Origin of the sequence: Mesorhizobium sp. M1338 (assembly GCF_040318045.1) — a bacterium.
Taxonomy (GTDB): Bacteria; Pseudomonadota; Alphaproteobacteria; order Rhizobiales; family Rhizobiaceae; genus Mesorhizobium.
This window is the reverse complement of sequence record NZ_JAMYLL010000007.1, coordinates 56,638-111,770: the sequence shown is the minus strand read 5'-3', so window position 1 is coordinate 111,770 and position 55,133 is coordinate 56,638. Positions and strand designations below refer to the sequence as shown.

60 protein-coding genes and 2 pseudogenes (2 of these 62 only partly in view) are annotated in these 55,133 nt (G+C 63.4%); 44 read left to right on the top strand and 18 right to left on the bottom strand.

What is annotated here, in order from left to right; translation table 11 throughout:
• A protein-coding gene (locus tag NKH19_RS09720; protein WP_352866370.1) for a DUF1223 domain-containing protein crosses the window boundary here: on the bottom strand, positions 1-72 show its 5' portion. Its footprint begins 699 nt before the window's first position; the window shows 72 of its 771 coding nt (coding positions 1-72); it begins with the start codon at positions 70-72; its stop codon lies beyond the left edge, outside the window.
• Between the two features lie 163 nt (positions 73-235).
• Between NKH19_RS09720 and NKH19_RS09715 the strand changes: the two are divergent.
• Positions 236-560 (top strand): annotated as a pseudogene (locus NKH19_RS09715) (ceramidase domain-containing protein); the annotation flags it as partial.
• A 66-nt stretch (positions 561-626) separates the two neighbouring features.
• Here the strand turns inward: NKH19_RS09715 and acnA are convergent.
• Positions 627-3,317: an aconitate hydratase AcnA gene (acnA, locus tag NKH19_RS09710; RefSeq protein ID WP_352866368.1), complete on the bottom strand. Its 2,691-nt coding sequence runs from the start codon at positions 3,315-3,317 to the stop codon at positions 627-629.
• A gap of 281 nt (positions 3,318-3,598) precedes the next feature.
• On the opposite strand from acnA, the gene ccmA reads away from it, so the two are divergent.
• The 4 genes from ccmA to NKH19_RS09690 all read left to right on the top strand — a co-directional run bounded on the left by ccmA (position 3,599) and on the right by NKH19_RS09690 (position 5,815).
• Positions 3,599-4,216 (top strand): heme ABC exporter ATP-binding protein CcmA, encoded by a 618-nt coding sequence (ccmA, locus tag NKH19_RS09705; RefSeq protein WP_352866365.1) that lies wholly within the window; start codon positions 3,599-3,601, stop codon positions 4,214-4,216.
• Positions 4,217-4,273: 57 nt separating this feature from the next.
• Complete coding sequence (ccmB, locus tag NKH19_RS09700; RefSeq protein WP_352866363.1) at positions 4,274-4,939, top strand: heme exporter protein CcmB; 666 nt, start codon at positions 4,274-4,276, stop codon at positions 4,937-4,939.
• Between the two features lie 133 nt (positions 4,940-5,072).
• Positions 5,073-5,240: a heme exporter protein CcmD gene (gene ccmD, locus NKH19_RS09695; RefSeq protein WP_352866360.1), complete on the top strand. Its 168-nt coding sequence runs from the start codon at positions 5,073-5,075 to the stop codon at positions 5,238-5,240.
• Positions 5,237-5,815 carry a DsbE family thiol:disulfide interchange protein gene (locus tag NKH19_RS09690; protein WP_352866357.1) on the top strand — a complete coding sequence of 193 codons (579 nt, stop codon included), beginning with the start codon at positions 5,237-5,239 and terminating at the stop codon, positions 5,813-5,815. Before ccmD ends, NKH19_RS09690 begins: the two co-directional genes overlap by 4 nt.
• A gap of 261 nt (positions 5,816-6,076) precedes the next feature.
• Here the strand turns inward: NKH19_RS09690 and NKH19_RS09685 are convergent, their stop codons facing one another.
• Complete coding sequence (locus NKH19_RS09685; protein ID WP_081738754.1) at positions 6,077-6,244, bottom strand: hypothetical protein; 168 nt, start codon at positions 6,242-6,244, stop codon at positions 6,077-6,079.
• A gap of 299 nt (positions 6,245-6,543) precedes the next feature.
• On the opposite strand from NKH19_RS09685, the gene NKH19_RS09680 reads away from it, so the two are divergent.
• Both NKH19_RS09680 and NKH19_RS09675 read left to right on the top strand, forming a co-directional pair.
• Entirely contained in the window at positions 6,544-7,464 is a 921-nt protein-coding gene (locus NKH19_RS09680; RefSeq protein ID WP_352866354.1) for an SMP-30/gluconolactonase/LRE family protein, read from the top strand.
• Positions 7,465-7,537: 73 nt separating this feature from the next.
• Positions 7,538-7,747, top strand: coding sequence for a tautomerase family protein (locus tag NKH19_RS09675; RefSeq protein ID WP_352866351.1), 210 nt, complete (start codon positions 7,538-7,540; stop codon positions 7,745-7,747).
• A gap of 283 nt (positions 7,748-8,030) precedes the next feature.
• Here the strand turns inward: NKH19_RS09675 and NKH19_RS09670 are convergent, their stop codons facing one another.
• The 9 genes from NKH19_RS09670 to NKH19_RS09630 all read right to left on the bottom strand — a co-directional run bounded on the left by NKH19_RS09670 (position 8,031) and on the right by NKH19_RS09630 (position 16,058).
• Entirely contained in the window at positions 8,031-8,561 is a 531-nt protein-coding gene (locus NKH19_RS09670) for an NADPH-dependent FMN reductase (RefSeq protein WP_352866348.1), read from the bottom strand.
• Positions 8,562-8,599: 38 nt separating this feature from the next.
• Entirely contained in the window at positions 8,600-9,220 is a 621-nt protein-coding gene (locus NKH19_RS09665) for a pyridoxamine 5'-phosphate oxidase family protein (protein ID WP_352866345.1), read from the bottom strand.
• Positions 9,221-9,230: 10 nt separating this feature from the next.
• Positions 9,231-9,887 (bottom strand): septation protein A, encoded by a 657-nt coding sequence (locus tag NKH19_RS09660; RefSeq protein WP_352866343.1) that lies wholly within the window; start codon positions 9,885-9,887, stop codon positions 9,231-9,233.
• A gap of 61 nt (positions 9,888-9,948) precedes the next feature.
• The gene (ftsY, locus tag NKH19_RS09655) at positions 9,949-11,397 is read right to left on the bottom strand and encodes a signal recognition particle-docking protein FtsY (RefSeq protein ID WP_502910897.1); all 1,449 of its coding nucleotides are present in this window, start codon (positions 11,395-11,397) and stop codon (positions 9,949-9,951) included.
• A gap of 480 nt (positions 11,398-11,877) precedes the next feature.
• Positions 11,878-13,191 carry a tRNA (N(6)-L-threonylcarbamoyladenosine(37)-C(2))-methylthiotransferase MtaB gene (mtaB, locus tag NKH19_RS09650; protein ID WP_352982101.1) on the bottom strand — a complete coding sequence of 438 codons (1,314 nt, stop codon included), beginning with the start codon at positions 13,189-13,191 and terminating at the stop codon, positions 11,878-11,880.
• On the bottom strand, positions 13,191-14,075 hold the full coding sequence (dapF, locus tag NKH19_RS09645) for a diaminopimelate epimerase (RefSeq protein ID WP_352866337.1): 885 nt from the start codon (positions 14,073-14,075) through the stop codon (positions 13,191-13,193). Before dapF ends, mtaB begins: the two co-directional genes overlap by 1 nt.
• A gap of 72 nt (positions 14,076-14,147) precedes the next feature.
• Complete coding sequence (locus tag NKH19_RS09640) at positions 14,148-14,288, bottom strand: DUF1328 domain-containing protein (RefSeq protein WP_502910893.1); 141 nt, start codon at positions 14,286-14,288, stop codon at positions 14,148-14,150.
• Between the two features lie 110 nt (positions 14,289-14,398).
• Positions 14,399-14,965 carry a hypothetical protein gene (locus tag NKH19_RS09635; protein ID WP_352866334.1) on the bottom strand — a complete coding sequence of 189 codons (567 nt, stop codon included), beginning with the start codon at positions 14,963-14,965 and terminating at the stop codon, positions 14,399-14,401.
• Between the two features lie 73 nt (positions 14,966-15,038).
• Positions 15,039-16,058 carry an MBL fold metallo-hydrolase gene (locus NKH19_RS09630; RefSeq protein ID WP_352866331.1) on the bottom strand — a complete coding sequence of 340 codons (1,020 nt, stop codon included), beginning with the start codon at positions 16,056-16,058 and terminating at the stop codon, positions 15,039-15,041.
• A gap of 286 nt (positions 16,059-16,344) precedes the next feature.
• Here NKH19_RS09630 and NKH19_RS09625 point away from each other — a divergent pair, with 286 nt between their 5' ends.
• The 15 genes and pseudogenes from NKH19_RS09625 (at position 16,345) to NKH19_RS09555 (ending at position 31,837) form a co-directional block, all read left to right on the top strand.
• Positions 16,345-16,884 (top strand): protease inhibitor Inh/omp19 family protein, encoded by a 540-nt coding sequence (locus NKH19_RS09625; RefSeq protein ID WP_352982100.1) that lies wholly within the window; start codon positions 16,345-16,347, stop codon positions 16,882-16,884.
• 80 nt (positions 16,885-16,964) lie between these two features.
• Positions 16,965-18,164 carry a cell division protein ZapE gene (gene zapE / locus NKH19_RS09620; RefSeq protein WP_352866326.1) on the top strand — a complete coding sequence of 400 codons (1,200 nt, stop codon included), beginning with the start codon at positions 16,965-16,967 and terminating at the stop codon, positions 18,162-18,164.
• Between the two features lie 497 nt (positions 18,165-18,661).
• Positions 18,662-19,630 (top strand): malate dehydrogenase, encoded by a 969-nt coding sequence (gene mdh / locus NKH19_RS09615; protein WP_352982099.1) that lies wholly within the window; start codon positions 18,662-18,664, stop codon positions 19,628-19,630.
• Positions 19,631-19,646: 16 nt separating this feature from the next.
• Positions 19,647-20,840, top strand: coding sequence for an ADP-forming succinate--CoA ligase subunit beta (sucC, locus tag NKH19_RS09610; protein ID WP_352866321.1), 1,194 nt, complete (start codon positions 19,647-19,649; stop codon positions 20,838-20,840).
• 4 nt (positions 20,841-20,844) lie between these two features.
• Entirely contained in the window at positions 20,845-21,216 is a 372-nt protein-coding gene (locus tag NKH19_RS09605; protein ID WP_352866319.1) for a cupin domain-containing protein, read from the top strand.
• Positions 21,217-21,219: 3 nt separating this feature from the next.
• On the top strand, positions 21,220-21,717 hold the full coding sequence (locus NKH19_RS09600) for a DUF1579 family protein (RefSeq protein ID WP_352866317.1): 498 nt from the start codon (positions 21,220-21,222) through the stop codon (positions 21,715-21,717).
• Between the two features lie 83 nt (positions 21,718-21,800).
• A complete protein-coding gene (locus NKH19_RS09595; protein WP_352866315.1) occupies positions 21,801-22,106 on the top strand; it encodes a hypothetical protein in 306 nt (101 codons plus the stop codon).
• The gene (locus tag NKH19_RS09590) at positions 22,033-22,449 is read left to right on the top strand and encodes a PIN domain-containing protein (RefSeq protein ID WP_352663844.1); all 417 of its coding nucleotides are present in this window, start codon (positions 22,033-22,035) and stop codon (positions 22,447-22,449) included. The genes NKH19_RS09595 and NKH19_RS09590 overlap by 74 nt, the downstream gene beginning before the upstream one ends.
• A 27-nt stretch (positions 22,450-22,476) precedes the next feature.
• Entirely contained in the window at positions 22,477-23,379 is a 903-nt protein-coding gene (gene sucD / locus NKH19_RS09585) for a succinate--CoA ligase subunit alpha (RefSeq protein WP_352866312.1), read from the top strand.
• Positions 23,380-23,531: 152 nt separating this feature from the next.
• Positions 23,532-26,519: a 2-oxoglutarate dehydrogenase E1 component gene (locus NKH19_RS09580; RefSeq protein WP_352866310.1), complete on the top strand. Its 2,988-nt coding sequence runs from the start codon at positions 23,532-23,534 to the stop codon at positions 26,517-26,519.
• Between the two features lie 68 nt (positions 26,520-26,587).
• Complete coding sequence (gene odhB, locus NKH19_RS09575; protein WP_352866308.1) at positions 26,588-27,862, top strand: 2-oxoglutarate dehydrogenase complex dihydrolipoyllysine-residue succinyltransferase; 1,275 nt, start codon at positions 26,588-26,590, stop codon at positions 27,860-27,862.
• A gap of 118 nt (positions 27,863-27,980) precedes the next feature.
• Positions 27,981-28,438: pseudogene (locus tag NKH19_RS09570) on the top strand (hypothetical protein).
• Positions 28,435-29,190: an SDR family oxidoreductase gene (locus NKH19_RS09565; protein ID WP_352866306.1), complete on the top strand. Its 756-nt coding sequence runs from the start codon at positions 28,435-28,437 to the stop codon at positions 29,188-29,190. Before NKH19_RS09570 ends, NKH19_RS09565 begins: the two are co-directional and overlap by 4 nt.
• 24 nt (positions 29,191-29,214) lie before the next feature.
• Complete coding sequence (lpdA, locus tag NKH19_RS09560; RefSeq protein WP_352866304.1) at positions 29,215-30,621, top strand: dihydrolipoyl dehydrogenase; 1,407 nt, start codon at positions 29,215-29,217, stop codon at positions 30,619-30,621.
• Positions 30,622-31,360: 739 nt separating this feature from the next.
• A complete protein-coding gene (locus tag NKH19_RS09555) occupies positions 31,361-31,837 on the top strand; it encodes a DUF2867 domain-containing protein (RefSeq protein ID WP_352866302.1) in 477 nt (158 codons plus the stop codon).
• A gap of 2 nt (positions 31,838-31,839) precedes the next feature.
• Here the strand turns inward: NKH19_RS09555 and NKH19_RS09550 are convergent, their stop codons facing one another.
• Both NKH19_RS09550 and NKH19_RS09545 read right to left on the bottom strand, forming a co-directional pair.
• Positions 31,840-32,910 carry a TraB/GumN family protein gene (locus NKH19_RS09550; protein ID WP_352866301.1) on the bottom strand — a complete coding sequence of 357 codons (1,071 nt, stop codon included), beginning with the start codon at positions 32,908-32,910 and terminating at the stop codon, positions 31,840-31,842.
• Between the two features lie 401 nt (positions 32,911-33,311).
• Positions 33,312-34,250, bottom strand: coding sequence for a tyrosine recombinase XerC (locus NKH19_RS09545; protein ID WP_352866299.1), 939 nt, complete (start codon positions 34,248-34,250; stop codon positions 33,312-33,314).
• A gap of 404 nt (positions 34,251-34,654) precedes the next feature.
• Between NKH19_RS09545 and rimM the strand changes: the two genes are divergently transcribed.
• Both rimM and trmD read left to right on the top strand, forming a co-directional pair.
• The gene (rimM, locus tag NKH19_RS09540) at positions 34,655-35,254 is read left to right on the top strand and encodes a ribosome maturation factor RimM (RefSeq protein ID WP_352866297.1); all 600 of its coding nucleotides are present in this window, start codon (positions 34,655-34,657) and stop codon (positions 35,252-35,254) included.
• On the top strand, positions 35,251-35,955 hold the full coding sequence (gene trmD, locus NKH19_RS09535) for a tRNA (guanosine(37)-N1)-methyltransferase TrmD (RefSeq protein WP_352866295.1): 705 nt from the start codon (positions 35,251-35,253) through the stop codon (positions 35,953-35,955). The genes rimM and trmD overlap by 4 nt, the downstream gene beginning before the upstream one ends.
• On the opposite strand, the gene NKH19_RS09530 is transcribed toward trmD, so the two are convergent.
• Positions 35,937-36,689: a sulfite exporter TauE/SafE family protein gene (locus NKH19_RS09530; RefSeq protein ID WP_352866292.1), complete on the bottom strand. Its 753-nt coding sequence runs from the start codon at positions 36,687-36,689 to the stop codon at positions 35,937-35,939. The two genes, trmD and NKH19_RS09530, sit on opposite strands and share 19 nt — an antisense overlap.
• A gap of 326 nt (positions 36,690-37,015) precedes the next feature.
• On the opposite strand from NKH19_RS09530, the gene rplS reads away from it, so the two are divergent.
• The 10 genes from rplS to NKH19_RS09480 all read left to right on the top strand — a co-directional run bounded on the left by rplS (position 37,016) and on the right by NKH19_RS09480 (position 46,263).
• A complete protein-coding gene (gene rplS, locus NKH19_RS09525; RefSeq protein ID WP_352866290.1) occupies positions 37,016-37,564 on the top strand; it encodes a 50S ribosomal protein L19 in 549 nt (182 codons plus the stop codon).
• A 144-nt stretch (positions 37,565-37,708) separates the two neighbouring features.
• Positions 37,709-38,143: an organic hydroperoxide resistance protein gene (locus NKH19_RS09520; RefSeq protein ID WP_352866288.1), complete on the top strand. Its 435-nt coding sequence runs from the start codon at positions 37,709-37,711 to the stop codon at positions 38,141-38,143.
• Positions 38,140-38,640, top strand: a complete 501-nt coding sequence (locus NKH19_RS09515) for a MarR family winged helix-turn-helix transcriptional regulator (RefSeq protein ID WP_352866285.1) — start codon at positions 38,140-38,142, stop codon at positions 38,638-38,640. Before NKH19_RS09520 ends, NKH19_RS09515 begins: the two co-directional genes overlap by 4 nt.
• 177 nt (positions 38,641-38,817) lie before the next feature.
• On the top strand, positions 38,818-39,615 hold the full coding sequence (locus NKH19_RS09510; protein ID WP_352866284.1) for a transporter substrate-binding domain-containing protein: 798 nt from the start codon (positions 38,818-38,820) through the stop codon (positions 39,613-39,615).
• Between the two features lie 290 nt (positions 39,616-39,905).
• Positions 39,906-40,712, top strand: a complete 807-nt coding sequence (locus tag NKH19_RS09505; protein ID WP_352866281.1) for an amino acid ABC transporter permease — start codon at positions 39,906-39,908, stop codon at positions 40,710-40,712.
• Between the two features lie 54 nt (positions 40,713-40,766).
• On the top strand, positions 40,767-41,402 hold the full coding sequence (locus tag NKH19_RS09500) for a class I SAM-dependent DNA methyltransferase (protein WP_352866278.1): 636 nt from the start codon (positions 40,767-40,769) through the stop codon (positions 41,400-41,402).
• Positions 41,403-41,550: 148 nt separating this feature from the next.
• Entirely contained in the window at positions 41,551-41,922 is a 372-nt protein-coding gene (locus NKH19_RS09495; RefSeq protein WP_352866276.1) for a VOC family protein, read from the top strand.
• Between the two features lie 282 nt (positions 41,923-42,204).
• Positions 42,205-43,614, top strand: coding sequence for a 3-isopropylmalate dehydratase large subunit (gene leuC / locus NKH19_RS09490; protein ID WP_352630805.1), 1,410 nt, complete (start codon positions 42,205-42,207; stop codon positions 43,612-43,614).
• Positions 43,615-43,772: 158 nt separating this feature from the next.
• A complete protein-coding gene (locus tag NKH19_RS09485; RefSeq protein ID WP_352866275.1) occupies positions 43,773-44,969 on the top strand; it encodes a GGDEF domain-containing protein in 1,197 nt (398 codons plus the stop codon).
• Between the two features lie 76 nt (positions 44,970-45,045).
• Positions 45,046-46,263 (top strand): GGDEF domain-containing protein, encoded by a 1,218-nt coding sequence (locus NKH19_RS09480; RefSeq protein ID WP_352866273.1) that lies wholly within the window; start codon positions 45,046-45,048, stop codon positions 46,261-46,263.
• A gap of 62 nt (positions 46,264-46,325) precedes the next feature.
• Here NKH19_RS09480 and NKH19_RS09475 read toward each other — a convergent pair whose 3' ends face one another.
• The gene (locus tag NKH19_RS09475) at positions 46,326-46,688 is read right to left on the bottom strand and encodes a hypothetical protein (protein ID WP_352866272.1); all 363 of its coding nucleotides are present in this window, start codon (positions 46,686-46,688) and stop codon (positions 46,326-46,328) included.
• A 262-nt stretch (positions 46,689-46,950) separates the two neighbouring features.
• On the opposite strand from NKH19_RS09475, the gene NKH19_RS09470 reads away from it, so the two are divergent.
• The 7 genes from NKH19_RS09470 (at position 46,951) to NKH19_RS09440 (ending at position 52,120) form a co-directional block, all read left to right on the top strand.
• On the top strand, positions 46,951-47,343 hold the full coding sequence (locus NKH19_RS09470) for a hypothetical protein (RefSeq protein ID WP_352866271.1): 393 nt from the start codon (positions 46,951-46,953) through the stop codon (positions 47,341-47,343).
• Between the two features lie 255 nt (positions 47,344-47,598).
• Positions 47,599-48,003 carry a succinate dehydrogenase, cytochrome b556 subunit gene (gene sdhC, locus NKH19_RS09465; protein WP_352866270.1) on the top strand — a complete coding sequence of 135 codons (405 nt, stop codon included), beginning with the start codon at positions 47,599-47,601 and terminating at the stop codon, positions 48,001-48,003.
• 2 nt (positions 48,004-48,005) lie between these two features.
• Positions 48,006-48,401, top strand: coding sequence for a succinate dehydrogenase, hydrophobic membrane anchor protein (gene sdhD, locus NKH19_RS09460; protein WP_352866268.1), 396 nt, complete (start codon positions 48,006-48,008; stop codon positions 48,399-48,401).
• 1 nt (position 48,402) lies between these two features.
• Positions 48,403-50,238 (top strand): succinate dehydrogenase flavoprotein subunit, encoded by a 1,836-nt coding sequence (sdhA, locus tag NKH19_RS09455; RefSeq protein ID WP_352866265.1) that lies wholly within the window; start codon positions 48,403-48,405, stop codon positions 50,236-50,238.
• A 2-nt stretch (positions 50,239-50,240) separates the two neighbouring features.
• Positions 50,241-50,678, top strand: coding sequence for a DUF3052 domain-containing protein (locus NKH19_RS09450; RefSeq protein ID WP_352866263.1), 438 nt, complete (start codon positions 50,241-50,243; stop codon positions 50,676-50,678).
• Positions 50,678-51,457 carry a succinate dehydrogenase iron-sulfur subunit gene (locus tag NKH19_RS09445; protein WP_352866260.1) on the top strand — a complete coding sequence of 260 codons (780 nt, stop codon included), beginning with the start codon at positions 50,678-50,680 and terminating at the stop codon, positions 51,455-51,457. Before NKH19_RS09450 ends, NKH19_RS09445 begins: the two co-directional genes overlap by 1 nt.
• Positions 51,458-51,490: 33 nt before the next feature.
• Complete coding sequence (locus NKH19_RS09440; RefSeq protein WP_352866259.1) at positions 51,491-52,120, top strand: YceH family protein; 630 nt, start codon at positions 51,491-51,493, stop codon at positions 52,118-52,120.
• Between the two features lie 55 nt (positions 52,121-52,175).
• Here the strand turns inward: NKH19_RS09440 and NKH19_RS09435 are convergent, their stop codons facing one another.
• On the bottom strand, positions 52,176-52,601 hold the full coding sequence (locus tag NKH19_RS09435; RefSeq protein WP_352866257.1) for an OsmC family protein: 426 nt from the start codon (positions 52,599-52,601) through the stop codon (positions 52,176-52,178).
• Positions 52,602-52,830: 229 nt separating this feature from the next.
• On the opposite strand from NKH19_RS09435, the gene NKH19_RS09430 reads away from it, so the two are divergent.
• From NKH19_RS09430 to NKH19_RS09420, 3 genes are all read left to right on the top strand, one after another.
• Positions 52,831-53,058 carry a hypothetical protein gene (locus NKH19_RS09430; protein ID WP_352866256.1) on the top strand — a complete coding sequence of 76 codons (228 nt, stop codon included), beginning with the start codon at positions 52,831-52,833 and terminating at the stop codon, positions 53,056-53,058.
• Positions 53,055-53,411, top strand: coding sequence for a YciI family protein (locus tag NKH19_RS09425; protein WP_352866253.1), 357 nt, complete (start codon positions 53,055-53,057; stop codon positions 53,409-53,411). The genes NKH19_RS09430 and NKH19_RS09425 overlap by 4 nt, the downstream gene beginning before the upstream one ends.
• Positions 53,412-53,551: 140 nt before the next feature.
• Entirely contained in the window at positions 53,552-54,079 is a 528-nt protein-coding gene (locus NKH19_RS09420; RefSeq protein WP_352866251.1) for a hypothetical protein, read from the top strand.
• 9 nt (positions 54,080-54,088) lie between these two features.
• Here the strand turns inward: NKH19_RS09420 and NKH19_RS09415 are convergent, their stop codons facing one another.
• Positions 54,089-55,133, bottom strand: the 3' portion of a protein-coding gene (locus NKH19_RS09415) for a ubiquinone biosynthesis hydroxylase (protein WP_352866594.1). The gene runs 233 nt beyond the window's last position; the window shows 1,045 of its 1,278 coding nt (coding positions 234-1,278); the start codon falls outside the window, past its right edge — the gene reads right to left on this strand; it ends in the stop codon at positions 54,089-54,091.

Here is a 55,133-nt window from a genome sequence, read left to right as displayed (position 1 = left end):
GGCGCCGGCAAACGCCGAGAGGGCCAGCGCAAGGGCTGCCAGCCACAATGTTTTTCGCGAGGCCATGGTCATTCCGATTCCCGCCGGTGGTGCCGGCTTTGTCTTGATTGCTGAAATATGTGGCAGAACCGGAAGTCAACGGGAAGTCACGTTGCGGTGAAATTTTGCCATTGCGGCCGACAGCAACAGGAAGGGCTACGCTTCAGCATAGAAACCGATTCGGGCGGCAATCACGATGTGGCAAACCCTTTTGGCGCCGGTCGATCCCTATTGCGCGCGGACCGGGCCGGAATTCTGGTCCGAGCCGGTCAATGCCCTGACGAACCTCGCCTTCATAGCCGCCGGCCTGTGGGGCGTGCGCGAGGTGCGTAGGCTGGGCACCGGGGACCTTCGCCGAAGTGCCGGCCTGGTGGGTGGTGGCAATCGGCATCGGTTCGACGATCTTCCATACCTTTGCCACCAAGGGCACGGTCTGGGCCGACGTGCCGCCGATCGCCGGTTTCACGCTCGCCTACACGTTGTTCAACCCGCGCCGTTTCCTCGGCATGCGATGGGGCAAAGGCGATCGCCGAAGACAGGCAGTAGGCAGTAGGGGTGTCTATTCCCTACTGCCTAGTCCCTATTCCCTAAGCCGCCAGATCGCGCAGCACGTATTGCAGGATGCCGCCGTTCTTGAAGTAGTCGAGTTCGTCCAGAGTATCGATGCGGCAGATGAGCGGTACGTTCTTCACCGTTCCGTCGCCATAGGTGACCTTGGCGATCATCGTCTGGCGCGGCTTGATGGTGCTCAAGCCATCGATCTCGACCAGTTCGTCACCCCTGAGATTGAGCGAGGCCCAGGACGTGCCATCCTTGAAGACGAAGGGGATAACGCCCATGCCGACCAGGTTCGAGCGATGGATACGCTCGAAGGACTGGGCGATGACCGCGCGGACGCCAAGCAGATTGGTTCCCTTGGCCGCCCAGTCGCGCGACGAACCGTTGCCGTATTCGACGCCGGCGAAGATGACCAGCGGCACGCCTTCCTTCTTGTATTCCATCGCTGCGTCGTAGATCGATTCCTCTTCCTTCGACGGGTAGTGGATGGTGTAGCCACCCTCACGGCCGTTCTCGCCCAGCATGTGGTTGCGGATGCGGATGTTGGCGAAGGTGCCGCGCATCATCACCTCATGGTTGCCGCGCCTTGTGCCGTACTGGTTGAAGTCGGCGACGCCGACGCCGTGGTCGGTGAGGTATTTGCCGGCCGGTGAAGCCGCCTTGATCGAGCCCGCCGGCGAGATATGGTCGGTGGTGATCTTGTCGCCGAACAGGCCAAGAACGCGGGCGCCCTTGATGTCGCCGATCTTGCCGAAACCGGCGGTCATGCCGGCGAAATAGGGCGGGTTCTGTACATAGGTCGAGTTGTCGTCCCAGGCATAGGTCTGGCCTTCCGGCGCCTTGACGTTCTGCCAGTACTCATCGCCCTTGAAGACGTCGGCATATTTGCGAGCGAACAGCTCGCGGGTGACGTTCTTCTCGATGAACTCCTGGATCTCGGCCGAGCTCGGCCAGATGTCCTTGAGGTAGACCGGGTTGCCGTCCTTGTCCTCGCCGAGCGGCTCCGTCGTGAGATCCTTTGTCACAGTGCCAGCCAGTGCGTGCGCGACGACCAGCGGCGGCGAGGCCAGATAGTTGGCCTGCACGTCGGGCGAGACACGGCCTTCGAAGTTGCGGTTGCCGGAGAGCACCGCGGCGGCAATCAGGCCCTTGTCGTTGATGGTCTTGGAGATCGGCGCGGGCAGCGGGCCGGAATTGCCGATGCAGGTGGTGCAGCCGAAGCCGACCAGGTTGAAGCCGATCTGGTCGAGTTCCTTCTGCAGGCCGGATTTCTCCAGATATTCGGCGACCACCTGGCTGCCGGGGGCCAGCGAGGTCTTCACCCACGGCTTCTGCTTCAGCCCGAGGCGGTTGGCGTTGCGGGCCAGGAGGCCGGCGCCGATCAGCACGCTCGGGTTCGAGGTGTTGGTGCAGGAGGTGATGGCGGCGATGACGACATCGCCATGGCCGAGATCATGATCGGTGCCTTCGACGGCGTAGCGCTTGTGGATCTCGGCCGCCTTCCTGTATTCGGTCTCCATCGCCTTGGCGAAGCCTTCCGGAATGCCTTCCAGGGCGACGCGTCCTTCAGGCCGCTTGGGGCCGGCCATCGACGGCACGACGGAGCCGAGTTCCAGTTCGAGCAGGTCGGTGAAGACAGGGTCCGCCGAGCCGGTGTCGCGCCACAGGCCTTGCGCCTTGGCATAGGCCTCGACCAACGCGATGCGGTCTTCGCTGCGGCCGGACATTGTGAGGTAGCGGATGGTTTCCGCGTCGACCGGGAAGAAGCCGCAGGTGGCGCCATATTCGGGCGCCATGTTGCCGATGGTGGCGCGGTCGGCCAGCGTCATGTTGGAGAGGCCCGGACCGAAGAACTCGACGAACTTGCCGACGACGCCCTTCTTGCGCAGCATCTGGGTGACGGTGAGCACGAGATCGGTGGCGGTGACGCCTTCTTTCAGCTTGCCGGTGAGGCGGAAGCCGATGACCTCGGGCAAAAGCATGGAGACCGGCTGGCCGAGCATGGCCGCCTCGGCCTCGATACCGCCGACGCCCCAGCCGAGCACGCCAAGGCCGTTGATCATGGTGGTATGCGAATCGGTGCCGACGCAGGTGTCGGGATAGGCTGTGGTTTCGCCATCCTCGGTGTTGGTCCAAACCACCTGGCCGAGATATTCGAGATTGACCTGGTGGCAGATACCGGTGCCGGGCGGCACGACGCGGAAGTTGCGGAACGCCTGCTGGCCCCATTTCAGGAACTTGTAGCGTTCCTCGTTGCGCTCATATTCGAGCTCGACATTGCGAGCGAAGGCCATCGGCGTGCCGAATTCGTCGACGATGACGGAATGGTCGATGACGAGGTCGACCGGCACCAGCGGGTTGATCTTCTGCGGATCGCCACCGAGCGAGGCCATGGCGTCGCGCATGGCGGCAAGGTCGACCACGGCCGGAACGCCGGTGAAATCCTGCATCAGCACGCGGGCCGGGCGATAGGCGATCTCGACGCCGGCGGTGCCCTTGTCGGTCAGCCAGCCGGCAACCGCCTGGATGCTCTCCTTGGTGACGGAGCGGCCGTCCTCGTTGCGCAGCAGGTTCTCCAGCAGCACCTTCATCGAATAGGGCAGCTGGGAGATGCCGGTAAGCCCGTTCTTCTCGGCCTCGATGAGGTCGAAATAGGCATATTCCGCGCCGCTTGCGGTCAGCGTGCGGCGGCAATTGAAACTGTCGAGGGATTTTGACACGTGCGATCCTTGTCTGTTCAGCCTGAAAGGGAACGGACGCCGATGGCATGCAATCACGCGCAAAGGTGCGGGTACGGCCATTTCCGCTGTCCGTTCCCAAGCAACCCGAGCCGTTCAAGGCGGCGCGTGCGCTGGTTCGGCGCTAATTCTGTTCCCGCGCCGACCGCTGGCACGGATGCACCGCATATAGAGAATTTTCTGGAATAGTTCTAGACAGTTGGAAAGCAAATTTGTGCGATGCGGCAGCTGCCGCGACACATGGTTTTCAGGGCAGGCGAGGGATGCGGCTGATCGCCGAAAATCTGGGCGGCGAACGCGGCGGCGACACGGTGTTTTCGGGCATCGGCTTTGCCTTGGAGGATGGTCAAGCGCTTGTCGTCACAGGGCCGAATGGGTCGGGCAAATCGACCTTGCTGCGGGTCATCGCCGGGCTGCTTCCGGTGGCGCACGGCAGCGTGAAGATCGAAGGCGTTATGACGATTGAAGACGGGGGCGAGGCGTTTCCGTCGGTCGCGTCGGCCTGTCATTACCTTGGCCATCAGAATGCAATGAAGCCGGCGCTCAGCGTGGCGGAGAATTTGCACTTCTGGCGCGACTTCAACGGCGAAGGGCAGCTCGGCGTCGAAGAGGCGCTTGAAACGGTCGGACTGGGCGGCATCGGCCACCTGCCGTTCGGCTATCTCTCGACAGGGCAGCGGCGGCGATCGGCGATCGCCAAGTTGTTGGTCAGCCATCGGCCGCTGTGGCTGCTCGACGAGCCGACGGCGGGGCTGGACAAGGCTTCGGAGGGGCGGTTCGCGGGGTTGATGACGCGGCATCTCGAAGGCGGAGGGATAATCGTTGCGGCGACGCATCTGCCGCTAGGGATTTCGAGCGCGGCGGAATTGGTGATGGGATAGTGCGGTGATGTTGGCATTCCGTCCCACCCCCCTCTGTCCTGCCGAACAGCTCAAATCATGCTAGCGCTCTTCCTCCGCGACATCCGCCTCAACATCCGTGCCGGCGGCGGCGCGTTGACCGGCGTCATCTTTTTCCTCGCCGTCATCGCCACCATCCCGTTCGGGGTAGGGCCGGATCTCAAGCTGCTTGCCCGCATCGGCCCGGCGATCCTGTGGATCGGCGCGCTGCTGTCTTGCCTGCTTGGGCTCGACCGGCTGTTCCAAGCCGACCGCGAGGACGGCTCGCTCGATCTCTTGGTGCTCGGCAATGACCGACACATGCTGGCCTTGACGGTGCTGACGAAATGCCTGGCGCATTGGGCGGGCAGCGTTTTGCCGCTGGTCATCGCCGCGCCCTTGCTCGGGCTGTTCATGAATATGGAACCACTCGGCATCGGCGCCACGGCGCTGACCCTTCTGGTCGGCACGCCGGCAATCACATTCATCGGTGCAGCCGGTGCCGCAGTGGCGGTGGCGCTGCCGCGTGGCGGGCTGCTGATCTCGGTGCTGGTGCTGCCGCTGACCATTCCGGTGCTGATCTTCGGCGTTTCGGCGAGCTATGGCGCGACGGCCAATCCCGATCCGTTTCTGCAGCCCTTCCTCATTCTTGCCGCGCTGACCCTGTTTCTTGCAGTGCTGGGTCCAGTCTCGGCGGCGCTGGCGCTGCGCCACGGCACGGATTGAAGTGGCGGCATGAGCGCGAAGGCTGCGGCGCGGCGACCGATTGCGAAGCAGACGAGGCGAGGCTAAGGGAAGGCATGTTCGAACTGGATGTAATGATCGGTTTGGAAGGTCGCACCTTGGCGGGGGCTGCCGTATGAGCGCGCATGCACTCTACGTGACCGCAGCCTATGGTGTCACCGCCGTGGTGCTGATCGGGCTGATCGGCTGGATCCTGATAGACCAGCGGGCGCGCAAGCGCGAACTCGCCGAGCTGGAAGCGGGCGGCGTGCGGCGTCGCTCCGACAAGGCCGTCAAGTCATGAGCACCGAAATGGACACGCCGCCGCCGCGTCGCCGCCTGTTCGTGCTTTTGCCGCTGCTGATTTTCCTCGGCCTGGCGGGACTGTTCCTGTCGCAGTTGTTGTCGGGGCGCGATGTTTCGGAAGTGCCGTCGGCGCTGATCGGCCTGCCGGCGCCGCAGACCAACCTGCCGGCGCTCGAGGGCAGCAACCTGCCGGGGCTCGATTCGAAAGCCTTCGTCGGCAAGGTCACATTGGTCAACGTCTTTGCGTCGTGGTGCGCGCCGTGCCGCGAAGAGCATCCGGTGCTCTTGGCGCTGTCGCAGGACAAGCGTTTTGTCATGGCGGCGCTGAACTATAAGGACCAGCCGGAAAACGCCCGCCGGTTCCTCGGTGATCTCGGCAACCCGTTCCAGGCGATCGGGGTCGATGAAGCCGGCCGTACGGCGATCGACTGGGGTGTCTACGGCGTGCCGGAAACCTTCGTCATCGGCAAGGACGGCAAGATCGCCTACAAGCATGTCGGCCCACTGACACCCGAGACGGCGAGGGATCTCTTGCTGCCACAGATTGAAAAGGCGCTGACGGCGCCGGGTTGACGGTCACTCGCGTTCGTCATCCTAGGGCGAAGCAAGGAGCGGAGCGACGCGGCGAAGACCCTAGGATCCATGCCGCGACATTCGCCCGGAAATGCGGCGGTCCGAAACGCGCGCTTTTTAGCGCGAAATCACGGGTCATCGCAAAACAAATTCTGCACCGCTGTGGTGCTCGAAAATCACGGCATGGATCCTTGGGTCTTCGCTCCGCTTCGCGTCGCTACGCCCAAGGATGACGAACGTGATAGGTCGACCGAATACTACTCAGCCGTAGATCTGCTTGTGGACCTGGTAGAGCATTTCCGAGCGGTCGGCGCGCATATCGGCCAGATCGCGGCTGGAAAAGCTGTCGATTTCGGCGACAAGGCGGTTGTAGTGCTTGCGCTTGGCAATGCTGTTGCGAGCGCGGGTCATGAGACTGTCGAGGATCATAGCAAGGTTCCTTTTGGCGCCGCATTTGCGCGACCGTTATTCCTCCCTTGATCGATACAGAGCATGACATAGTAATGGTGCATTGCAAAAAGAAGATGTTGCAATGCACCATTGCGTCTGGCGCATAGCCGGTTAAGCCCGCTTAACCTGGGTTAAGCTGCTTAACCCAGGTAAGAGCCATTAACGCGGCATTCCTCCATCACGTCCGCAGGAGACCGCCGACGATTTCACCGATCGATCTTGCCATATCGATCGCCGGCTGGCTTGATCCCATCTCACCTGATGCCGGGAGGAAAACTATGGCGGCCGCAGACTATTATGAGATTCTCGATCCACGCTTCGCGCGCCTGTTCAACGGCAACGCCCAGGTGGAGAAGCTGTTCACCGGATGCCAATGGGCGGAAGGACCGGCCTGGTTCGCCGCCGGCCGCTATGTCGTCTGGTCCGACATCCCCAACAACCGCATGCTGCGCTATGACGAGACCGACGGCAATGTCAGCGTCTTCCGGCAGCCATCCGGCAATTCCAATGGCAACACTGTTGACCGGCAGGGCCGGCTGGTCACCTGCGAGCATTCCGGCCGCCGGGTCAGCCGCACCGAGTTCGACGGCTCGATCACCACCATCGCCGCCAAATGGAAGGGCAAACGGCTGAACTCGCCCAACGACGCGGTGGTGAAGTCGGACGGCTCGATCTGGTTCACCGATCCGAGCTACGGCATCGACACCGACTATGAAGGCGACAAGGCCGAGAGCGAAATCGGCGCCTGCCATGTCTACCGGGTCGATCCCGGCACCGGCGAGGTCGAAGCCGTCATCACCGACATGGTCAGGCCCAATGGGCTGGCCTTCTCGCTCGACGAGAGCAAGCTCTATGTCGTCGACACTGGCCGCACGCACGGTGCGCAGAACCCGGCGCATATGCGGGTGTTCAATGTCGGCAAGGGCGGCAAGAAGGTGTCGGGCGAAAAGGTCTTCGCCGACTGCACCGCCGGCCTGTTCGACGGCTTCCGGCTCGACGAGGACGGACGCATCTGGACCAGTGCCGCCGACGGCATCCATTGCTACGATCCGGACGGCACGCTGATCGGCAAGGTCAAGGTGCCGGAAGTCACCGCCAATTGCGTGTTCGGCGGCAACAAGCTGAATTGCCTCTACATCGCCGGCACCACCTCGCTCTACATGGTGCGGCTGATGGTCAACGGCGCCAAGACCTATTGAGACAAAGCACTGGCGACCGTTCGATAGTTTCGTCGAAGCGGCTCGCGAGCACGAACATCCCCGGGAGGACAAAATGCCATTCGTCAACATCCGCATCGTCAAGGAAGTGATATCAGCCGATCCGGCGGGCAAGAAGGCGGATATCGCCAAGAAGGTCACGGCGGCCATCATGGAGGCCACCGGACTGGGTAACGACGATGTCTGGGTGGTCTTCGAGGAGGTCAACGCGCGCGATTGGTATGTCGGGAAGACGGATGTGGAGACGCTGAGGGGGAAGAAGTAGTTCGAAGACGTGGTGGCCCAGCCCCACGCCTTCGTCATCCTAGGGCGGAGCAGTCGCGAAGCGACGTCGCGGAGACCCTAGGATCCATGCCGCGACTTTCGAGCACGACAACGGTGCAATTCTGTTTGTTGTACGGCTCGCGGAATGTCGGGCTATCTTGCGCCCCTCCTGAACCGCAGCATTCTCCGGCAAAGGTCGCGGCATGGATCCTAGGGTCTGCGCCGCGTCGCTGCGCTCCTTGCTCCGCCCTAGGATGACGAAGCGCGGTGATGGCTGCCCGGTATCAACGCGCGCGAATGAACTCCGCGAACGCTGAAACGGCGTTGCGCATCGCCTGCCGGTTTTCCGGCTCGGCCAAGACAGCCTCCACCTCCGGCGGCTTCTTGCCGAGCAGGGCAATCTCCAGCATTTCCTCGCAAAGCACGAACGACATGGTGCGCATGATCTCGGCCAGTGCGGCGCGGGCGAACAGCGAGCGTAACGAGGCATGCGCCAGCATGGCCGGCTTGGCGACGGCGGCGTCGCGCGAGACCAGCCAGTCGAGCGCATTCTTCAGCCCGCCGGGCACCCCGTGGGCATATTCGGGACACGAGACGATAACGCCGTCGGCTCGGGTGACGGCATCGATCAGCGCGGAGGCGTCGAGCGGCGTCCGCTCGCCTTCATCGTCGGGATTGAAGATCGGCAGACGGCCAAGCCCGTCATAGACGGTGACGCGACAGCCTGGCGGCGCGTTGCGCGCCAGTGCGGCGACAAGCGCCGAATTGGTGGAGGCCGCGCGCAGGCTGCCGGAAAAGGCAAGGATGTTCAGCAAGGATGGAACCGTTCAGGACGAATCGTCGTCTCGAAAACCTACCACATCGTCTGCTTGTAGCCGTCGTCCAGCCAGCGGTCGGTCGCCTCGACCGAATCGGCCAGCGCCAGTTGGTCGCGCAGGATCTGGCCGAGCGTCGGCAGCGTCGCGCGGTCGTACCAGGTTTCCGGCTTCCAGAGATCCGAGCGCATGAAGGCCTTGGCGCAATGCATGTAGGCGGTCTTGACGCTGACCACGACGACGCTTTGCGGCTCCTTGCCATCGACGGCAAGCCGTTTGCGCAAGCCCCCGTCCACGGTGATGCGGGCTTCGCCGTTGACGCGCAGCGTCTCGTTCATGCCAGGAATGAGGAACAGCAGCCCGACGGAGGGATTGACGAGAATGTTCTCAAGCGTGTCGAGCCGGTTGTTGCCGGGCCGGTCCGGAATGGCGATGGTCGTGTCGTCGAGCACGGCGGCGAAGCCAGGCTTGTCGCCCTTCGGCGTCACGTCGGCATTGCCGGCGCCGTCGGACGAGCCGATCAGTACGAACGGGCTCCTGCCGATGAAGGAGCGGCAATGGCCGTCGAGCGCCTTCAATTCCTTGCGGATCGAGCCGTCGGTCGGCCGCGGCGTCTTGTAGATCGTCCTCAGCCCATCGCGCGTGGTGACGAATTCCATCGCCCTCTCCCTATTTCCCGGCCTTGTCCTCGAGCGAATGGCGCAGGATCAGCGGCATCTGGCTGAAGGTGAACAGAAGCGTGATCGGCATGATGCCCCAGACCTTGAAGGTAACCCAGGTGTCGGTGGAAAAATTCCGCCACACCACTTCATTGGCAAGGGCCAGGAACAGGAAGAACAGGCCCCAGCGGAAGGTCAGCTTGCGCCAGCCTTCGGCATCGAGGCTGAAGGCCGAATCGAAGACATAGCCAAGCAGCGACTTGCCGAAATAAAGGCCGCCGAGCAGCACGCCGCCGAACAGCATGTTGACGATGGTGGGCTTCATCTTGATGAAGATGTCGTCCTGCAGATAGAGCGTCAGCGCGCCGAAGATGAAGACGACGACGCCCGACACCATCGGCATGATCGGCAAGGTGCGCATCAGCAGCCATGAGGCGATCAGCGCGATTGCCGTGGCGGCCATGAACAGGCCCGTGGCGACGAAGATCGGGCCGCCGAATTCGGCCAGAGCAGGGAATTTCTGCACCAGCCATTGGCCGCGCGCATTGGCGAAGAAGAACACCATCAACGGCCCCAACTCCAGCACCAGCTTGAGAAGCGGATTGACGCCTTCCTTCTTTTGTTTTTGCGGGTCGGACGGGTCGCGTTCGAGAATGGGTGGGTTCATGGAATCTCTTTCTTGCGCATGATCTGATCCAAAAAGTCTGCAACTTTTTGGGACATGCTTGCTACGCCACTCCAGCAATCGCCCTGGCGAATTCGCTTGCCGAGAAGGGTTCGAGGTCGTCGACCTGTTCGCCGACGCCGATGAAATAGACCGGCAATTTGTGCTTTGCCGCGATCGCCACCAGAATACCGCCGCGCGCCGTGCCGTCCAGCTTGGTCATCACCAGGCCATTGACGCCGGCGACATTGCGGAAGATCTCAACCTGGTTGAGCGCGTTCTGGCCGGTGGTCGCGTCGACCGTCTGCAGCACGGTGTGCGGCGCTTCCGGATCGAGCTTGCCGAGCACGCGGACGATCTTTTCGAGCTCGGCCATCAGTTCGGTCTTGTTTTGCAGGCGGCCGGCGGTGTCGATGATCAGCACGTCGGAGCCGGCTTCCCTAGCCTTTTCGAAGGCGTCGTAGGCCAACCCTGCGGCATCGGCGCCGATCTTGGAGGCGATGACCGGCGATTTCGTCCGCTCGCCCCAGATCTTCAACTGCTCGATCGCCGCGGCGCGGAAGGTGTCGCCGGCGGCGAGCATCACCGACAGGCCGCCATCGGTGAGCTTGGCCGCGAGCTTGCCGATGGTCGTGGTCTTGCCGGTGCCGTTGACGCCGACCACCAGGATGACATGCGGCTTGTGCGAAAGATCGAGTTCCAGCGGCATGGCGACGTGGGTCAGCACCTTCTCCACCTCCGCCGCCATGATGGCGCGAACCTCGGTGTCGGAGACATCCTTGCCGTAGCGGCTGGCGGCCAGCGCATCGGTGACGCGCAAAGCGGTTTCCATGCCGAGATCGGCACGGATCAGCACGTCCTCCAGATCCTGCAGCGTCTCCTCGTCCAGCTTGCGCTTGGTGAAGACGCCGGCAATGTTGCCGGTCAGTTCCTTGGACGAACGGGCAAGCCCGTCCTTCATGCGCTGGAACCAAGAACGCCTCGGCGCCGGTTCCGGCGCCTTCCGCGGCTCGGCCTTCTGCTCGACTTTCCTGGTGACGGTCACCTTGCCGGGCGCGGGAACGGATCTTGGCGCGGGTTGCGGGACGGCCTGCGGTTCGGGTGCGATCTCGGCGATGATCGGCTGCGATTCGATCGGCGCGGGCTGGCGAATGGGAGGTACGATCTCGGCCGACGGAGCTTCAGCCACGTCTTGCGCAGGTTTGCGCTGCCCCTCGCCCTCTCCCCGTGAAGGACGGGGCGAGGGGGGCGTCAGCGTTGAGGCTTCTTCCTCGAAGTCTGAAAGAGGAGGCGCGGCGTCACCGCTATCTCCCTTCTCCCCGTCTCTATACGGGGAGAAGGTGCCGGCAGGCGGATGAGGGGCTGCGCTGACCTCTGACGGTGGCTGAGCAGGGGCCGGCGCCGGTGTCGGCACCTCGATCGGAGTTGGTGTCCCTGCAGGGACCTCGACCGGCGGCGTCGGCACTTCGACCGGGGCCGGTTCCGGTTGCTTTTCCGGGCGCGACGGAACGATCTCAGGCTCGGACGGCGCGGGTGGCGGTACCTCTTGCGGCCGCGGTTTGGGAGCAGGCTCCGGAACGGCGGGAGGCGTTGGTATTTCCTCGGGCGCCGGCGGCTCGACGGGTGTCTCAGGCGCGGGTTCTTCTTCCGGCTCGGGCTCCGGCAGGGGTTCCGGCGCGGGCGGAACGGCAGGCTCCGGTGCTGGCGGAATGGTCGGTGCCGGCTCGGGCACCGGTTCCTCGATAGGCGCCGGTTTCGGCGCTGGAATCACCTCCGGCTCGACTGTCGGCGTCGGCGCGGCTTCCGCCTCGGGGTCCAGTTCGTCGCGCTTCAAAAACTCCGGAACGACCTGCTCGGCCGCCGGCTTCAGCGCATCGAGCGCTTCCCACTTGATCGGCGGCAGCGGGGCGGTCTCGTCGACCCGCTCCTCGACCACCTCTTTCTTGCCGAACGAAAATATCTTCTTGAAAAAACCAGCCATGCTTTGCGTTTCTCAGGCCGCGCGGGCGGCAAGGGGGGTCGCGATCAGCTTGGTACCGTCGTGGCCTGATATATCGGCCTCGACGATCTCACCCGGCACGCCCGTGCCGAGTGCGGCAAGCGTAAACCCTTCGGTGCGGCCAAGTCCGTCGCGCTCGATCAGGATCGACTGACGGGTTCCGGAAAGCGACGACAGATGGCGCCGATACGCGGCATCACCAGCGGCGCGCAGCCGGGCGGCGCGCTGCTTGACCAATTCGCGGCGGAGCTGCGGCATGCGCGCGGCGGGCGTGCCTTCGCGCGGGCTGAACGGGAAGACGTGGAGGTGAGTCAGGCCACACTCCTCGACGATTTTTTCCGAGTTCTCGAACATCTCGTCGGTCTCGGTCGGGAAGCCGGCGATGATGTCGGCGCCGAACACGATGCCGGGGCGCAGCTTGCGAACGTCCTCGCAGAAGCGGATCGACTGATCGCGCAGATGCCGGCGCTTCATGCGCTTCAGGATCATGTCGTCGCCCGACTGCAGCGACAGATGCAGATGGGGCATCAGCCTGGGTTCGGTGGCGATGGCGTCGAGCAGATCGTCGTCGGCCTCGATCGAATCGATCGAGGACAGCCGCAGGCGCTTCACGTCAGGCACCTGCCTGAAGATGGTTTTTACCAGTCTGCCGAGCTTCGGGGCGCCCGGCAGGTCGGCGCCAAAACCGGTCATGTCGACACCGGTCAGCACGATCTCGGCATAGCCGTTTCCGGCGAGCCGTTTGACCTGCTCGACCACGGCGCCCATCGGCACCGAGCGTGAATTGCCGCGGCCGTAAGGGATGATGCAGAAGGTGCAGCGGTGGTCGCAGCCGTTCTGCACCTGGACGAAGGCACGTGCCCGGCCCTCGATGGCGTCGACCATGTGGCCGGCGGTCTCACGCACCGAAAAGATGTCATTGACGCGCGCCTTCTCGGTGTCGTTGACGCCGAAATCCGGCAGCGCGCGATAGGAGTTCGCCTTCAGCTTCTCCTCGTTGCCGAGCACGAGATCGACCTCCTCCATTGCGGCGAATTTTTCAGGCTCGGTTTGCGCGGCGCAGCCGGTGACGATGATGCGGGTTTGCGGGTTGTCGCGGCGCGCCTTGCGGATCGCCTGTTTGGCCTGGCGCACCGCCTCGCCGGTGACGGCGCAGGTGTTGAAGATCACGGCGCCGCCTTCCAGCGCGCCGAGGCCGGCGGTTTCAGCCTCGCGCCGCATCACTTCGGATTCATAGGTGTTCAGCCGGCAGCCGAAGGTCACCACATCGATGCCCCTGGACACCGGGCTCTTGGACAGAGCGGACATCAGGCCGCGCTTTCGGTGTCGCGAGCCCATGTTCCGGTCGCCGGATCGAAGCTGCCGGAAAATTCCCATTCGGCCGCGCCGGTGAGGATGACGTGGTCATCGCCGCGCCATTCCACATGCAGCGTGCCGCCGCCAGGGGTCAACAGGCTGACGCTGCGGCCGGTCCGATTGGTGCGGGCGGCTGCGACCACCGCGGCGCAGGAGGCCGAGCCACAGGCCTTGGTCAGGCCGGCGCCACGTTCCCATGTGCGGATGATCATGGTTTCGGGCGAAGTGATCTGAGCGATGGTGATGTTGGCGCGTTCGGGAAACATCGGATGGTTCTCGAGCAGCGGGCCGAAGCGGTCGAGCTCGTAGGACCAGACGTCGCGGTCGACCCAGAAGATGGCGTGCGGGTTGCCCATCGAGACGACAGAGGGTGAATGCAGCACCGGTGCGTCGATCGGGCCGATCTGCAGCTCGATCTTGCGGGTATCATGGAATTCCTCGGCCAGCGGAATGTCCTGCCAGCCGAAGCGCGGTATGCCCATGTCGACCGAGATCGAGCCATCGGCATGTTCGCGCGCGTTGAGAATGCCGGCGACGGTCTCGAAGGTGAAGGTCTTCTGGCCGGTCTCGGCGGCGAGCGCCTGGACGACGCAGCGCATGCCGTTGCCGCAGGCCTGCGCGCCGGTTCCGTCGGAATTCAATATGTCGATGAAAAAGGCGGTGCCCGGCGTCCTGGCGTCGTGGATCGCCATGATCTGGTCGAATCTTGTCGCGGCATCGGCGTTCAGCGCGATTGCCGCGGCCGCCGTCACCCGATCGGCACGGCCACGCATGTCGGCAACGATGATCTCGTTGCCGATGCCGTTCATCTTGGCGAAAGGGGCAGTGCTGGCCATTGCTCCGAAAGTTCCATGTCCGATTGCCGCTATATGGCGGAAACGGGCAGGAATTACCAGTGCGGAGCCGCTTTACGTCACCGCGAAAATGCCAAGTACCATCAGCAGGAAGATGATCAGAACGATGCCGATGAGGATGCGCGCCCCGGTGGCGGCAGCACCTGCCAGCGCCGGCATGCCGAGCAAGCTCGCCGCCGCGGCGACGATCAGCAAAATGACGATGGGAATGCCTCGCAAACCGACAGATTTTGAAACCGTATGAAAAACGCGGCTGCCGCGCTTGGGTTCCCGTCGGCTTGCGAGGCCGCTGCCGGTTGACCGACCTAGCCGGCGATCTCGATATCGGTGGTGAAAGGCGCCGTCTTGTTCGAATTCTCGTCATGCATGAGAAAGTCGCATCGGTATTTGCCGGGCGGCAAGCCGTCGAGGGACAGGTCCAGCTTGAAGAACAGTTCGCGGTTGTGTGAGCGGGAGGCGACCTGGACACGGCCGACCTTCTCACTCGTGCCGAGAGTCTCGCCGGCCGCGGAAACGACGGTGATGTCGACGGAAAGCGCTATCATGCTGTTGCCGAGACCGTCCGAGCCGTAGCCATAGCCAACAGGCTCCATATAGAGCACGATCTTCTCGCCGGGTTTGTAGATGCGATTGGCACGCTCGCTGTAGATGCCGAAACCGCTTGCGGAATCGACCTGTTTGACGTTCTGGACGGCCAGCGGCATCGCTTGCCAAAGGGCTTCCTCGGCGCCGCGGAATTTGTCCAGCGCGTCGGCGCCATCACCCGACTTCAGCAGTTTTTCGGCCTCGGTGGCGCGATCGGTGATTTCGCCTGCGAAAGCGCATGGCGTCGAAAACGCCAGCGCCATCAGAATTGCCATGATCGATTTCATCTGAAATTCCCCCTCTGCCCGTTAGGCGGACCATCCGCGAAAATGATCGGTCCGTAAATGCCCAATGCAGATGTCAGCCGCGCCCGATCTCGGGCACGCTCCAGATCTCGCCGGGCCGCAAGGCGCGAAAGCGCCCTCGTGGGATGCCTTGATCGTCAAGCGCCTCGGTCAATTTCCGCGCCGGTTCGTCGATCGGTTCGTCGGTGAGCTGAAAGGTGCCCCAGTGGCAGCCGGCGGCGAAAGCGGCGTTGCACAGCGTCATGCCTTGCACCGCTTCCTCCGGATTCTGGTGCTGAGGCGCCATGAACCAGCGCGGCTCATAGGCACCGATCGGCAGGATGGCGAAGCGGAAACCGCCATGTTTCCCGGCCATCTGCCGGTAGTTGATGCCATCGTGAAAGCCGGTGTCACCGGCGAAATAGAGCTTGCTATCAGGCGTTTCGACGACGAAGCCGGCCCACAGCGCCATGCGCCGGTCGCGGGCGCCGCGCGCCGACCAGTGGTGCACCGGCTCGACATGGACCGCGACGCCGTTGCCGACCTCTACCCTGTCGCCCCAATCATGGGCCGACAGCCGCATGCCGGGAATCGCATCGCCGATCAGGGTGTCGTTGCCGAGCGGGGTAAGCACCAGCGGGTCGTGGCCGGCCTTCAGCCGCTTCAGGGTGGCGAGATCGAGATGGTCGTAATGGTTGTGGCTGACCAGCACGAGGTCGATCGGCGGCAGGTCGGCGAAGGCGATGCCTGGCGGATTGATGCGTTTTGGTCCGGCGAAGAAAAGCGGCGACGCACGCTGCGACCAGACCGGGTCGGTCAGGATGTTCAGACCGCCCGTCTGGATCAGCAAGGTGGAATGGCCCACCATCGTTACGTTCAGCGCCGCGCCATCGACCTTCGCGGCCGGCTTTGCCTGCGGAAAGGGGCTTGGATTCGTCGCCGGCCATTTCGAGCGCTTGCCATTCAACTGCCATTTCAGCAGGTCGGCGAAACGGCCGGGCAGCTGGCCGTCGGGATTGAAGAACAGGGTGCCGTCGAAATGATCGCTGGGCGGGCCGCTATAGTAGCGATTGGCGGCTTTCTTTCTCGCGGCCAATTTTGCGGCTCCAGCAGGTTTCGTCTCCCTGACATAGGCGCTGTGCCTGCTTGCGCAAGCATTTGACCGCCGAATGGCAGGGGAGGGGCGGCACGGTGTCGACCGGGACCTCAGGGCGATGCGCGACAAGTGGCCCGTGCCATCGCGATCGCGATAAATTTGCAACAAATCTTGCCGCAAACCGTATTTTAACCATATCGGGTTGAAATTTCGCCACCTTCTCCATCTTGGTGGAGGTGAGATTGTGCGGACGGCTTCCCCCCAGCCGGATCCGACGGAGGTTGGAATGACTTTTTCGAAAACCGGTCTGGTGGCCGTATCGCTGGCCGCGCTCGTTGCGAGCGGCTGTTCGACGTCACGTTTCTCGTCGATGGATGATCAGCAGCCGGCACCGCTAGAGGCCGCGCCCGCCGGCAAGGTGACCGCGAACCAGCTGCCGCCGCCGGCGTCGCCCGGCACCACGGACCCGTCGCAATTCCCGACCGCGCCGGCGAACACGCAGGTCGCCTCGCTGCCGCCGGACGGCACGGCACCGGCCGGCGCTTCGGACCTCAACGCCGCCAGTGTCGCGGGTGTCTGGAATGCCAACGTTTCGGGCCAGAGCTGCAAGGTGGCGACGCCGCAGACCAAATTCGGCGCCGGCTTCCGCGCCGGGCCGCTGCATTGCCCGGCACCGATCGACGGCATCAAGTCGTGGAACGTCGCCGGCAAGCAGCTCACGCTCTATGACGAGAATGGCGGCGCGCTGGCGCGGCTCTATTCCTCGGGCGGCTCGAAATTCGACGGCCAGACTTCGACCGGCCAGCCGATTTCGCTTACAAGATAGGCTAGCCCTTCCGAATGCATTTCGCCCAGAAGTGGCCCCGTTTTGGGACAGCGACATGCATAAAGCAAATGACGTGACCAATGCATCTGCGTGACGGCCTCCATACCCATGCGACCGTCAGGCAGCGCTACGACCATCTGGTGGAAACCGGTGCGATCGGCCGCGATCCGGCGCAGGAGCGGATCACCGCCGCGCTGGACCGGCTGACCGACGAGATTTCGGCCAAGCGACTGGCACACAAGTCCAGCGCGCTGGGCTGGCTGTTTGCCCGCAAGCGCGAGACGCATGAGGCCGTCAAAGGCCTCTACATCCATGGCGGCGTCGGCCGCGGCAAGACCATGCTGATGGATATGTTCTTCGACCTGCTGCCGGTGCGGCGCAAGCGCCGCGTCCATTTCAACGACTTCATGGCCGATGTGCAGGATCGTATCCAGAAGCACCGGCAGGCGCGCAAGAATGGCGACGTCAGGCAAGACGATCCGATCCCGCCCGTGGCCAAGGCGCTCGCCGAGCAGGCCTGGGTGCTGTGCTTCGACGAGTTCTCGGTTACCGACATTGCCGATGCGATGATCCTGTCGCGGCTGTTTTCGGCGCTGTTTGCCAGCGGCGTGGTGCTGGTCGCCACCTCGAACGTGGCGCCGGAAGATCTTTATAGAGATGGACTGAACCGCCAGCTTTTCCTGCCTTTCATCGGCATTCTGCAGCGGCATGCACAGGTGCTCTCGCTCGACGCCGACAAGGACTACCGGCTGGAAAAACTCGCCCGCACACCGGTCTATGTCACGCCGGCCGATGCGGCGGCCGACCAGATACTCGACGAGGCTTGGCAAGCCATGACGCGCGGAGTGCCAGAGGGCCAGACGTCACTTGCCCTCAAAGGCCGGCAAGTGGTCGTGCCGCGCGCCGCCGGCGACGTGGCGCGGTTCTCCTTCGCCGATCTCTGTGAAAAGCCGCATGGGGCACGCGACTACCTGGCGATCGCCGGGCGCTTTTCGACCATCTTCGTCGATCATGTCCCAGTGCTCGGCGAAGGCAAGCGCAACGAGGCCAAGCGCTTCATCCTGTTGATCGACACGCTTTATGACCATCATGTGCGGCTGGTGATGAGTGCAGAGGCTCCGCCGTCGCAGCTTTATCTCGCAAGGCGCGGCGTCGAGGTCTTCGAATTCGAACGCACGGCATCGCGCCTGATCGAGATGCAAAGCCACGACTGGCTGGAGGATTGGGCGGAGCGGCGGAAGATGAAGACGGCGCCAGAAGCGCAGCAGGCGCAGGCGTAGGGACGCGTAGGTTCGCCCCCATGCATCCTTGGTGATTTACGAAACCGTCGCGACGATCGATTCTCCCCCCTCGAGGGGGAGATGGACGGCAGGCCAGAGGGGGGTTGGTTCGACCGGGCGCGGCACAGATGGCGCCAGCGCTTCACGCGAGGCGACCCCCTCTGTCGCCTTTGGCGACATCTCCGCCTCAAGGGGGGAGATTTGGTGCCAGTATCACAACGGCGTCATCGCCTGGAAATAGCCTTCTGATTTCCATACTCATTGCGTAAACCTCGCAAGTCGGCTTACAAACTTTGACGTTTACGTAAATCCCAATGTTTCTAACCGATTGAAATTATTCACTCGAAAATAATCGATTGAATATATTTTCCACCGGGGCTACTGGATGCGGCGAAGTCTCGCGGGTCCCCGCAGCATTCCGGCCTCTTCCTCGACGCCGCCAACCCAGATCGCCAGCGATTTGGGCGTCGTCACAGACAAAGGGAAAATTTCCTCACATGGCACGCAACAAGATAGCGCTCATCGGCTCTGGCATGATCGGCGGCACGCTCGCCCACATGATCGGCCTCAAGGACCTCGGCGACGTGGTGCTGTTCGACATTGCCGAGGGTATCCCGCAGGGCAAGGGGCTCGATATCGCGCAGTCATCGCCGGTCGATGGCTTCGACAGCCGCCTCACCGGCATTAACGACTATGCCGGCATCGAGGATGCCGATGTCTGCATCGTCACCGCCGGCGTGCCGCGCAAGCCGGGCATGAGCCGCGACGACCTTCTGGGCATCAACCTCAAGGTCATGGAGCAGGTCGGCGCCGGGCTGAAGAAATACGCGCCGAAGGCTTTCGTCATCTGCATCACCAATCCGCTCGATGCCATGGTGTGGGCGCTGCAGAAGTTTTCCGGCCTGCCCAAGAGCCATGTCGTCGGCATGGCCGGCGTGCTCGACAGCGCGCGCTTCCGCTATTTCCTGGCCGAGGAATTCAAGGTCTCGGTCGAGGACGTCACCGCCTTCGTGCTCGGCGGCCATGGCGATTCCATGGTGCCGATGATCCGCTATTCGACGGTGTCAGGCATTCCGCTGCCCGACCTCATCAAGATGGGCTGGACCTCGAAGGAGAAGCTCGACCAGATCGTGCAGCGCACCCGCGACGGCGGCGCCGAGATCGTCGGCCTGCTCAAGACCGGCTCGGCCTTTTATGCGCCGGCCGCCTCGGCGATCTCGATGGCCGAAGCCTACCTCAAGGACAAGAAGCGCGTGCTGCCATGCGCCGCGTATCTATCCGGCCAGTATGGCGTCAAGAACACCTATGTCGGCGTTCCCGTGGTGATCGGCGCCGGCGGCGTCGAGCGCATCATCGAGATCGACCTCAACAAGAGCGAGCAGAAGATGTTCGACAGTTCGGTGGCGACGGTGCAGGGCCTGACCGAGGCCTGCGTCAAGATCGCGCCGCAACTCGCCGCCAAGTAACCCGGAGAAAATCCAGATGAACATCCATGAGTATCAGGGCAAGGCGCTGCTGAAGTCTTTCGGCGCGCCGGTGGCCGAAGGAGTGCCGGTGTTCAAGGCGAGCGAGGCGGAAGCCGCCGCCAGGGCGCTGCCCGGCCCGCTCTACGTGGTGAAGAGCCAGATCCATGCCGGCGGCCGCGGCAAGGGCAAATTCAAGGAGCTTGGCCCAGACGCCAAGGGTGGGGTCAGGCTGGCGAAGTCGGTCGCCGACGTCGTCACCAACGCCAATGAGATGCTGGGCAACACGCTGGTGACCAAGCAGACCGGCCCGGCCGGCAAGCAGGTCAACCGCCTCTACATCGAGGACGGCGCCGACATAGAGCGCGAACTCTATCTGTCGATCCTCGTAGACCGCTCGGTCGGCCGCGTCGCCTTCGTCGTCTCGACGGAAGGCGGCATGGACATCGAAGCGGTCGCGCACGACACGCCGGAAAAGATCATCACCGTCGCCATCGATCCGGAAAAGGGCGTCACATCGGCCGATCTGAAGGCGCTCAACGGCGCGCTGAAGCTCGACGGTGACGCAGCCAAGGACGGCGACACGCTGTTCCCAATCCTCTACAAGGCCTTTGTCGAGAAGGACATGAGCCTGCTCGAGGTCAACCCGCTGATCGTCATGAAGAACGGCCGGCTGCGCGTGCTCGATGCAAAAGTGTCGTTCGACAACAATGCGCTGTTTCGTCACCCGGATGTGCTCGAACTGCGCGACATCACCGAAGAGGACGAGAAGGAGATCGAGGCGTCGAAATACGACCTCGCTTATGTGGCGCTCGACGGCAATATAGGCTGCATGGTGAACGGCGCCGGCCTCGCCATGGCGACGATGGACATCATCAAGCTCTATGGTGCCGAACCCGCCAACTTCCTCGATGTCGGCGGCGGTGCGTCCAAGGAAAAAGTGACGGCGGCGTTCAAGATCATCACCAAGGATCCGGCGGTCAAGGGCATCCTGATCAACATCTTCGGCGGCATCATGAAGTGCGACATCATTGCCGAGGGCGTCATTGCCGCGGTCAAGGAAGTCGGCCTGGAAGTGCCGCTTGTGGTGCGCCTGGAAGGCACCAATGCCGAGCTTGGCAAGAAGATCATCAACGACAGCGGCCTCAACGTGGTATCGGCCGACGATCTCGACGACGCGGCCAAGAAGATCGTGGCGGCGGTGAAGGGCTGATCTGGTGCCTCCGCGCAAGATAAACCTGGTCGAGGCGGCGGATCAGAAGATCAAGAAGGTTTTCGATCCGCATATCGCCGGCGACGTCAACGATGCCCAGGTCAAGATCGCCAAGTTCGGCGACGTCTTCGACTGGCACGCGCATGACAATGAGGACGAAGCCTTCCTCGTGCTGCGCGGGCGCATCGCAATCGATTTTCGCGACGGCACGGTGGAGCTCTCCAGCGGCGAGTTCATCGTCGTGCCGCGCGCTGTCGAACACCGGCCGCGCTCGCTCAGCGAAGAACCCGTCGTGCTGATGTTCGAACCGGCGACGACGCTCAACACCGGCAACGCCAAGAGCGACTTAACCGTCGCCGACCTGAAGCGGCTCTGACCCATGAACGCAGCCGCCTTCTCCTCGCTCTCGGCCGATCACCAGCGCCTGCAGGCGCTGGTCGGCGCGTGGCGTGGTGAGGAAGAGGTGGCGGCAACCCAGTGGACCGATGCCGGCACAGCGACTTCCGAAGTGCTGGCTGAGGCACAGTTCGGCGGGCTGTTCGTGGTGCAGCGCTATCGCCAGCGTCGCGACGGCACGGTCTCGTTCGGCGCGCACAGCGTGTTTGGCTTCGACCAGCAAAACAGCATCGCCACCATGCATCAGTTCGACTCGATGGGCTTCGTGCCGGCGGCGCCGGCCATGGGCACGTGGAACGGCAACGAGCTCACTCTGGAGCGGTCGTCGCCGCGCGGCGCCGCGCGCGTGACGTACATTTTTGACGGTGCCGACGCCTACCGCATGCGATTGCAGTTCAAACCTGCCGGCAGAGATGCCTGGCAGGACATGGTGAGCGGCGTTTACCGGCGCGTCTCGCCTTCCGAGTTAGGGGAAGGCTGAGCGATGCAGATCATGGGCATGGCGGTTGAAAAAATACACATAATCACACATATATCGGCTGTGTATTTATGTGGAGACAGGCGATGAAGAATGTCACCCTAGCCATGGACGACGCTCTGCTCGAAAAGGCGCGAGGCCTTGCCGGACGTCGCAACACCACGCTCAACGCCCTCATTCGTTCACTCCTTGCGCATGAAGTCGAGCAGGAAGACCGGATGGCCTGGGCCAAGGCGGGAATGAAGCGACTCATGGACGAGGCCGCGAGACAGAGCGACAGCGCCGACACCCCTTACAAGTGGGATCGAAGGGACGCCTATGCCGACCGGGAGGATCGATTGCTTTCTCGACACGAACGTCCTGATCTACGCGGCTTCGGAGAAGAATCGTGATCCACGCCGCGCGCCGATCGCCGCAGAACTGGTATCGAGCACCATCTTTGGCGTGTCGGGGCAAACTTTGGCCGAATTCGCCGCAGTGTCGCGAGCGAAATCCCTTCTGGGCGATGACCTGCTCGATCAGTGGCTGGTTCTCCTCGGGACCTGCCCTTTGGTGCCCGTCGACGAAAGCTACGTCCGCTCTGGGCTGGACCTCGCGCGCCGTTATGGAATTCACTATTACGACGCCGCGCTTCTCGCCGCGGCCGGGTATCTCGGTGCGCCGATTTTCTACACCGAGGATCTCAACCACAACCAGGTTTATGGCTCGGTACGAGCCGTCAATCCTTTCTTGTAATCGCTGAATCCAGAGGCGTTATCACCCATGTCCATTCTCGTCGACAAGAACACCAAGGTGCTGGTGCAGGGCCTGACCGGCAAGACCGGTACGTTCCACACCGAACAGGCGCTGGCCTATCACGGTACGAAAATGATCGGCGGCATCCATCCCAAAAAGGGCGGCGAGACCTGGACCGGCTCCAAGGGCGAGAGCCTGCCGATCTTCGCCACCGTCGCCGAGGGCAAGGCAAAGACCGGCGCCAACGCGTCCGTGGTCTATGTGCCGCCGGCGGGCGCCGCCGAAGCAATCCTCGAAGCGATCGAGGCCGAGATCCCGCTGATCATCTGCATCACCGAAGGCATACCGGTGATGGACATGATCAGGGTCAAGGCGCGGCTCGACCGCTCGACCTCGCGGCTGATCGGTCCGAACTGCCCGGGCGTCTTGACCCCCAACGAATGCAAGATCGGCATCATGCCCGGAAACATCTTCCGCAAGGGTTCGGTCGGCGTTGTTTCGCGCTCGGGAACACTTACCTATGAGGCCGTGTTCCAGACCACCAATGTCGGCCTCGGCCAGACCACCGCCGTCGGCATTGGCGGCGACCCCGTCAAGGGCACCGAGTTCATCGATGTGCTCGAGATGTTCTTGGCCGACGACGAGACCAAGTCGATCATCATGATCGGCGAGATCGGCGGTTCGGCCGAGGAAGACGCCGCGCAATTCCTCAAGGACGAAGCCAAGCGTGGCCGCAAGAAGCCGATGGCGGGCTTCATCGCCGGGCGCACGGCGCCGGCCGGCCGCACCATGGGTCATGCGGGCGCGGTCATCTCCGGCGGCAAGGGCGGCGCCGAGAACAAGATCGCGGCAATGGAATCGGCTGGCATCAAGGTATCGCCCTCGCCGGCCCGTCTCGGCACGACGCTGGTCGAGGCGATCAAGGGTTGAAATGAGTAAGTGGTGAATAGTGAATGGTGAATGGCTCGGACGGATGAATAGTTGGCCTGGCTGCCGGATCTCGACTCTGCCGCTGACCATTCACTATTCACCACTTACCATTCACTCCAAACAGGAGACGGAGCCGGGCTCCGCGGACAAAAATGGCAAGACAAGATCAGGCCAACGACCAGTTTTCGCTCACCTCTTTCCTCTATGGCGGCAATGCCGATTACATCGACGCGCTCTACGCCGCCTATGAGGACGATCCGGCCTCGGTCAATCCCGAATGGCAGGAGTTCTTCGCCGGGCTGAAGGACGATGCCGGCGATGTGCGCAAGAATGCCAAGGGCGCTTCATGGGCGAAGCCCTCCTGGCCGCTGCAGGCCAATGGCGAACTGGTGTCGGCGCTCGACGGCAATTGGGGCATCGTCGAGAAGACGATCGAAAAGAAGGTCAAGGACAAGGCGGTCACCAACGGTGTCGTCCTTTCCGATGCCGATGTGCACCAGGCGACGCGCGATTCCGTGCGCGCCATCATGATGATCCGCGCCTACCGCATGCGCGGCCATCTGCACGCCAATCTCGACCCGCTTGGCATCGCCAAGCCGCTCGAGGACTACAACGAATTGTCGCCGGAAAATTACGGCTTCACCGCTGCCGATTACGACCGGCCGATCTTCCTCGACAATGTGCTCGGGCTCGAATTCGGCAGCATCCGGCAGATGCTGGAAATCCTGACGCGCACCTATTGCTCGACGCTCGGCGTCGAGTTCATGCATATTTCCGATCCTGAGGAAAAGGCCTGGATCCAGGCGCGCATCGAAGGCGCCGACAAGGAGATCACCTTCACCGCCACCGGCAAGAAGGCGATCCTGCAGAAGCTGGTCGAATCCGAAGGTTTCGAACAATTCATCGACGTCAAGTACAAGGGTACCAAGCGTTTCGGCCTCGACGGCAGTGAAGCACTGATCCCGGCTCTGGAGCAGATCATCAAGCGTGGCGGCCAGCTCGGCATGAAGGAAATCGTGCTCGGCATGGCGCATCGCGGACGGCTGAACGTGCTTTCCCAGGTGATGGCCAAGCCGCACCGCGCCATCTTCCACGAATTCAAGGGTGGCTCGGCGGCACCCGACGAGGTCGAGGGCTCGGGCGACGTCAAGTACCATCTCGGCGCCTCGTCGGACCGCGAGTTCGACGGCAACAAGGTGCATCTGTCCTTGACTGCCAATCCCTCGCATCTGGAAATCGTCGATCCGGTGGTGATGGGTAAGGCGCGCGCCAAGCAGGATTATCTGTTCGGCCGCAGCCGCGAGGAAATCGTGCCGCTGGAAGAGCGCGCCAAGGTGCTGCCGCTCTTGCTGCACGGCGACGCCGCCTTCGCCGGCCAGGGCGTGATCGCTGAAATCCTCGGCCTGTCCGGCCTGCGCGGCCACCGCGTCGCCGGCACGCTGCATTTCATCATCAACAACCAGATCGGCTTCACCACCAATCCGCGCTTCTCGCGCTCGTCGCCCTATCCGTCCGACGTGGCCAAGATGATCGAGGCGCCGATCTTCCACGTCAACGGCGACGACCCGGAAGCCGTGGTGCACGCCACCAAGGTGGCGATCGAATTCCGCATGAAGTTCCACAAGCCCGTGGTGGTGGACATGTTCTGCTACCGCCGCTTCGGCCACAATGAAGGCGACGAGCCGGCCTTCACCCAGCCGATCATGTATCGCAACATCCGCACCCACAAGACGACGGTGCAGATCTATGCCGACCGCCTGATTGCAGAGGGCCACATCACCCAGGCCGAGTTCGACCAACTGAAGGCCGACTGGCGCGCGCATCTCGAATCCGAATGGGAAGTCGGCCAGCACTACAAGCCCAACAAGGCCGATTGGCTCGATGGCGCCTGGTCGGGCCTGCGCACGGCCGACAACCAGGACGAACAGCGGCGCGGCAAGACCGCCGTGCCGGTCAAGACGCTGAAGGAAATCGGCAAGAAGCTGACCGAGGTGCCGAAGGATTTCGAGGCGCACAAGACGATCATCCGCTTCCTCGAGAACCGCCGCCAGGCGATCGAATCCGGCGAGGGCATCGACTGGTCGACGGCCGAGGCGCTGGCCTTCGGCGCCATCCTGCTCGACGGCAATCCGATCCGCCTGTCGGGGCAGGATTCCGAACGCGGCACCTTCTCGCAGCGCCATTCCGTGCTCTACGATCAGCGCGACGAAACCCGCTATATCCCGCTCAACAATCTGTCGGCCGCACAGGCCGGCTACGAAGTCATCAACTCGATGCTGTCGGAAGAGGCGGTGCTCGGCTTCGAATATGGCTACAGCCTGGCCGAGCCGAAGGCACTGACGCTGTGGGAAGCGCAGTTCGGCGACTTCGCCAATGGCGCCCAGGTGGTGTTCGACCAGTTCATCTCTAGCGGAGAGCGCAAGTGGCTCAGAATGTCGGGCCTCGTGTGCCTGTTGCCGCACGGCTATGAGGGCCAGGGTCCGGAACACTCCTCGGCCCGGCTCGAGCGCTTCCTGCAGCTTTGCGCCGAAGACAACATGCAAGTCGCCAACTGCACGACGCCGGCCAACTACTTCCACATCCTGCGCCGGCAGCTGAAGCGCGACTTCCGCAAGCCGCTGATACTGATGACGCCGAAGTCGCTGCTGCGCCACAAGCGGGCGGTGTCGACGCTGCCGGAAATGTCGGGCGAAAGCTCGTTCCACCGGCTGCTGTGGGACGATGCCCAGCTGCTGCCCAACCAGGCGATCAAGCTCACCAAGGATTCAAAGATCCGCCGCGTCGTGCTGTGCTCGGGCAAGGTCTACTACGACCTCTACGAGGAGCGCGAGAAGCGCGGCATCAACGACATCTATCTGCTGCGCGTCGAACAGCTCTATCCATTCCCGGCCAAGGCGCTGATCACGGAACTGTCGCGCTTCCGCAATGCCGAGATGGTCTGGTGCCAGGAGGAGCCCAAGAACATGGGCGCCTGGTCGTTCATCGACCCGTATCTGGAATGGGTGCTGGCGCATATCGACGCCAAGCATCAGCGGGTCCGCTACACCGGCCGCCCGGCGGCCGCCTCGCCGGCGACCGGGTTGATGTCCAAGCACCTTGCCCAGCTCGCCGCCTTGCTCGAAGACGCGCTCGGTGAATAGAACAGAGCGCCCCAATAGAGCAGAATTGGGCTGACAAAACAGAACCCGACAAGAAACGGACAGGCACAATGGCTACCGAAATCCGCGTTCCCACTCTCGGCGAATCCGTCACCGAAGCAACCATCGGCAAATGGTTCAAGAAGGTCGGCGACGCGATCGCCGCCGACGAGCCGCTGGTCGAGCTCGAGACCGACAAGGTGACGGTGGAAGTGCCCGCCGCCGCCGCCGGGACGCTGAGCGAAATCACCGTCAAGGAAGGCGAGACTGTCGGCGTCGGCGCGCTGCTGGGTTCGATTTCGGCAGGTGGCCCGGCCGCGGCGCCTGCGACCAAGCCGCAGGCGGTGTCGCAGGCCTCGTCGCCGGACGCGGCATCGACCGGCAAGCAGGCGGCGGCCGAGACCGCCAAGATCGCCGGCGATGCCGGCCCGGTCGAGCCGCGCAGCATGCCGCCGGCGCCGGCGGCGGCGAAACTGATCGCCGAACACAATCTCTCGGTCGACCAGCTCTCGGGTTCGGGCAAACGCGGCCAGGTGCTGAAGGGCGACGTGCTCGACGCCATTTCCAAGGGTGCGCCATCGCAGCCGGCCGAGACATCCAAGGCCGCACCGGTTGCCGTGCGGGCGCCGTCCTCGGGCGACGACGCATCGCGCGAGGAACGCGTGCGCATGACCAAGCTGCGCCAGACCATCGCGCGCCGTCTCAAGGAAGCGCAGTCGACCGCCGCCATGCTGACCACCTTCAACGAGGTCGACATGTCAGCGGTGATGGCACTCAGGGCCAAGTACAAGGACGTGTTCGAGAAGAAGCATGGCGTGAAGCTCGGCTTCATGGGCTTCTTCACCAAGGCCGTGACCCACGCCTTGAAGGAAATCCCTTCAGTCAACGCGGAGATCGACGGCACCGACATCATCTTCAAGAACTACGCCCATATCGGTGTCGCCGTCGGCACGGAAAAGGGCCTGGTCGTGCCGGTCGTGCGCAATGCCGACCAGATGTCGATCGCCGAGATCGAAAAGGACATCGGCCGGCTGGGCATCGCCGCGCGCGACGGCAAGCTGTCGGTCGCCGATATGCAAGGCGGGACGTTCACGATTTCCAATGGTGGGGTTTACGGGTCGCTGATGTCGACGCCGATCCTCAACGCGCCGCAGTCGGGCATCCTCGGCATGCACAAGATCCAGGACCGGCCTGTCGTGGTCGGCGGCCAGGTCGTGATCCGGCCGATGATGTACCTGGCGCTCAGCTACGATCACCGCATCGTCGACGGCAAGGAAGCGGTGACCTTCCTGGTGCGCGTCAAGGAAAGCCTGGAGGATCCGGAACGGCTGGTGCTCGATCTCTAGGGTTGGTGCCGATCCGGCTTTTAAACGGTAGGCAAGGGGAAGGGATCTGCGCGGCAGAATGACGACTTATTCCCTTAGCCTTTCTAAGGTTCTTTCGATCGTATCGATCGCGGCCGGCATGGCGTTGGCCGTCGCTGGCGCTCATGCTGCCTGCCCGATCGAGCTCGCCGTCTATGGCGACACCCAGAGCGGCAGCGAGATCGATTTTACGCCGACCGGAAAATCGGCGACCGTCACCAACACGTTCCGGATGATCCTCGACAACAATGTCGTGCTGAACGGCATCGTCATGTGGAACGAGGGCGTGTCTCGGCCGAACGGCGCGCTGATGTACAAGTGCCCGGAAGGCGACGTCACCGGCGAGGAGCTTGCCGCCTGCACGCCCTGGCATGGTGTCATCTACACATCGGACGACAAGGCAGCATCGGGCTGCTGCCGGCTGAAGGCGTCGAAGCACCGAAGACGCTTATCCTGCCAGATCTCGGTCCAGCGCTGCGCCAATCCTCGGCCTATGGCGGCAGCGGGTTTTCGAAAGTGCCGTGGGATGTGTTTGCCTTGAAGGGATGCCAGGAATGAGCGCGACGCAAAAAGTGCTGCTGGTCACCGGCGGCAGCCGGGGCATCGGTGCGGCGATCTGCCGGGTCGGCTCGAAGGCCGGCTACCGTGTCGCGGTCAACTACGCCTCGAACCGGAATGCCGCCGACGCACTGGTCGCCGAGATCAAGGCCGGCGGCGGCGAGGCTTTTGCCGTCAAGGGCGATGTCGGCGCCGAGTCCGATATCGTGGCCATGTTCGGCGCAGTAGACCGCGCCTATGGCCGGCTCGATGCCTTCGTCAACAATGCCGGCATCGTTGACGTCAAGGCGCGCGTCGACGAGATGGATGTGGCGCGGCTCGAACGCATGATGCGCATCAACGTCGTCGGCTCGTTCCTTTGCGCCCGCGAGGCGGTGAAGCGCATGTCGACCCGTCATGGCGGGTCGGGCGGATCCATCGTCAACATCTCGTCGGCGGCAGCGGCATTGGGGTCGCCGGGCGAGTTTGTCGACTATGCCGCCTCCAAGGGTGCCATCGACACTTTTACCATCGGGCTCGCCCGTGAGGTCGCGCTGGAAGGCATCCGCGTCAATGCGGTGCGGCCGGGCCTCATCGATACCGAGATCCATGCCTCTGGCGGACAGCCGGACAGGATAGAACGGTTCCGCGATTTACTGCCGATGAAAAGAGCGGGCACCGCGGATGAAGTCGCGGGTGCGGTTCTCTATCTTCTATCCGATGCCGCGTCCTATACGACGGGCGCGATCCTGAATGTCAGCGGCGGCCGCTGAGCCCCAATCAAGAAGGACAGTATCATGGCTTATGACGTCGTTATCATCGGATCGGGACCAGGCGGCTATGTCTGCGCCATCAAGGCGGCGCAGCTCGGGCTTAAGACGGCGGTGGTCGAGAAGAACGCGACCTTCGGCGGCACCTGCCTCAACATCGGCTGCATCCCGTCCAAGGCGCTGCTCCATGCCTCCGAGATGTTCGCCGAGGCCGGGCATTCCTTCGACACGTTGGGCGTCGAGATACCGGCACCGAAGCTGAACCTGAAGAAGATGATGGCGCACAAGGATGCGACGGTGTCTTCGAACGTCAACGGCGTCGCCTTCCTGTTCAAGAAGAACAAGATCGATGCGTTTCGCGGCACCGGCAAGGTGATCGCGGCTGGCAAGGTCTCGGTGACTGGCGAGGACGGCAAGGTCGAGGAGATCGAGACCAAGAACATCGTCATCGCCACCGGATCGGATGTCGCCGGCATTCCCGGGGTCGAGGTCGACATCGACGAGAAGGTGATCGTGTCGTCGACCGGCGCATTGTCGCTGGACAAGGTGCCAGGCCATCTGGTGGTGGTCGGCGGCGGTGTCATCGGGCTCGAGCTCGGCTCGGTGTGGGCCCGGCTCGGCGCCAAGGTCACCGTGGTCGAGTTCCTCGACACGATCCTGGGCGGGATGGACGGCGAGGTCTCCAAGCAGTTCCAGCGGCTTTTGTCGAAACAGGGTTTCGAGTTCAAGCTCGGCGCCAAGGTCACCGGCGTCGCCAAGGCGAAGAAGGGTGCCACCGTCACCTTCGAGCCGGTCAAGGGCGGTGCCGCTGAGACCATCGAAACCGACGCGGTGCTGATTTCGACGGGACGCCGCGCCTATTCCGACAGCCTCGGGCTGAAGGAAGCCGGCGTCGACGTCGACGAACGCGGCCGTGTCAAGACCGATGGCCATCTCAGGACCAACGTTCCCGGCATCTATGCCATCGGCGATGTCATCGCCGGGCCGATGCTTGCGCACAAGGCCGAGGATGAGGGCGTGGCGGTAGCGGAAACCATTGCCGGCCAGGCCGGCCATGTGAATTACGACGTCATTCCGAGCGTCGTCTACACCAGCCCCGAAATTGCCTCGGTCGGCAAGACCGAGGAAGAGCTGAAGAAGGCAGGCATCGACTACAAGGTGGGAAAGTTTCCGTTCAGCGCCAATGGCCGGGCGCGCGCCATGCTGCGCACCGACGGTTTTGTGAAGATCCTCGCCGACAAGGCGAGAGACCGCGTGCTCGGCGTGCATATCGTCGGCTTCGGCGCCGGCGAGATGATCCACGAGGCGGCGGTGCTGATGGAGTTCGGCGGCTCGTCCGAGGATCTCGCCCGCACCTGCCACGCGCATCCGACGATGTCGGAAGCGGTGAAGGAGGCGGCGTTGGCAACGTTCTTCAAGCCGCTCCACATTTAGCTAAAAGCGACCAACGCTTCGTGGTCCCAGGGCGGAGGGGAGCGAGCGACGTCGCCGTGACCTGGCATCCATGCCGCGACGAAAGTGCGCCGCGGCGGTGCGGAATTCTGTTCCGCCACTCTTCTCGGCTGCGACATGAATCCTCGGGTGAAGCCGACGAGCGCGCGGCACTTCGCCCCAAAGCAAAACGGCCCGCCTTTCAGCGGGCCGTTTGTATTTGATGTCGGGCCGATCTATTGGGCCGGCGCTGGGGCCGGTGCGGGTGCGGGCGCTGGCGCCGGGGCAGGCGCCGGTTCCGCAGGTGCAGGTGCGGGTTCGGCCGGCTTCATCGGTTCCGCCGGTGCGGGCGCGGGGGCCGGTGTGCTGGCCGCCGGCGGCTCGGCCGGTGCCGGGCGCTCACCACTTCTTCCGAAAACATAATACGCGACAACCGCCAGAATAACGACGACCAGTGCAATCAGCCAACCACTGCCGCCGCCGCCACTTGGCCTCGGAGTGTTGGTGGATGGATTGAACGGGTCGTTTGGATTCGGTGCGTTCGCCATAAAAGTGTCCTCCGTGGATGAAAAATATCAATCAACACCAATCAACGCGCAATCATCGAACTGGTTTCACGCTAGGGTTGGAAAACGCCAAAAACAAGGACAATCCTGCCTCTCCGGAGCCGGAATGGCGTCGTTTCGCCACGCAGTGCACCGAGTTTGTGCCTGCTATGGTCGTTTCGGAGGATATTGCCGTGATGAATCGCACAGCGCAGCCTGTCCCGAATCACTACGACGCTCTTGCCGGAGCCCAGTTCGCCGACCGCTATGTGCTGATCACCGAAGGTCTTTCGTTGACCGCACTCGGTGCCGCCGAACGGGCTTTGGGGCGAACGCCGCGATGGGTCGGTAGGCTCACGGCGCTGCGCAACCTTGCCGTCAGGCCGTTCCGGCTGAAGACAGGCCTCGAACCCGCGGTGTTGCCGGCTGACCGGATCGGAATATTTCCGCTCATCAGCCAGTTTCCCGGCAAGGTCGTGCTTGGCCTCGACGATCGGCATCTCGATTTCCGCGTCCTGGTCGAAGTCAGGGATCTCGGCATGGGCCGGCAGGAGGTGGCCGCAACGACGGTCGTCAAGACGCACAATTGGCTCGGGCGCGCCTATCTGGCGATCGTCATGCCGTTTCACCGGATCATCGTTCCGGCGATGCTGGCTCAGATCCTGGTCAAGTAAAGCTAAAGTCCGACAGGCGTGACGGTGTAACCGGCCTTGCGGAAATCCTCGACTAGGCCTTCGGGGCCGGGAAGGTGGAGGGCACCGACCGCCATGAAGGCATTGCCCCTGGCAAGGATCGGTTCGGCATGCTCGACCATCACCTTGTTGCGGCTGGTGATCATGGTTTCCTCGAACGCCGCATAGCCCGCGGGGTCGTCCTGTCCTTCTGGCATGGCCGCGCGAAACAGCGGCCAGAACATGCCGGTGTCGCCGCGCTGGTAGAGCACGATCATGGTTTCGTTGATGTCGTTGACCTTGTCGCCGAGCTTCAGCGTGTCGACGAGGCCCTTCATGTGAAAGGCCAGCGGCAGCGAGGCCATGGCGCGCAGCTGGCTTTCAGCCGTCTCCAACCCTTCCACCGGCTTGCCGGCAGCCTTTGCACCTTCCGCCAGCTTGACGTCGAGAACCGGTGCGCCACCGGACTGGCGGGCGAGCTCGCAGGCCGGCAGCGCCATCATGGCCGAGAGCATCCACGGCTTCATCTTGGCAACGGTCGCCGGCGGGATGCCGCGGGCGTCGAGGGCGGTGTTCATGGCCGCCGCATCGTCGGGCGACAGCAGCGACGCCAGCGTCGTGCTATCGGTGAACATCATCAGGTCCGGCTCCTTGAGCATCGCGACCATCATCTTCTGCTTGTCGAGCACGTCGGTGGTTTCGATGACGATGGTGCCGGCGGCGTCATAGGCCTTCTGGGCGTCCGGCGGCAGAGCGGTGACGCGCGGGTCGGTCATATGCATGGTGCCGAACAAGAAGGACGGCTTCTCGCCTGGCTTTTCCAGCTTCCACAACAGGCCTTTGCCATTCGGTGTGGCCGCGGCTTCCGCCTCGATCTTGCGGTAGGTCTCCGGATCGTCCTTCTGCAAGGCCGACAGCATGTCGGCGCCGGTGCAGGTCGGGATTTCGGCATGCGCCCTGCCGGTCGCGAACAGCAACACGGCGAGGAACGACAGGAAAAACAGGACGTTGAGCGCGACAAGCAGCTTCAGGGAGATGTGAGCCGCACGGTCGGCGATGGCGATGACGCGTTTCATGATCCTCTTCTAGGACCGAAAAGCGGCAAAACGGTTAATCGGAGCCGTGAAATTGTCTTTGACCGGTTCTGGTTTCTCGGCGCGGACGTTTGAGCCGCTTGCGTTGACGCACGGTATGCCTCGGCAATTGGTGGTAACCCCCCGCTTCGTCATCCACGGGCGGAGCAAGGAGCGCAGCGACGCAGCGCAGACCCGAGGATCCTGTGTGTTGTTCCCATGCTATGTTTGAAGTGGGAAGGAGACCGAGAGGATCCTGGTCGCCTTTCACTTCAAAGCGCCACTATGGTGCAGAATTCTGCACCGCCGCATTCTTCGGCCAAGGTCCCGGCATGGATCCCAGGGTCTGCGCGCCGCTTCGCGTCGCTCCGCCCTAGGATGACGAATTTGGGGGCTTCCAGCGGTTATGCCCTTGGATGCGCCGCCTCATAGATCTCGAGCAGCCGCGCCGTGTCGACGCCGGTGTAGATCTGCGTCGTCGACAGGCTGGCGTGGCCCAAGAGCTCCTGGATGGTGCGCAGGTCGCCGCCGCGCCCCAGCAGATGCGTGGCGAAGGAATGGCGCAGCGCGTGCGGCGTCGCGGTGTCGGGCAGGTTGAGCGCCGAGCGCAGTTTCGCCATGTCGCGCTGGACGATGGCCGGGTTGAGCGGGCCGCCACGGGCGCCACGGAACAACATTCCCTTGGGGTCGAGATGATAGGGGCAGAGCCGGCGGTATTCGGCGATGGCCCGCAGCGCCACCGGCAGCACCGGCACCAGCCGCGTCTTGCCGCCCTTGCCGGTGACGCGCAGCACGGTGTCCGCCTCGGATGCCAGCTCGGCGCCGGCCAGCCCAAGCGCCTCGGAAATGCGCAGGCCCGAGCCGTAGAGCAGCGTCAGCACGGCGGCGTTGCGGGCAGCGATCCAGGGCTCTTCCGCCAATTGGCCTTCGACGGAAACGATATGCTTGGCATCGCTTGCCGTCAGCGGCTTGGGCAGCGATTTGGGCTGGCGCGGCGCGCGAAGGGCTGCCGCACCCGCGGCATTGGCAAGACCGCGCCGCTCGAGGAAACGCAGCAGCGAACGGATGCCGGCGAGACCCCGGCCGAGCGTGCGGGCACCGGCGCCGGCGTTGCGCCGTGCAGCGAGAAAGCCGCGCAGATCGGCCGGGCGCAGGTTGGCGATGTCCGAAATGCCGGGAGAGCCGCCGCAATGGCCGGTGAGGAAATGCAGGAACTGGCGCGTGTCGCGCTCATAGGCTTCCACCGTCTCGGGCGACAGCCGACGTTCTCGCGCGAGCATCTTCAGCCAGCTTTCGCGTGCCGCCTGGAGATCGGGTTTGGCCGGGATAAGGAATTCCTGCATGGCGTGCTTCCAATTCCCTACCATTTTCCGACAGCCGGGTTAGGAAGCGGTGAAGAGGTGTCATTGAAAAGATGCCCGGTGGGGACTAGGAGATCGTCGATTGGTGACACAAACCTTGGTGATTGGCTGAAATGCCAGGTCGCTTCGTCGTCCTGGGGCGGAGCAGGAGCGAAGCGACGTCGCGGAGGCCCCGGGATCATGCCGTGACCTGTGTGCGCCGCTGCGTTACAAGTCTGATAACTTTGCGATGGAGACCACGCGAAGTGTCTGCAAATACAGAGTTGGCAGGAATGAGACCCTTTCTGAACTGCCGTGCTTTCTGGTCGCCGTAACGGAATGGATCCTCGGGTCTGCGCAGTCGCTTCGCGCCTGCTCCGCCCGCGGATGACGAAGGTAAAAGCGCCATGAGCAAGCCCCAGAACCCTGTCCAGATGGCCGTGATCGGCGCCGCCCACGGCATCAAGGGCGAATTGCGGGTGAAGACCTTCACCGGTGAGCCGCTGGCGCTGGCCGATTACGGGCCGCTCTATGACAAGGACGGCCGCGCCTTCCAGATCATCGACATCAGGCCCGCCAACACCGTCGTCGTGGTTCGCTTCAAGGGCATTGCCGACCGCAACGCGGCGGAGGCGCTGGCCGGCACGGAGCTGTTCGTCGACCGCTCGGTGCTGCCGGACGACGGCGAAGAAGACGAATTCTATCATGCCGACCTTGTCGGCCTGGAAGTCCGGGACGACACGGGTGCTGTGCTCGGTAAGGTGGTCGCGGTGCATAATTTCGGCGGCGGCGACATTCTCGATGTGACATTGGGCGGGCGCAAGGGCGTGCTGATTCCGTTCACGCAGGCCGCCGTGCCACAAGTGTCGATCGCCGAAGGCTTCGTCCGTGTCGACCCGGCGGCGGCCGGGCTGGTCGAGGACGAGGATGGCGATGGCCCGCGCGAAGAAGACTTCGACCCGAAGGGCAGGCCGCGCGGACCGAGCGACGCCGGGGGCAACCGGTGAGTTTTTTCGCCTCGGTGCTGACGCTCTATCCCGAGATGTTCCCGGGCGCGCTCGGCCTGTCGCTGGCCGGGCGTGCGCTCGAGGCCGGCACATGGTCTCTGGAGGTGGTCCAGATCCGCGACTTTGCCACCGACCGCCACCGCACCGTCGATGACACGCCTGCCGGCGGCGGCGCCGGCATGGTGATGCGCGCCGACGTGCTGGCGAAAGCCATAGATCACACCTCGCCGCCAGGCGATTTGCGGCCGCGGCTGCTGATGAGTCCGCGTGGCAGGCCACTGACCCAGGCCCGCGTGCGCGAACTGGCCGCCGGTCCTGGTGCCGTCATCGTCTGCGGGCGTTTCGAAGGCGTCGACCAGCGGTTGATCGAAGCGCGTGGCCTGGAAGAGGTTTCGATCGGCGATTTCATCCTCTCCGGCGGTGAACCGGCGGCACTCGTGCTGCTCGATGCGGTGGTGCGGCTGTTGCCCGGCGTGATGGGCAATGCTGTATCGGGCGAGGAGGAGAGTTTCGAGAACGGCCTGCTCGAACATCCGCACTACACGCGGCCGCAGGAGTTTGAAGGCCGCGAGATTCCCGAGGTGCTGATTTCGGGCAACCACAAGAAGATCGCTGCCTGGCGGCGGGCTCAGTCCGAAGCGCTGACGAGGGAGAGGCGGCCTGATTTGTTGGGCGCCGCTGCTCAGCCTTTCCAAAAGTAATAGAAGGCCAAAAAGAGGCCGACGGCGACGACGAAGCCGCGCACCGCGTTTTGTGGCACGCGCTTGGCGATCCAGACGCCCGCATAGCCGCCCAGCGCGCCGCCCGGGATCATGATGATCGCCTGAGGCCAGGCGACGACGCCGCCCGAGACGAAGACGACGATCGCGACAGCGGCGATGACCATGGCCAGCATGTTCTTCAGTGCGTTGAGCCGGTGGTAGTCGCCGGCTTGTGTGAGGCCGTGCGTTGCCAGCATCATCACGCCCATGCCGGCGCCGAAGAAGCCGCCATAGACGGCGGTGGCGAACTGCGTCAGCGAACCGGCGAGTGATCCCACTGACGCTTCATGGCCGGGTTTTGGCGCGGGCTTTAGCCAGGGCCCTGCGGCGAACAGGGCCGTCGCGCCCAACAGCAGCCATGGCACCAGGGCGCGAAACGACGGGTTGTCCAGCGCCAGCAGGATCAGCGCGCCGGCCAGCGCGCCGGTCGCCGATATCAGGCACAGCACAAGCGCGCCGCGCCAGAAATGCCTGATGTCGGCCGAGTAGGCGAGCGTCGAGGTGATGTAGCCTGGAAATTGCGTGACCGAGGAGGTGGCGTTGGCGACGATCGGCGGCAGGCCGACCAGTGTCATGGCGCCGAATGTGATGAAGGTGCCGCCACCGGCGACCGCATTGGCGGCGCCTGACAGAAAGCCCGCCAGGAACAGCAGGATGGCATCGAAGACAGACATGGGGGTGGCCGCTCAAAACTGTGGTATCGCAGGCTTAGGAGGCCTGAGGGACCGGAGCAACCCGGCACGGCAAGATTACGATGGTGCCATGCGAGCAGAAAAATGCGCGGCCAAGGCGTGACAAAGCCGCGAAATAGCTGTATGTGCCCGCCCGTACCGGCCAGAGAGAATCTGCCGGACCCGTCAACAATGACGGTGTAGTCGCCCCTGCCCGATGTTTCAAAGACAAATGTCTCGAACAAAAGGCATAGCCGAGCGGTCAATGGAACTGCAAGGCGAGTGTCGGACGCTCTGACTGTCGGAAGAACAAGAAGTGGACTATTGAGATGGATATTCTCCGTCAGCTCGAGGCCGAACAGGCCGCCAAGATCGAAGCCAAGCGCAAGCTTCCCGAATTCCAGCCCGGCGACACAGTGCGTGTCCAGGTCCGCGTGACCGAAGGCACCCGCACCCGCGTCCAGGCTTATGAGGGCGTCGTCATCGCCCGCGCCGGTGCCGGCTTCCAGGAGAACTTCACCGTTCGCAAGATTTCCTACGGCGAAGGCGTCGAGCGCGTGTTCCCGGTCTACTCGCCGATGATCGAAGGCGTCGAGATCGTGCGCCGCGGCAAGGTGCGTCGCGCCAAGCTCTATTACCTGCGCGATCGTCGCGGCAAGTCGGCCCGTATTTCGGAAAACACCGGCGTGCGCGCCCGCAAGCTGAACGACGAGGAGCGCGATGCGCTGAACGCCGAGAAGGCCCGCATCGAGGCCGAGAAGGTGGCAGCCGCCGAGGCTCTGGCCGTCGAGAAGGCCGCCCAGGACGCCGCCGAGAAGAAGGCCGCCGCCGAGGCAGCTGAAGCCGCCAAGGCAGCGGAAGCAGCCACCGCCGAATAAGATTTTCGACGAGCATGTTCAAAAAGGCGGCTTCGGCCGCCTTTTTCGTTCCCGGAGAACGGTTGGGCTTGGCAGGAAATTCTCGGTTGACTCGATTTATATCGTGTACTAAACAATCGTGCACTATTTAAATGGAGAAGCGAGATGCCTGCATTGTATTCCACCCAAGCCCGCGCCGTCGGCGGCCGCGCCGGCCATGTCCAGAGCGATGATGGCCTGCTCAGCCTCGACCTTGCCATGCCCAAGGAGCTTGGCGGCAAGGGCGGTGCCACCAATCCCGAGCAGCTTTTCGCCGCCGGCTATGCCGCCTGCTTCGAAAGCGCCATGCGCTTCATCGCCGGCAAGCAGAAGCTGCCGCTGCAGGACGCTTCGGTGACGGCCAATGTCAGCCTGCACAGCAATGCGCAGGGCGGATTTGTGCTTGGCGTGTCGCTCGCGGCGGAAACGAAAGGTCTTGATCAAACGGCGGCGGAAGCGCTTGTATCGGCGGCGCATCAGGTTTGCCCCTATTCCAACGCCATCAAGGGCAACATCGAAGTGGCGCTTTCGGCAAAGGCGCTTCCGGCAAAGGCAGCATGACCGCGGAAACGACAACCAGGTCCAAGCAAACCCCGGCGCAATTCGCCGGGGTAGCAAAACTCGACCAACAGCTCTGCTTCGCGCTCTATTCGGCAAGTGGGCTGATGACGCGGCTGTATCGGCCGTTGCTCGATCCGCTCGGCCTGACCTATCCGCAATATCTGGCCATGCTGGCGCTGTGGGAACGGGCACCAAGCACGGTGGGCGAGCTTGGCGAGGCGCTCGGGCTGGATTCGGCGACATTGACGCCGCTGCTCAAGCGGCTGGAGGCAGGTGGCCTGGTCACGCGCCGTCGCGATCCCGCCGACGAGCGCCGCGTTCTGGTCGAGCCGACGGCGAAGGGCCAGGCACTGCGCGAGCAGGCCAGAAGCGTGCCGGCGGCGATGCTTTGCAATCTGCCGCTGGAAGCCGACGAGTTGAAATCCCTGCACCACACCCTGACGCGGTTCGTCTCCGGCTTGCGCAAGGCGGATCCCGGCACCGCGAACCAGAGCTGATCGCCGCCGCGGCATTGTTCCTTCTCGAATTGCGGGATTGAAGGTATTGGATTCCGCTTTCGCGTGCACTGACGCAGCGGAGCGTCTTGCATGACGCTTACGGAAAGCTAAAGTCGGCGCCGGATTTTCCTGCAAGCCCGGCCATGCCCGGGTCATTCAATTCCCGGGGAGTGTGTCATGACCAAATCGAAACTGCTGCTGGCAGGCCTGCTTGCCTTCATCCTCGCGCCCGTCGCCACGTTCGCGCAGGCGCTTCCCGATCTCGGCGGCAAGAAAGTGGTGGTGGTCACCGAAAACGCCTATCCGCCGCTGCAGTTCATCGATGCCAAGACCGGCAAGCAGATCGGCTGGGAATACGACGCGATGAACGAGATCGCCAAGCGGCTCAATTTCACGGTCGAGTACCAAAACACCTCCTGGGACGCGATGATCCAGGCGGTTTCCGACAACCAGTACAACATCGGCATGACCGGCATCACCATCAAGGACGACCGCAAGGAGAAGGTCGATTTTTCCGACCCCTATATGCGTTCGGAACAGTTCATGCTGGTGCGCGGCGATGAAAGCCGCTTCACCGACGCCAAGACCTTCGGCGCCTTCAAGGACGGGCTGGTCGGCGCGCAGGCCGGCACCACGCCCTTCTACACCGCCGTCTACAGCGTGCTCGACGGCAACGAGCAGAACCCGCGCATCAAACTGTTCGAGACGTTTGGTGCGACGGTGCAGGCGCTGAAATCCGGCGACGTCGATGTCGTGCTGACCGACGGCACCGCGGGCAAGGGCTATGTCGATGCTTCCGAAGGCAAGCTGAAGCTGATCGGCGGGCCGCTCGGCACCGAGGATTTTGGCTTTATCTTCCCGAAGGGTTCGGATTTGGTGAAGCCGGTCAACACGGCCATCGCCGCGTTGAAGGCCGACGGGACGCTCGAAGCGCTGAACAAGAAGTGGTTTCTTGATTATAAGATGGGGCAGTAGGCCCTGTTGCCGCTTTCGCTAATCGCAAACGCCAAGCAACAGGCGTGGTTGGCAAAGCTGCCAATCTCCCCCCTTGCGGGGGAGATGCCCGGCAGGGCAGAGGGGGGTGTGAAGGAACGCGACGTTTCGATCCTAAGCTTTTCCAAAGAGAATCCGGGCGGAGCCCGTGGCGGTGATCGGTTGACAGGCTGGAGGGACAGCACCCCCCTCTGTCCTGCCGGACATCTCCCCCGCAAGGGGGGAGATCGGCTGCCCTTGCGAGGGCAGCCGTTCACCAGCGTTGGGAATTGATGCCCCCCGCTTCCTCCAAAGCCGACTTCCCCTGGTGGCTCGTCGTTGCCGTAGCCATCGCGATCGCGGTGGCCGTCTTCGTCGCCACCAGCGACCTCTACGCCCAGGTCTTCGCCACCGTTGCCAAGGGCATCGGCATCACCATCTTCGTCACCGTGATCGCCTTCGTGCTGGCCTCGGTCATTGGCCTCGGTATCGCGCTGATGGGAATGTCCGGCTCGCGTTTGATGCGCCAGATCGCGCGCTTCTATGTCGAGATCATCCGTGGCGTGCCGATCCTGGTGCTGTTGTTCTGGATCGCCTTTGTCGGTGCACCGGCTTTCGTCGCGGCCTGGAACGCGCTGACCGCGCCGCTGCAAAACGCCGGCCTGTTCGGCGAGCTTCTGGTGCGCGACGTTTCGCTGCTGTGGCGCGCCATCATGGCGCTGACCATCGGCTATTCGGCCTTCATCTCGGAGGTTTTCCGGGCCGGCATCCAGGCGGTGGAGAAAGGCCAGATCGAGGCGGCGAAGGCGCTCGGGTTGAGCCGGGCGCAGCGCTTCCGGCTGATCGTGTTCCCACAGGCCATCCGCACCATCCTGCCGCCGCTCGGCAATGATTTCGTCGCTCTGGTCAAGGATTCCTCGCTGGTCTCGGTGCTCGGGGTCGCCGACATCACGCAGATGGGCAAGGTCTATGCCGCCGGCTCGTTCCGCTTCTTCGAGACCTATTCGATCGTGGCCTATATCTATCTCATCCTGACGGTAGGCCTGTCCTTGGCCTTGCGGGCACTGGAACAGCGACTGCATCGTCAGCACGAGCAATAGTTTTCGGGCCAAGACAGCGCTACGATCTCTCAGCATTCTCGTTGAGGAGGTCCCATGATTGTCGACAAAGCCAATGCGGCGCTGGATTCGGTCTATACGGCCGACACGCCGGAGGCGATTGAAGAGGCCTATGCCGCATGGGCCGCGACCTACGACAGCGAAACCGCGTCGCTCGGCTATCTCCTGCCTTTCCTGATCGCCGCCTGGGTGGCGCGCCATGTGCCGGCGGGCGATGGGCCATTGCTCGATGCCGGCTGCGGCACCGGTCTGTCGGGGCCGTCGCTGAAGGCACTCGGCTACCGCGACATTGCCGGGCTCGACCTTTCCGACGACATGCTGAAGATCGCCGGCAGCCGCAATGCCTACAGCGAGCTGAAACAGGCGATGCTCGGCGGTCCGCTGCCATGGCCGGATGGCCATTTCCGCGCCTTCTTCTCCACCGGCGTGTTCACCATCAGCCACGCGCCGGCCTCAGGCTTGCACGAACTGGTGCGCATTACCGGCCAGGGCGGGCATGCGATCTTCACCGTGCGTGACCAAGTGTTCGAAAGCGGCGGTTTTCAGGCCGTGTTCGACGAGCTGGAACAGATGAAAAAATGGCGGGCGGTCGAGCAAAGCCCATGGTTCCGCTGCTATGCGATCGCCGAGCCGGATGCGTTGGTGAAGACTTTTGTGTTCGAAATCCTGTAGCGGAGTGAAGCCTGGTCTTCGGCATCCAAGCACCCATCGGCCGGAACTATGTGCAAGTCAGTGCGTTCCGAAAGCGTGAGGCTGCGCCTCACTGCGAAAGCGGGTTATGGCGCCGCCGCGGTAATTCGGCACAAGAGGAGAAGGCTGAATGGCGTCCGTCCGTTATATCGTTGCCGACATAGACAAGGCGGTAGAATTTTACCGAGATAATCTCGAATTCAAGGTCGAAATGCACAATCCTGGCAAGTTCGCGGCGCTGCTTCGCGACGATCTTACGCTGTATCTCAGCGCTCCAGGTGCGGGAAGCGGTGGTCAGGCCGGAGGTGATCCGGAACCAGGCGGATGGAACAGGTTCATGATCATAACCAAGGGGCTGGATGCCCTGATCAACCGGTTGCGCGCGGCCGACGTGACGTTCCGCGGGAACATCAGCGATGGCGGTGCGGGCCGGGCTATTCTGCTTGAAGATCCCTCGGGCAACGTCATTGAGCTGTTCGAATTCAAGAAGGACAGACAGTGATCTCCCCATTTCGTGGGGCGAGGCACCAGGTTCCGCGAAGGCACGCAATTGCCGAAAAGCCAAAACATTGGTATGAGCCACGCCATGGAAGAGCTTTTTGGCGATCCGGCCTATAAGGGGTTCGTGCTGCAGGACAGAAAACGCCTGCCGTCGCGCTTCTCCGCGCGCGTGTCCGGGGCGCTGACCAGCCGGCTTAGCTAGGCCGACCTGTCCAGGTCGTTTCGCCGGGCCGAAAGTCAGGCGTATGCTCTTTCCCATTCTCATATCGACGGATTTACGCACATGAGCGCACCGCGCACCCTCTACGACAAGATTTTCGACGACCATGTCGTCGACCGCCAGGATGACGGCACCTGCCTGCTCTATATCGACCGCCACCTCGTCCATGAAGTGACCAGCCCGCAGGCTTTCGAAGGCCTGCGCATGACCGGCAGAAAAGTCCGGCATCCGGAAAAGACGCTGGCCGTGGTCGATCACAATGTGTCGACCTCGCCCGAGCGCAAGTTCGGCATCAAGAACGAGGAAAGCCGCATCCAAGTCGAGGCGCTGGCCAAGAACGCCAAGGATTTCGGCGTCGAATATTATTCCGAGAACGATATCCGCCAGGGCATCGTCCACATCATCGGTCCGGAGCAGGGTTTCACCTTGCCCGGCATGACCATCGTCTGCGGTGACAGCCACACCTCGACCCATGGTGCTTTCGGAGCATTGGCGCACGGCATCGGCACGTCCGAGGTCGAGCATGTGCTGGCGACGCAGACGCTGATCCAGCGCAAGGCCAAGAACATGCTGGTGCGCGTCGACGGCCAGCTGCCGGAAGGCGTCACCGCCAAGGACATCATCCTGGCGATCATCGGCGAGATCGGCACCGCCGGCGGCACCGGCTATGTCATCGAATATGCCGGCGAGGCGATCCGTGCGCTGTCGATGGAAGGCCGCATGACGATCTGCAACATGTCGATCGAAGGCGGCGCGCGCGCCGGCCTGATCGCCGCCGACGAGACGACCTTCGCCTATGTCAAGGACAAGCCGCGCGCCCCGAAGGGCGCGGCCTGGGATGCGGCGCTCGAATACTGGAAGACGCTGCAGTCCGACGAGGGCGCGCATTTCGACAAGGTGATCGTGCTCGACGCGGCCAAGCTGCCGCCGATCGTCTCCTGGGGCTCGTCGCCCGAGGATGTCGTGTCGGTGCAAGGCATCGTACCGAACCCGGAAGACATCACCGATGAAAACAAGCGCACCTCCAAGCAGCGCGCGCTCGACTATATGGGGCTGACGCCGGGCACCAAGATCACCGATATCTCGCTCGATCGAGTCTTCATCGGCTCCTGCACCAATGGCCGCATCGAGGACCTGCGCGCCGTTGCCAAGGTGGTCGAAGGCAAGACGGTCAGCCCGCATGTCGATGCGATGATCGTGCCGGGTTCCGGCCTGGTCAAGGAACAGGCGGAAGCCGAAGGCCTCGACAAGATCTTCATCGCCGCCGGCTTCGACTGGCGCGAGCCGGGTTGCTCGATGTGCCTTGCCATGAACGACGACCGGCTGAAGCCGCATGAGCGCTGCGCCTCGACCTCGAACCGAAATTTCGAGGGACGCCAGGGTTTCAAGGGCCGCACCCATCTGGTGTCGCCGGCGATGGCGGCGGCGGCGGCGATCGCAGGGCACTTCGTCGACATCCGCGAGTGGAAATAGCAGGAAGCGCCGGCTTCGTGCGAATACCAGGCCCCGGAGCGCTTTGCGGCTCCGGGGCTTTTTTTAACCGGTTCGTTCACATATTCGCCTTCGCTTAACCGCTTGTTTGCGCTTGCGCTCTAAGTCTTTCCCGACGTAAGCGGGGAAATCACAGTCGTTTGGACACGGGCCTGCTCATAGCGCTGCTCAACCCGACGATAGCGTTGGCGCTCGGCGCCGCGTTCCTCGTGCTATGGTCCTATCAACGGCACCGCCCCTATCTAGCCGTGCTGGCGATCAGCTACGGTCTTTCAGCGGTAGGCTTCCTGCTGCAGTATTTTACCTTGCCGATCGGCATGCCGCTGACCAAGCTGGCTTCGAACATCTGCTTCACCATCGCCGGCTGCTGCCTGTCCAGCGCCATCGTCCATCGCCATGGCCGCAAGGTGCCCTATGTGGGGATTGGCGTGCTGGCGGGCGGCGGCCTGGTGTCGTTTTGCTGGTTCCTGTTCGTCGCGCCGGATCTCACCTGGCGCATCCTGGCGATGAATTTCGCTTTCGGTGGGATCAGCCTTCTGGTCGCCGCCGAACTGCGCCCGGTGCGCAACAACGGTCCGACCGAAAAAATCCTGTTCGTGCTGTCGCTGCTGTCGGGCGTCAACTTCTTCGTGCGCACCCTTGTCGTCGTCATCGCGCACGGTCCTTTCATCAGTTATGACGGGTTCTACGGCTCCTCCTACTGGACGACGGCGCTTCTGTCGCACGCGCTGCTGTCGCTGCTCACTGCGCTGTGCCTGTTTTGCGCCGCCGCGCTCGACGTGATGAAGGCGCTGAAGACCGAGACGCACACCGATCCGCTGTCGGGCCTGTTCAACCGGCGTGGCTTCGAGGAACGCGGCATGCTGCTCCTGCGGCACTGCGCCACGGCCCGTTTCCCGGTCGCGCTTGTGCTGGCCGACCTCGATCATTTCAAGGCGCTCAACGATGTGCACGGGCATGCGGCGGGCGATCGGGTGATTGCCGATTTCGCCGCCAAGCTTCGGTCGGCGGCGGGCGCGCGCGGTGTTGCCGGGCGTATCGGCGGCGAGGAATTCGCCGTGCTGCTGCCGCTCACCGATCTCGCCGCCGCGCGGCTGTTCGCCGAGGCGGTGCGCACGGTTTATTCGGCCGGTCATGTCGACGGGCTTCCTGCCGGGACGAAGGTGACAGCCAGCTTCGGCGTGGCGGCCCGTAGCGGTGACGAGACGCTGGAGCCGCTGATGCGCCGTGCCGACGACGCGCTCTACAAGGCCAAAAAGAATGGCCGCGACAGCGTGCGCCTGTCCTATGAGCGGCCGGAAACGGCGTTCGTTCCGGAGTCGCTCAAGGCCGGCTGATCTTGTCCAGACGAGTTGGCGTTAACGTCTTCTTCGCCCGTCGATGCTTAGCTGTCGGGACGGGTGCGGGAAGAACATGAGCGGCGCCAACTTCATCCTGTTGATCAATTTGTCGGTTGCCGGCCTGCTGGCGGCATCCTTCATGGCGGTCGCGTTTCATGACGTCGGCCGCGCGCCGGCGCGTTTGCTGGCGTTTGGCTACCTGCTGGGCATGGCCTATTCGGCGATCGAATTCGGCATTCCCGCTTTCAACGACGCGCGGCTCCCGGTCGTTGCCGCCTTCGCGGTTTTCCTTGGCGCGACCATTGCGGTCAATGGCGGACTTGCCCGCAAGTACGGCGTGACGCCGCCCTGGCTGCCGATGCTGTTGTTCCTGGTCGCCTCGGCCATAGCTGTGTATTTCGTGCAGGACCTGCCGCGCCAGTCGCTGGTGCGCATGATGGCCTACCAGCTTCCCTATGCGGTCATGCAGTTCGTCGGGTTGGCCATCGTCTGGTCGTCGAGGCAAAGCCTCGCCCGTCTCGACCGCATACTGATGGCGGTGCTGGCGGCCTGCGGCCTGCAGTTTGCCTCCAAGCCGTTCATCGCGCATGCGCTGGGCGGCTGGGGCGCCAATCCGCAAGCCTATCTGCAAAGCAGCTACGCGCTGGTGTCGCAGTCGCTCGGCACTGTGTTTGCGCTGGCGCTGGCGCTGCTGATGCTGGCCATCCTGGTCCGCGACGTGCTTGCCGAAGTGACGTCGAAATCGGAGACCGACACGCTTTCGCGCCTGCTCAACCGCGGCGGCTTCACCCGCCATGCGGAGCTGGCGGTGCTGGGCGCGATGCGGCAAGGCGTGCCGGTCGCCCTGGTCATCGCCGATCTCGATCACTTCAAGAGCGTCAACGACAGTTTCGGCCACGCGTCCGGCGACCGGGTGATCGAGACCTTCGCCGGCTTCCTGCGCGAGGCGGCCGCCGGCCATCATGTCGCCGGCCGCGTCGGCGGCGAGGAGTTCGCCATCATGCTGCCGGGAACCAATCTTGCCGCCGCCCGGCTGTTCGCCGAGGGCACGCGCAGTGCTTTCGGCGCGCTGCCCATCGACGGGCTGCCGGCGGACAACCGCTGCACCGCGAGCTTCGGCGTCGCCGAGCTTCATCCGAGCGAAGACTTTGCCGATCTGATGCGGCGCGCCGACCAGGCGCTTTACCAGGCGAAGAATGCCGGGCGCGATTGCGTACGCGTCTCCGCCGGGCCGGCCGGCAACGGGTCGTCAGCCGGGATGGAAGCCAGAGCAATTCCAGGAAAAGTGTGAAACGGTCTTCCCGGGAAAAGCGCCTAGCGCTTTCCCCTGAGAATCGCGTCCAAACGAAGAGCCTAGCGGCAGGGGCTGAGTTCCGGCATCTCACCGTCGGAAAGCCCGTACATATAGGAACGGCCCTTCACCAACACCGGCGGCCGGTAGCAATCGCTATAGCCTGATATCTCGTCGGCTTCGTTCTCGTAGATCACCTTGGGCTGGCCGGCGCTGGTGTAGTCGGACAGTTGCTTGGCCAGCCTGCCTTTGCCGACGAGGATGCGCTTGTAGCCGGCGGCGCTGTCGATGACGAGATTGCCGAAGGAATCGGCGTAGACGCGATCCTGATGACGTGTTCCGGCGAGCGCGGGCGCTGCCGGGCCGACGATCGAGGCCGCCACTATGAGCGCCGCAACGCGCGACCTGCCCGAATTCGAACGCATGGCGTCCTCCGTGTCTTGAGGAAAGCCTCCTCGAATCGGAAATTAACGATTTCTTAACCTTTGTTAAGAGGCTGACGCGCTTCGCGGTGATGTCTCGGTAAACATGGTTAATATCCGTTAATATCCGACTGGATGGAAAGCCCGGTGGCCATCATTCGGCCATGCTTGGCCGCACCATCGCGCTTGGCGTCCGTCTCGGCGTCGGGATGACCTTGATCTTGGCAAAGCATCGCGGCTGATTCGCCGCGCGGGAGGACAGCCTATGGCGCTAGGCCGGACGTTTCGGGCAACGCTTGCCCTTTCGCCGCTTCTGATCGCCATGGCCTGCGTGCCGCAGGGCAACGAGCCCAAGGCCGGCAACAAGATCGCCGCATTGGCCTCGCCGGCGCTCTCGGCGGGTGGCACCGTCACCGATGTGACCGCGCCGCAGCCGCGCACCGCGACCTACAGCTGTGCCGACGGCGGCAGGATAACCATCGAGAATCTCGGTACCTTGGTGCATGTCGTCGGTTCCGACGGCGCCAGCGAGGATCTGCGGGCCTCGCCGGCCAACCAGAACAGCCGTTACGAGCAGGCGCATGACGCGATTGTGATCGACGGTCGCGAGGCGCTGGTCATGAAGGCGGGCTCGACGCCGGTGACCTGCAAGCGCTAGCGCGAATCTCAATACGGCCAGCCTTGGGCCAGACATGCTGCACTGCAGCGATATCGAGCCGGCTTCAGGTCATGAGCGCCTAATCGATTGAAGCCAGAGCCAGACTTTTAGTCAGACTAAATTACGTTTTCGAAACGGTTTTCCGGCTTTGACGCGGTGCAAAAAGAGCATTAGAAACCGGCTGTCCGAAGTCGCAGCCGGAAGCGGCAATGCCGCATTTCCACCTGAGGCAGGAGACGCCGAACTGGGGGAGCCATGAGCAAATCACCAGCCACCCGCGCCAGACCTCTTTCGCCGCACCTCACGGTGTACCGGCCGCCGATCACGATGACGATGTCGATCATCCATCGTATTACCGGCGGCGCGCTGTATTTCGGCACGCTGCTGGTCGCGCTGTGGCTGATGGCGGCGGCAAGCTCACAGGCGACCTTCGACTGGGTCAGCTGGGCCTTCGGCACCTGGCTCGGCCGGTTGATCCTGTTCGGTTACACCTGGGCGCTGATGCATCACATGCTGGGTGGCGTGCGCCATCTGGTCTGGGACACCGGCGCCGGCCTCGAGAAGCACACGGCCTCGAAGATCGCCTGGGCGACGCTGGCCGGCTCGATCCTGCTCACGCTGCTGATCTGGATCGCCGGCTATATGGCGCGAGGAGCCTGATCATGAGCGGCAACAACTCCGACATGCGCACGCCGCTGGCGAAGGTCCGCGGCCTCGGGTCCGCCCGCGAGGGCACCGGACATTTCTGGCGCCAGCGCCTGACCGCGATCGCCAACATCCCACTGATACTGTTCTTCGTCGGCTTCCTGATCGCGCTCAACGGCGCAAGCTATGCCGAAGTGCGGACAGCGCTCGCCAACCCGTTCGTGGCGCTGGTGATGGCCCTGGTGCTCGTCTCCGGGCTCACCCATATGCGGCTCGGCATGCAGGCGATCATCGAGGATTACGTGCATGGCGAGGGCATCAAGCTGGCGCTGATCGCGCTCAACACATTTTTTCCCATAGCGGTCGGCGTCGCCTCGATCTTCGCCCTGCTCAAGCTGACATTCGGAGGCTGAGTTGGCCAAGGACGCAAAACAAGCCAACAGCGCTGGCTACACTTATGTCGACCACAAGTTCGACGTGGTGGTCGTCGGTGCCGGCGGTGCCGGCCTGCGCGCCACGCTCGGCATGGCCGAACAGGGCCTGCGCACCGCCTGCATCACCAAGGTGTTCCCGACCCGCTCGCACACGGTGGCGGCGCAAGGCGGCATAGCCGCTTCGCTTGCGAACATGGGACCCGACAATTGGCAATGGCATCTCTTCGATACCGTCAAGGGTTCGGATTGGCTGGGCGACATCGACGCGCAGGAATACATGGTCCAGCAGGCGCCCGCCGCCGTCTACGAACTCGAACATTACGGCGTGCCGTTCTCGCGCACCGAAGAAGGCAAGATCTATCAGCGGCCGTTCGGCGGCATGATGATGAATTTCGGCGAAGGCCCTCCGGTGCAGCGCACCTGCGCCGCCGCCGACCGTACCGGCCATGCCATGCTGCATACGCTCTACGGCCAGTCGCTGAAGCACAACGCGCAGTTCTTCATCGAGTATTTCGCGCTCGACCTGATCATGGAGCCGGACGGCACCTGCACCGGCGTCGTCGCCTGGAACCTCGATGACGGCACCATCCACCGCTTCTCGGCCAAGATGGTGGTGCTGGCGACGGGCGGCTATGGCCGCGCCTATTTCTCGGCGACCTCGGCGCACACCTGCACCGGCGACGGCGGCGGCATGGCGGCACGTGCCGGCTTTCCGCTGCAGGACATGGAGTTCGTGCAGTTCCACCCGACCGGCATCTATGGCGCCGGCTGCCTGATCACCGAAGGGGCGCGCGGCGAGGGCGGCTATCTCGTCAATTCCGAAGGCGAGCGCTTCATGGAGCGCTACGCGCCGTCGGCCAAGGACCTTGCCTCGCGCGACGTCGTCTCGCGATGCATGACGCTGGAAATCCGCGAAGGCCGCGGCGTCGGCCCGAAGAAGGACCACATTTTCCTGCACCTCGACCACCTCGATCCTGCCGTTCTGCACGAGAGGCTGCCGGGCATTTCGGAATCGGCCAAGATCTTCGCCGGCGTCGACCTGACCAAGGAGCCGATCCCGGTGCTGCCGACGGTGCACTACAATATGGGCGGCGTGCCGACCAATTACTGGGGCGAGGTGCTCAACCCGACAACGCTCAATCCCGACCAGGTGTCGCCGGGGCTGATGGCGGTCGGCGAGGCTGGCTGCGCCTCGGTGCACGGCGCCAACCGGCTCGGTTCGAACTCGCTGATCGATCTTGTGGTGTTCGGCCGCGCGGCGGCGATCCGCGCGGGCCAGGTCATCGACCGCAATTCGGCGATCCCTTCGCCCAATGAGGCCTCGGTCGAAAAGATCATGGACCGCTTCGATCGGCTGCGCCACGCCAACGGCTCGATGCCGACCGCGGTACTGCGTGAGAAGATGCAGAAGGCGATGCAGGAAGACGCTGCGGTGTTCCGCACCCAGGAATCGCTGGACAGTGGCTGCGAACGCATTTCCCAGATCTGGGGCGAGCTCAAGGACATAAAAGTGTTCGATCGCTCGATGATCTGGAATTCCGATCTGGTCGAGACGCTGGAATTGGAAAACCTGATGGCTAATGCCATCACCACGGTCCATGGCGCCGCGGCGCGCAAGGAGAGCCGCGGCGCGCATGCGCGGGAGGATTTTTCGGCGCGCGACGACAAGGTCTGGCGCAAGCACACTCTTGCCAAGGTGAGCGAAGACGGCGAGGTGACGCTCAGCTATCGGCCAGTGCACACCGAACTGCTGCTAAAGGAAGAAAATGGCGGTATCAACCCGGCCAAGATCGCACCGAAGGCCAGGGTGTATTGACGATGGCGCCGACGGCCGCGGGATATTCCGACACGCCCCTTCCGGCCAAGCTCGGCCTGAAGGACGGCATGACCGCCGCCTTCATCGCGCTCCCCCACGACCTTGACGATCTCATGGAAGCCGCGAATTTCTCTTCAGTCGACCGGCTGGCCGATTGGTCGCGGATTTCAGGCATTCGGCTGAAATATGACGCCGTCCATGCCTTCACCCGGCAGCGTGCCGAGATCGAGGATCGCCTCGGTGATGTCGAGGCGGCGATCAAGCGCGACGGCATGGTCTGGGTATCCTGGCCTAAAAAGGCATCGAAGGTGGCTACCGACGTCACCGAAGGCGTCGTTCGCGCCGAGGCGCTGAAGCGCGACCTTGTCGACGTGAAGGTGGCCGCCGTCAATGAAATCTGGTCCGGGCTGAAGCTCGTCATCCGAAAGGACCTGAGGTAATGGTCGAACTGACGCTTCCCAAGAACTCGAAGATCCAGCAGGGCAAGACCTGGCCGAGGCCGGAAGGCGCCACCAATCTGCGCGAATACCGCATCTACCGCTGGTCGCCGGACGATGACGAGAACCCGCGCATCGACACCTATTTCGTCGACATGGACGATTGCGGGCCGATGGTGCTCGACGCGCTGCTGTGGATCAAGAACAAGATCGACCCGACGCTGACCTTGCGCCGCTCCTGCCGAGAGGGCATTTGCGGCTCCTGCGCCATGAATATCGACGGCTCCAACACGCTGGCCTGCACCAAGGGCTGCGACGACATTTCCGGCGCCGTCAAGGTCTACCCGCTGCCGCATATGCAGGTGGTCAAGGACCTGGTGCCCGACCTCACCAATTTCTACGCCCAGCACGCCTCGATCCAGCCATGGCTGAAGACGGTGTCGCCGGAGCCGGCCAAGGAATGGCTGCAAAGCCATGAGGACCGGGAGAAGCTCGACGGGCTCTACGAGTGCATATTGTGTGCCTGCTGCTCGACCTCGTGCCCAAGCTACTGGTGGAACGGCGACCGCTATCTCGGCCCGGCAACGCTTTTGCAGGCCTATCGCTGGCTGATCGATAGCCGCGACGAGGCCAAGGGCGAGCGGCTCGACGATCTCGAGGATCCATTCCGGCTCTATCGCTGCCACACCATCATGAACTGCGCGCAGACCTGCCCCAAGGGCCTCAACCCGGCCAAGGCGATCGCCGAGATCAAGAAGATGATGGTGGAGAGAAGGGTCTAGGCGGCAGGTTGGTTGCCGGCGCGAACAAATCCAATGAGCGATGATCTTCCCATCCTTTCCCCCGTCGAAGTCCGTGTGCTCGGCTGCCTGATCGAGAAGAAGGAGCTGACGCCGGATGTCTATCCGCTGACGCTCAATTCAGCACTGGCCGCCGCCAACCAGAAGACGGCGCGCGAGCCGGTGATGGCGCTGGAGCAGGCCGAGGTGCACCGGGGGCTGAAGCTGCTCGAACAAAAGGGGCTGGTGCGGCAGATGTTCGGTTCGCGCGTCGAGCGCTACGAGCACCAGATGGCGCAGCGCTTCTCGCTGACCACGCCGCAGACCGCTTTGATCGGCCTGCTGTTGCTGCGCGGGCCGCAGACGGCACATGAACTGCTGGCGCGGAGCGAGCGCATGGCGCGGTTCTCATCGATCGAAGATCTGCGCGCCGAGCTCGATATGCTGATCGGCCGCCGACCGCCGCTCATCCAGGAAATCCCGCGCGGACCAGGCCAGCGCGAGGACCGCTACGTGCATCTCCTCAGCGGCCCGGTGGACGTTGCAGCCCTTTCGGTACAGCGGAGCGCGTCGGTCCTGCCTGCTTCCGACCTGGAGGCGCGGTTGGAGGCGCTGGAGCAGGAAGTCGCCGCACTTCGCGCCAGGTTGGACGCGCTGGGCGCGTAGGCCCCGGCGCGCGCCTGAGCGTTCGCGCCGGGTCTTCACACCGGATGCGGCGTTGTCAGCCGAGCCTGGCGTCGAGCGATACGTTGATGGCGCCGAGCGCTTTCGAGACCGGGCATCCAGCCTTGGCCTTTTCGGCCAACTCCCCAAACTTCGCCGCATCGATGCCCGGCACCTTGCCGACCACGGTGAGGGCGCTGCCGGTGATACCGGTGCCTGGAACCAGCGTCACCACCGCCTTGGCGTCGAGTTCCGTGGCGGGCGTGCCGTTCTCGGCCAAGAAATGCGAGAACTGCATGGCAAAGCAGCCGGCGTGTGCGGCGGCGATCAGCTCTTCCGGATTGGTGCCGGATTTGCCGTTCTCGTCCTCGAAGCGCGCCTTGAACGAATAGGGCGTGCCCTTCAGGGTTCCGCTCTGCGTGTCGAGCGTGCCCGTGCCCTCTTTCAGATTGCCTTTCCAGACGGCGTTTGCTGTGCGGTCCATGAAGTCCTCCTTGGTTTCGTGGCTGGGGTCGTCGTTGCTCGTTGCCTGGGTGAACCGGCGTCCAGTCAACTATAGCGCGCGCCGACGCGAAGGCCACTGCGCTCTTTGAACCGCTGCGTGGGTGGTGGCCAAATTCTTGTCGAAAAAATGCGCGTGCAAAAATGTCGACTTTGGTCTGCCTCGCCCGTCCTGCGGGCGGCCACGGATTTGTGGCCGGATGGAGGCTCGCATGGACAATCTGTTTTTCGCACTGTGGAAAGGCGCAGGCCGCAAGACCTGCCGACCGGAAGACTTCTGGCTGCACCCGCCGGCGTCCGGCTTTGGCCGACTTCTGGCGGCGGTTGCCATCATCGGGATCGCGGCATGCCTTCTTGACCATGTGGCGGCGGTCAAGGGCAATGCTGACACCTTCGCCGCCGCATCCTATGGTTCGACGCAGCAAGGGAGCTGGAAATGAAATATGTCTGCCTGGTCTATGGTGAGGAAAAGGACCTCCATGCCATGACGCCGGAGCGTCTGGCCAAGCTCGATGCCGATTCGATGGCTCATGACCGTTCGCTGGATCAGCGTGGGATACTGATCGTCGCCCAGGCGCTTCAATCGGTGAAAAATTCGAAGACCCTTCGCAGGCGCAAGGGCAAGAGCCTGATCACCGACGGCCCGTTCGCCGAAACCAAGGAGCAATTGCTCGGCTTCGTCATGATCGAGGCTGATAATCTTGACCAGGCGCTGGAGATCGCCGCCGAGATTCCGCTGGCCGAAATCGGAACTATCGAGGTGCGCGCGATCTACGATGTGCCGGGATCGTAGAGCCCTGCCATGCATTGCGGCCACGTGAACCAGGCGTTCGGTTGAGCCAACGTCCTGGTACATGGTCGTGCGCAACGTTTGCGTGTTGAAGCAATGCCGGAGTTCTCCTATCGTCGCCGGGATTTTGGGGGGATGTCGGCATGCCGTTCTTGATTGCTATTTTTGGCGTGTTGGGCGCGGCGGCGTTCTGGTGGTATCGAATGAAGGCGATGAACGATGCGGCTCGCGAGGTCGCGGACGTCGTCGGGCGCGTGCAAGGCAACATCCGCCGCAAGAAGCTGCGCAAACAGGCGGCCCTGTCGCCGTTGACGGCGATCGACGATCCGGTGGTGGCCGCGGCGACGCTGATCACCGCCATCGTCTCCGAGAATGGGCCTATCCTGCCGCAGCGCGAGGCCGTCATTCGCGCGGTGATTTCCGAGATCGCCGACAAGAAGAAAACGGACGAAGCGGTGGTCTACGCCAAATGGGCGGCGGCACAGATCGACGACACCACTGTTGTCATCGACAAGCTGGCGCCGTTCCTGCGCGAACGCCTCGATGTCGCCGAGCGAAACGACCTGCTGCGGATGGTCAACCGCGCCGCTCAAGGCGGCGAGAAACGCCTCGAGATATCCGACCAGCGCATACTGCGGCTGCGGCAGAAGCTGGGCTTCGAGGTGAACTGAGGACGGCGCTCAGATCGCCTCGCCCTTCAACAATCGAGGCGTGCTAGCGGACAGGCCCGATGCCTGGCGGATAAAAAACTCCTTCAGGCGCGGCATGCGTTCGACCAAGCCGAGGCCGATGTCGCGGACGGTGCGCAGCGGGCCGATGTCGTTGGAAAACAGCCGGTTCAGCACATCGGTCGTGATGCCCATCTGCACCGTGTCGAAGCGGCGCCATTGCTGGTAGCGTTCGAGCACGTCGAGCGCGCCGATGTCCTGGCCGAGCCGGTCGGCCTCGACGATCACCTCGGCAAGTGCGGCGACATCCTTGAAGCCGAGATTGAGACCCTGGCCGGCGATCGGGTGGATGCCGTGGGCGGCGTCACCGGCGAGCGCGATGCGGGGTGCTACGAAGGCACGCGCGATGGTGAGGCCGAGCGGCCAGGCGCGCGGCTTGTCGGCAACGCGGATTTCGCCGAGCTTCAGGCTGAAGCGCTGCTCGAGTTCGTGCTCGAAGACGAGGTCGTCGCCGGCCACCAGCTTCTCGGCATCTTGCGTGCGCTCGACCCAGACGATCGACGAGCGGTTCGTGCCGTCCTCACCAGGCTTCAGCGGCAGAGTGGCGAAGGGGCCGGCCGGCAGGAAATGTTCTTCGGCGCGGCCATTGTGCGGGCGTTCATGCGCAACCGTGCAGACGATGCCGGACTGGCCGTATTCCCATTTCACCGTCTTGATGCCGGCCATGTCGCGCAGCTTGGAGTTGACGCCGTCGGCGGCGACCAGCAGCCGCGCCTTCAGCGTCGCGCCGTCGGCGAGATGCACGGTGATGCCGGCGCCGTTGGTTTCCAACCCCTGTACCGCGACGCCCTCGATGATGTCGATGCCGAGTTTTTCGGCGCGGGCCCGCAAGGCACCGTTCAGAACCTTGTTGGCGACCATATGCGCAAAGGGCTCGCCCGGCGCCACTTCGCCGTCGAAGGTCAGGAAGACCGGACGCACCGGATCGGAGGTGCGCGAATCGGTGATGATCATCTCGGTGATCGCCTGCGCCTGCGGCGCGATTTCGGCCCACACG

Bases quoted from the DNA above. Each gene is read 5' to 3' on its own strand.
- ccmA (WP_352866365.1), top strand. From the start codon at position 3,599: ATGCGGCTGATCGCCGAAAATCTGGGCGGCGAACGCGGCGGCGACACG.
- ccmB (WP_352866363.1), top strand. From the start codon at position 4,274: ATGCTAGCGCTCTTCCTCCGCGACATCCGCCTCAACATCCGTGCCGGC.
- ccmD (WP_352866360.1), top strand. From the start codon at position 5,073: ATGAGCGCGCATGCACTCTACGTGACCGCAGCCTATGGTGTCACCGCC.
- NKH19_RS09690 (WP_352866357.1), top strand. From the start codon at position 5,237: ATGAGCACCGAAATGGACACGCCGCCGCCGCGTCGCCGCCTGTTCGTG.
- NKH19_RS09685 (WP_081738754.1), bottom strand. From the start codon at position 6,244: ATGATCCTCGACAGTCTCATGACCCGCGCTCGCAACAGCATTGCCAAG.
- NKH19_RS09680 (WP_352866354.1), top strand. From the start codon at position 6,544: ATGGCGGCCGCAGACTATTATGAGATTCTCGATCCACGCTTCGCGCGC.
- NKH19_RS09675 (WP_352866351.1), top strand. From the start codon at position 7,538: ATGCCATTCGTCAACATCCGCATCGTCAAGGAAGTGATATCAGCCGAT.
- NKH19_RS09665 (WP_352866345.1), bottom strand. From the start codon at position 9,220: ATGGAATTCGTCACCACGCGCGATGGGCTGAGGACGATCTACAAGACG.
- NKH19_RS09660 (WP_352866343.1), bottom strand. From the start codon at position 9,887: ATGAACCCACCCATTCTCGAACGCGACCCGTCCGACCCGCAAAAACAA.
- mtaB (WP_352982101.1), bottom strand. From the start codon at position 13,191: ATGTCCGCTCTGTCCAAGAGCCCGGTGTCCAGGGGCATCGATGTGGTG.
- dapF (WP_352866337.1), bottom strand. From the start codon at position 14,075: ATGGCCAGCACTGCCCCTTTCGCCAAGATGAACGGCATCGGCAACGAG.
- NKH19_RS09635 (WP_352866334.1), bottom strand. From the start codon at position 14,965: ATGAAATCGATCATGGCAATTCTGATGGCGCTGGCGTTTTCGACGCCA.
- NKH19_RS09625 (WP_352982100.1), top strand. From the start codon at position 16,345: ATGACTTTTTCGAAAACCGGTCTGGTGGCCGTATCGCTGGCCGCGCTC.
- zapE (WP_352866326.1), top strand. From the start codon at position 16,965: ATGCATCTGCGTGACGGCCTCCATACCCATGCGACCGTCAGGCAGCGC.
- mdh (WP_352982099.1), top strand. From the start codon at position 18,662: ATGGCACGCAACAAGATAGCGCTCATCGGCTCTGGCATGATCGGCGGC.
- sucC (WP_352866321.1), top strand. From the start codon at position 19,647: ATGAACATCCATGAGTATCAGGGCAAGGCGCTGCTGAAGTCTTTCGGC.
- NKH19_RS09600 (WP_352866317.1), top strand. From the start codon at position 21,220: ATGAACGCAGCCGCCTTCTCCTCGCTCTCGGCCGATCACCAGCGCCTG.
- NKH19_RS09595 (WP_352866315.1), top strand. From the start codon at position 21,801: ATGAAGAATGTCACCCTAGCCATGGACGACGCTCTGCTCGAAAAGGCG.
- NKH19_RS09590 (WP_352663844.1), top strand. From the start codon at position 22,033: ATGCCGACCGGGAGGATCGATTGCTTTCTCGACACGAACGTCCTGATC.
- sucD (WP_352866312.1), top strand. From the start codon at position 22,477: ATGTCCATTCTCGTCGACAAGAACACCAAGGTGCTGGTGCAGGGCCTG.
- NKH19_RS09580 (WP_352866310.1), top strand. From the start codon at position 23,532: ATGGCAAGACAAGATCAGGCCAACGACCAGTTTTCGCTCACCTCTTTC.
- odhB (WP_352866308.1), top strand. From the start codon at position 26,588: ATGGCTACCGAAATCCGCGTTCCCACTCTCGGCGAATCCGTCACCGAA.
- NKH19_RS09565 (WP_352866306.1), top strand. From the start codon at position 28,435: ATGAGCGCGACGCAAAAAGTGCTGCTGGTCACCGGCGGCAGCCGGGGC.
- lpdA (WP_352866304.1), top strand. From the start codon at position 29,215: ATGGCTTATGACGTCGTTATCATCGGATCGGGACCAGGCGGCTATGTC.
- NKH19_RS09555 (WP_352866302.1), top strand. From the start codon at position 31,361: ATGAATCGCACAGCGCAGCCTGTCCCGAATCACTACGACGCTCTTGCC.
- NKH19_RS09550 (WP_352866301.1), bottom strand. From the start codon at position 32,910: ATGAAACGCGTCATCGCCATCGCCGACCGTGCGGCTCACATCTCCCTG.
- NKH19_RS09545 (WP_352866299.1), bottom strand. From the start codon at position 34,250: ATGCAGGAATTCCTTATCCCGGCCAAACCCGATCTCCAGGCGGCACGC.
- rimM (WP_352866297.1), top strand. From the start codon at position 34,655: ATGAGCAAGCCCCAGAACCCTGTCCAGATGGCCGTGATCGGCGCCGCC.
- NKH19_RS09530 (WP_352866292.1), bottom strand. From the start codon at position 36,689: ATGTCTGTCTTCGATGCCATCCTGCTGTTCCTGGCGGGCTTTCTGTCA.
- rplS (WP_352866290.1), top strand. From the start codon at position 37,016: ATGGATATTCTCCGTCAGCTCGAGGCCGAACAGGCCGCCAAGATCGAA.
- NKH19_RS09520 (WP_352866288.1), top strand. From the start codon at position 37,709: ATGCCTGCATTGTATTCCACCCAAGCCCGCGCCGTCGGCGGCCGCGCC.
- NKH19_RS09515 (WP_352866285.1), top strand. From the start codon at position 38,140: ATGACCGCGGAAACGACAACCAGGTCCAAGCAAACCCCGGCGCAATTC.
- NKH19_RS09510 (WP_352866284.1), top strand. From the start codon at position 38,818: ATGACCAAATCGAAACTGCTGCTGGCAGGCCTGCTTGCCTTCATCCTC.
- NKH19_RS09505 (WP_352866281.1), top strand. From the start codon at position 39,906: ATGCCCCCCGCTTCCTCCAAAGCCGACTTCCCCTGGTGGCTCGTCGTT.
- NKH19_RS09500 (WP_352866278.1), top strand. From the start codon at position 40,767: ATGATTGTCGACAAAGCCAATGCGGCGCTGGATTCGGTCTATACGGCC.
- NKH19_RS09495 (WP_352866276.1), top strand. From the start codon at position 41,551: ATGGCGTCCGTCCGTTATATCGTTGCCGACATAGACAAGGCGGTAGAA.
- leuC (WP_352630805.1), top strand. From the start codon at position 42,205: ATGAGCGCACCGCGCACCCTCTACGACAAGATTTTCGACGACCATGTC.
- NKH19_RS09480 (WP_352866273.1), top strand. From the start codon at position 45,046: ATGAGCGGCGCCAACTTCATCCTGTTGATCAATTTGTCGGTTGCCGGC.
- NKH19_RS09475 (WP_352866272.1), bottom strand. From the start codon at position 46,688: ATGCGTTCGAATTCGGGCAGGTCGCGCGTTGCGGCGCTCATAGTGGCG.
- NKH19_RS09470 (WP_352866271.1), top strand. From the start codon at position 46,951: ATGGCGCTAGGCCGGACGTTTCGGGCAACGCTTGCCCTTTCGCCGCTT.
- sdhC (WP_352866270.1), top strand. From the start codon at position 47,599: ATGAGCAAATCACCAGCCACCCGCGCCAGACCTCTTTCGCCGCACCTC.
- sdhD (WP_352866268.1), top strand. From the start codon at position 48,006: ATGAGCGGCAACAACTCCGACATGCGCACGCCGCTGGCGAAGGTCCGC.
- NKH19_RS09450 (WP_352866263.1), top strand. From the start codon at position 50,241: ATGGCGCCGACGGCCGCGGGATATTCCGACACGCCCCTTCCGGCCAAG.
- NKH19_RS09445 (WP_352866260.1), top strand. From the start codon at position 50,678: ATGGTCGAACTGACGCTTCCCAAGAACTCGAAGATCCAGCAGGGCAAG.
- NKH19_RS09440 (WP_352866259.1), top strand. From the start codon at position 51,491: ATGAGCGATGATCTTCCCATCCTTTCCCCCGTCGAAGTCCGTGTGCTC.
- NKH19_RS09435 (WP_352866257.1), bottom strand. From the start codon at position 52,601: ATGGACCGCACAGCAAACGCCGTCTGGAAAGGCAATCTGAAAGAGGGC.
- NKH19_RS09430 (WP_352866256.1), top strand. From the start codon at position 52,831: ATGGACAATCTGTTTTTCGCACTGTGGAAAGGCGCAGGCCGCAAGACC.
- NKH19_RS09425 (WP_352866253.1), top strand. From the start codon at position 53,055: ATGAAATATGTCTGCCTGGTCTATGGTGAGGAAAAGGACCTCCATGCC.
- NKH19_RS09420 (WP_352866251.1), top strand. From the start codon at position 53,552: ATGCCGTTCTTGATTGCTATTTTTGGCGTGTTGGGCGCGGCGGCGTTC.